Annotated in this window: 50 protein-coding genes and 1 riboswitch (1 of these 51 running past the window's edge); of the genes, 26 read left to right on the top strand and 24 right to left on the bottom strand. The window is 57.1% G+C overall.

Annotation, left to right across the window (positions count from 1 at the left end; translation table 11 throughout):
• A protein-coding gene (gene cpxA / locus WFO70_RS20975) for an envelope stress sensor histidine kinase CpxA (RefSeq protein ID WP_337019027.1) crosses the window boundary here: on the bottom strand, positions 1-1,321 show its 5' portion. It extends 53 nt beyond the left edge of the window; 1,321 of the gene's 1,374 nt are visible here — the first part of the coding sequence; its start codon is at positions 1,319-1,321; its stop codon lies off the left edge, out of view.
• Positions 1,318-2,016, bottom strand: coding sequence for an envelope stress response regulator transcription factor CpxR (gene cpxR / locus WFO70_RS20970; protein WP_106995771.1), 699 nt, complete (start codon positions 2,014-2,016; stop codon positions 1,318-1,320). Before cpxR ends, cpxA begins: the two co-directional genes overlap by 4 nt.
• A 150-nt stretch (positions 2,017-2,166) precedes the next feature.
• On the opposite strand from cpxR, the gene cpxP reads away from it, so the two are divergent.
• The 6 genes from cpxP to WFO70_RS20940 all read left to right on the top strand — a co-directional run bounded on the left by cpxP (position 2,167) and on the right by WFO70_RS20940 (position 8,293).
• A complete protein-coding gene (cpxP, locus tag WFO70_RS20965) occupies positions 2,167-2,667 on the top strand; it encodes a cell-envelope stress modulator CpxP (protein ID WP_337019023.1) in 501 nt (166 codons plus the stop codon).
• A 153-nt stretch (positions 2,668-2,820) separates the two neighbouring features.
• The gene (gene fieF / locus WFO70_RS20960; RefSeq protein ID WP_337019021.1) at positions 2,821-3,726 is read left to right on the top strand and encodes a CDF family cation-efflux transporter FieF; all 906 of its coding nucleotides are present in this window, start codon (positions 2,821-2,823) and stop codon (positions 3,724-3,726) included.
• A 174-nt stretch (positions 3,727-3,900) separates the two neighbouring features.
• Positions 3,901-4,863: a 6-phosphofructokinase gene (gene pfkA, locus WFO70_RS20955; protein WP_337019019.1), complete on the top strand. Its 963-nt coding sequence runs from the start codon at positions 3,901-3,903 to the stop codon at positions 4,861-4,863.
• A gap of 212 nt (positions 4,864-5,075) precedes the next feature.
• Positions 5,076-6,065, top strand: a complete 990-nt coding sequence (locus WFO70_RS20950) for a sulfate ABC transporter substrate-binding protein (protein ID WP_337019017.1) — start codon at positions 5,076-5,078, stop codon at positions 6,063-6,065.
• Between the two features lie 106 nt (positions 6,066-6,171).
• Positions 6,172-6,915 carry a CDP-diacylglycerol diphosphatase gene (locus WFO70_RS20945; RefSeq protein WP_337019015.1) on the top strand — a complete coding sequence of 248 codons (744 nt, stop codon included), beginning with the start codon at positions 6,172-6,174 and terminating at the stop codon, positions 6,913-6,915.
• A gap of 73 nt (positions 6,916-6,988) precedes the next feature.
• A complete protein-coding gene (locus tag WFO70_RS20940) occupies positions 6,989-8,293 on the top strand; it encodes an SLC13 family permease (protein WP_337019013.1) in 1,305 nt (434 codons plus the stop codon).
• Between the two features lie 35 nt (positions 8,294-8,328).
• On the opposite strand, the gene tpiA is transcribed toward WFO70_RS20940, so the two are convergent.
• Entirely contained in the window at positions 8,329-9,096 is a 768-nt protein-coding gene (tpiA, locus tag WFO70_RS20935; RefSeq protein WP_106995778.1) for a triose-phosphate isomerase, read from the bottom strand.
• Positions 9,097-9,206: 110 nt separating this feature from the next.
• A complete protein-coding gene (locus WFO70_RS20930) occupies positions 9,207-9,803 on the bottom strand; it encodes a DUF1454 family protein (protein WP_337019011.1) in 597 nt (198 codons plus the stop codon).
• A 112-nt stretch (positions 9,804-9,915) separates the two neighbouring features.
• Here WFO70_RS20930 and WFO70_RS20925 point away from each other — a divergent pair, with 112 nt between their 5' ends.
• The gene (locus WFO70_RS20925; protein ID WP_337019009.1) at positions 9,916-10,335 is read left to right on the top strand and encodes a DUF805 domain-containing protein; all 420 of its coding nucleotides are present in this window, start codon (positions 9,916-9,918) and stop codon (positions 10,333-10,335) included.
• Here the strand turns inward: WFO70_RS20925 and fpr are convergent, their stop codons facing one another.
• From fpr to WFO70_RS20905, 4 genes are all read right to left on the bottom strand, one after another.
• Positions 10,336-11,082, bottom strand: a complete 747-nt coding sequence (gene fpr / locus WFO70_RS20920) for a ferredoxin--NADP(+) reductase (RefSeq protein ID WP_337019007.1) — start codon at positions 11,080-11,082, stop codon at positions 10,336-10,338.
• A 96-nt stretch (positions 11,083-11,178) separates the two neighbouring features.
• Positions 11,179-12,189 carry a class II fructose-bisphosphatase gene (gene glpX, locus WFO70_RS20915; protein ID WP_337019005.1) on the bottom strand — a complete coding sequence of 337 codons (1,011 nt, stop codon included), beginning with the start codon at positions 12,187-12,189 and terminating at the stop codon, positions 11,179-11,181.
• Positions 12,190-12,299: 110 nt separating this feature from the next.
• The gene (gene glpK / locus WFO70_RS20910; RefSeq protein ID WP_337019003.1) at positions 12,300-13,811 is read right to left on the bottom strand and encodes a glycerol kinase GlpK; all 1,512 of its coding nucleotides are present in this window, start codon (positions 13,809-13,811) and stop codon (positions 12,300-12,302) included.
• A gap of 21 nt (positions 13,812-13,832) precedes the next feature.
• Complete coding sequence (locus WFO70_RS20905; RefSeq protein ID WP_337019001.1) at positions 13,833-14,678, bottom strand: MIP/aquaporin family protein; 846 nt, start codon at positions 14,676-14,678, stop codon at positions 13,833-13,835.
• Between the two features lie 402 nt (positions 14,679-15,080).
• Here WFO70_RS20905 and zapB point away from each other — a divergent pair, with 402 nt between their 5' ends.
• A complete protein-coding gene (zapB, locus tag WFO70_RS20900) occupies positions 15,081-15,320 on the top strand; it encodes a septal ring assembly protein ZapB (protein WP_106995785.1) in 240 nt (79 codons plus the stop codon).
• Between the two features lie 108 nt (positions 15,321-15,428).
• Here zapB and rraA read toward each other — a convergent pair whose 3' ends face one another.
• The 7 genes from rraA to priA all read right to left on the bottom strand — a co-directional run bounded on the left by rraA (position 15,429) and on the right by priA (position 23,392).
• Complete coding sequence (gene rraA, locus WFO70_RS20895) at positions 15,429-15,914, bottom strand: ribonuclease E activity regulator RraA (RefSeq protein ID WP_337018999.1); 486 nt, start codon at positions 15,912-15,914, stop codon at positions 15,429-15,431.
• A 92-nt stretch (positions 15,915-16,006) separates the two neighbouring features.
• Entirely contained in the window at positions 16,007-16,927 is a 921-nt protein-coding gene (gene menA / locus WFO70_RS20890; RefSeq protein WP_337018997.1) for a 1,4-dihydroxy-2-naphthoate polyprenyltransferase, read from the bottom strand.
• A 69-nt stretch (positions 16,928-16,996) separates the two neighbouring features.
• The gene (hslU, locus tag WFO70_RS20885) at positions 16,997-18,328 is read right to left on the bottom strand and encodes an HslU--HslV peptidase ATPase subunit (protein ID WP_142487564.1); all 1,332 of its coding nucleotides are present in this window, start codon (positions 18,326-18,328) and stop codon (positions 16,997-16,999) included.
• Positions 18,329-18,337: 9 nt separating this feature from the next.
• Positions 18,338-18,868 carry an ATP-dependent protease subunit HslV gene (hslV, locus tag WFO70_RS20880; RefSeq protein ID WP_032615282.1) on the bottom strand — a complete coding sequence of 177 codons (531 nt, stop codon included), beginning with the start codon at positions 18,866-18,868 and terminating at the stop codon, positions 18,338-18,340.
• 94 nt (positions 18,869-18,962) lie between these two features.
• A complete protein-coding gene (gene ftsN / locus WFO70_RS20875) occupies positions 18,963-19,943 on the bottom strand; it encodes a cell division protein FtsN (protein ID WP_337018994.1) in 981 nt (326 codons plus the stop codon).
• A 93-nt stretch (positions 19,944-20,036) separates the two neighbouring features.
• On the bottom strand, positions 20,037-21,062 hold the full coding sequence (gene cytR / locus WFO70_RS20870) for a DNA-binding transcriptional regulator CytR (protein ID WP_337018992.1): 1,026 nt from the start codon (positions 21,060-21,062) through the stop codon (positions 20,037-20,039).
• Between the two features lie 134 nt (positions 21,063-21,196).
• The gene (gene priA, locus WFO70_RS20865; protein ID WP_337018990.1) at positions 21,197-23,392 is read right to left on the bottom strand and encodes a primosomal protein N'; all 2,196 of its coding nucleotides are present in this window, start codon (positions 23,390-23,392) and stop codon (positions 21,197-21,199) included.
• 202 nt (positions 23,393-23,594) lie between these two features.
• Between priA and rpmE the strand changes: the two genes are divergently transcribed.
• Positions 23,595-23,810 carry a 50S ribosomal protein L31 gene (gene rpmE, locus WFO70_RS20860; RefSeq protein WP_039032122.1) on the top strand — a complete coding sequence of 72 codons (216 nt, stop codon included), beginning with the start codon at positions 23,595-23,597 and terminating at the stop codon, positions 23,808-23,810.
• Between the two features lie 51 nt (positions 23,811-23,861).
• Here rpmE and metJ read toward each other — a convergent pair whose 3' ends face one another.
• Positions 23,862-24,179, bottom strand: a complete 318-nt coding sequence (gene metJ, locus WFO70_RS20855) for a met regulon transcriptional regulator MetJ (RefSeq protein ID WP_007369220.1) — start codon at positions 24,177-24,179, stop codon at positions 23,862-23,864.
• Positions 24,180-24,457: 278 nt separating this feature from the next.
• Here metJ and metB point away from each other — a divergent pair, with 278 nt between their 5' ends.
• From metB to katG, 4 genes are all read left to right on the top strand, one after another.
• Complete coding sequence (metB, locus tag WFO70_RS20850; RefSeq protein ID WP_337018987.1) at positions 24,458-25,618, top strand: cystathionine gamma-synthase; 1,161 nt, start codon at positions 24,458-24,460, stop codon at positions 25,616-25,618.
• Between the two features lie 2 nt (positions 25,619-25,620).
• Entirely contained in the window at positions 25,621-28,053 is a 2,433-nt protein-coding gene (locus tag WFO70_RS20845; protein WP_337018985.1) for a bifunctional aspartate kinase/homoserine dehydrogenase II, read from the top strand.
• A gap of 211 nt (positions 28,054-28,264) precedes the next feature.
• Entirely contained in the window at positions 28,265-29,155 is an 891-nt protein-coding gene (gene metF, locus WFO70_RS20840) for a methylenetetrahydrofolate reductase (protein WP_337018983.1), read from the top strand.
• Between the two features lie 144 nt (positions 29,156-29,299).
• A complete protein-coding gene (katG, locus tag WFO70_RS20835) occupies positions 29,300-31,471 on the top strand; it encodes a catalase/peroxidase HPI (RefSeq protein ID WP_337018981.1) in 2,172 nt (723 codons plus the stop codon).
• Between the two features lie 97 nt (positions 31,472-31,568).
• Here the strand turns inward: katG and gldA are convergent, their stop codons facing one another.
• Genes gldA through ptsP form a run of 3 tightly spaced genes read right to left on the bottom strand, consistent with a single transcriptional unit; the run spans position 31,569 to position 35,863 of the window.
• The gene (gene gldA, locus WFO70_RS20830) at positions 31,569-32,672 is read right to left on the bottom strand and encodes a bifunctional L-1,2-propanediol dehydrogenase/glycerol dehydrogenase (RefSeq protein ID WP_337018979.1); all 1,104 of its coding nucleotides are present in this window, start codon (positions 32,670-32,672) and stop codon (positions 31,569-31,571) included.
• A 12-nt stretch (positions 32,673-32,684) separates the two neighbouring features.
• A complete protein-coding gene (gene fsa, locus WFO70_RS20825; protein ID WP_337018977.1) occupies positions 32,685-33,347 on the bottom strand; it encodes a fructose-6-phosphate aldolase in 663 nt (220 codons plus the stop codon).
• Between the two features lie 14 nt (positions 33,348-33,361).
• Positions 33,362-35,863: a phosphoenolpyruvate--protein phosphotransferase gene (gene ptsP, locus WFO70_RS20820; RefSeq protein WP_337018975.1), complete on the bottom strand. Its 2,502-nt coding sequence runs from the start codon at positions 35,861-35,863 to the stop codon at positions 33,362-33,364.
• A gap of 314 nt (positions 35,864-36,177) precedes the next feature.
• Here ptsP and WFO70_RS20815 point away from each other — a divergent pair, with 314 nt between their 5' ends.
• The 5 genes from WFO70_RS20815 to WFO70_RS20795 are packed head-to-tail and all read left to right on the top strand — an operon-like array spanning position 36,178 to position 41,128.
• Positions 36,178-37,257: a PTS fructose transporter subunit EIIC gene (locus WFO70_RS20815; protein ID WP_337018973.1), complete on the top strand. Its 1,080-nt coding sequence runs from the start codon at positions 36,178-36,180 to the stop codon at positions 37,255-37,257.
• A gap of 14 nt (positions 37,258-37,271) precedes the next feature.
• On the top strand, positions 37,272-37,592 hold the full coding sequence (locus WFO70_RS20810) for a PTS fructose-like transporter subunit IIB (protein WP_337018971.1): 321 nt from the start codon (positions 37,272-37,274) through the stop codon (positions 37,590-37,592).
• A 50-nt stretch (positions 37,593-37,642) separates the two neighbouring features.
• The gene (locus WFO70_RS20805; protein WP_337018969.1) at positions 37,643-39,940 is read left to right on the top strand and encodes a formate C-acetyltransferase; all 2,298 of its coding nucleotides are present in this window, start codon (positions 37,643-37,645) and stop codon (positions 39,938-39,940) included.
• Positions 39,906-40,781 carry a [formate-C-acetyltransferase]-activating enzyme gene (locus WFO70_RS20800; protein WP_337018967.1) on the top strand — a complete coding sequence of 292 codons (876 nt, stop codon included), beginning with the start codon at positions 39,906-39,908 and terminating at the stop codon, positions 40,779-40,781. Before WFO70_RS20805 ends, WFO70_RS20800 begins: the two co-directional genes overlap by 35 nt.
• Positions 40,782-40,783: 2 nt before the next feature.
• On the top strand, positions 40,784-41,128 hold the full coding sequence (locus WFO70_RS20795) for a PTS fructose-like transporter subunit IIB (RefSeq protein ID WP_337019088.1): 345 nt from the start codon (positions 40,784-40,786) through the stop codon (positions 41,126-41,128).
• On the opposite strand, the gene WFO70_RS20790 is transcribed toward WFO70_RS20795, so the two are convergent.
• From WFO70_RS20790 to argE, 3 genes are all read right to left on the bottom strand, one after another.
• Positions 41,115-41,963: a helix-turn-helix transcriptional regulator gene (locus tag WFO70_RS20790; RefSeq protein ID WP_337018965.1), complete on the bottom strand. Its 849-nt coding sequence runs from the start codon at positions 41,961-41,963 to the stop codon at positions 41,115-41,117. The genes WFO70_RS20795 and WFO70_RS20790 overlap by 14 nt on opposite strands.
• Before the next feature lie 95 nt (positions 41,964-42,058).
• On the bottom strand, positions 42,059-44,710 hold the full coding sequence (ppc, locus tag WFO70_RS20785; RefSeq protein WP_337018963.1) for a phosphoenolpyruvate carboxylase: 2,652 nt from the start codon (positions 44,708-44,710) through the stop codon (positions 42,059-42,061).
• 247 nt (positions 44,711-44,957) lie between these two features.
• A complete protein-coding gene (argE, locus tag WFO70_RS20780) occupies positions 44,958-46,109 on the bottom strand; it encodes an acetylornithine deacetylase (protein WP_337018961.1) in 1,152 nt (383 codons plus the stop codon).
• An 88-nt stretch (positions 46,110-46,197) separates the two neighbouring features.
• Between argE and argC the strand changes: the two genes are divergently transcribed.
• From argC to oxyR, 4 genes are all read left to right on the top strand, one after another.
• Entirely contained in the window at positions 46,198-47,202 is a 1,005-nt protein-coding gene (gene argC / locus WFO70_RS20775; protein WP_337018959.1) for an N-acetyl-gamma-glutamyl-phosphate reductase, read from the top strand.
• A 6-nt stretch (positions 47,203-47,208) separates the two neighbouring features.
• Complete coding sequence (gene argB, locus WFO70_RS20770) at positions 47,209-47,985, top strand: acetylglutamate kinase (RefSeq protein ID WP_337018957.1); 777 nt, start codon at positions 47,209-47,211, stop codon at positions 47,983-47,985.
• Positions 47,986-48,059: 74 nt separating this feature from the next.
• Positions 48,060-49,433 (top strand): argininosuccinate lyase, encoded by a 1,374-nt coding sequence (argH, locus tag WFO70_RS20765; RefSeq protein ID WP_337018956.1) that lies wholly within the window; start codon positions 48,060-48,062, stop codon positions 49,431-49,433.
• A 289-nt stretch (positions 49,434-49,722) separates the two neighbouring features.
• Complete coding sequence (gene oxyR, locus WFO70_RS20760) at positions 49,723-50,640, top strand: DNA-binding transcriptional regulator OxyR (RefSeq protein ID WP_142487549.1); 918 nt, start codon at positions 49,723-49,725, stop codon at positions 50,638-50,640.
• Here the strand turns inward: oxyR and sthA are convergent.
• On the bottom strand, positions 50,623-52,023 hold the full coding sequence (sthA, locus tag WFO70_RS20755) for a Si-specific NAD(P)(+) transhydrogenase (RefSeq protein WP_142487548.1): 1,401 nt from the start codon (positions 52,021-52,023) through the stop codon (positions 50,623-50,625). The genes oxyR and sthA overlap by 18 nt on opposite strands.
• A 196-nt stretch (positions 52,024-52,219) precedes the next feature.
• Here sthA and fabR point away from each other — a divergent pair, with 196 nt between their 5' ends.
• Together fabR and WFO70_RS20745 are read left to right on the top strand one after the other, a co-directional pair.
• Positions 52,220-52,858 (top strand): HTH-type transcriptional repressor FabR, encoded by a 639-nt coding sequence (fabR, locus tag WFO70_RS20750; protein ID WP_032615233.1) that lies wholly within the window; start codon positions 52,220-52,222, stop codon positions 52,856-52,858.
• A gap of 10 nt (positions 52,859-52,868) precedes the next feature.
• Positions 52,869-53,228 carry a YijD family membrane protein gene (locus WFO70_RS20745; protein WP_032615232.1) on the top strand — a complete coding sequence of 120 codons (360 nt, stop codon included), beginning with the start codon at positions 52,869-52,871 and terminating at the stop codon, positions 53,226-53,228.
• A 50-nt stretch (positions 53,229-53,278) separates the two neighbouring features.
• Here WFO70_RS20745 and trmA read toward each other — a convergent pair whose 3' ends face one another.
• Positions 53,279-54,379, bottom strand: coding sequence for a tRNA (uridine(54)-C5)-methyltransferase TrmA (gene trmA, locus WFO70_RS20740; protein ID WP_337018952.1), 1,101 nt, complete (start codon positions 54,377-54,379; stop codon positions 53,279-53,281).
• Positions 54,380-54,483: 104 nt separating this feature from the next.
• A riboswitch (cobalamin riboswitch) is annotated at positions 54,484-54,661 on the top strand.
• A gap of 66 nt (positions 54,662-54,727) precedes the next feature.
• Between trmA and btuB the strand changes: the two genes are divergently transcribed.
• Both btuB and murI read left to right on the top strand, forming a co-directional pair.
• Positions 54,728-56,581, top strand: coding sequence for a TonB-dependent vitamin B12 receptor BtuB (btuB, locus tag WFO70_RS20735; protein ID WP_337018950.1), 1,854 nt, complete (start codon positions 54,728-54,730; stop codon positions 56,579-56,581).
• A complete protein-coding gene (murI, locus tag WFO70_RS20730; RefSeq protein ID WP_337018948.1) occupies positions 56,526-57,377 on the top strand; it encodes a glutamate racemase in 852 nt (283 codons plus the stop codon). Before btuB ends, murI begins: the two co-directional genes overlap by 56 nt.
• The last annotated feature ends 294 nt before the right edge of the window (positions 57,378-57,671 follow it).

Below are 57,671 nucleotides of genomic sequence, written 5' to 3'. Positions count from 1 at the left end.
GGCTGTCGTCCGCTTTCACCCAGCCGCGGTGCTGCTGCATCGCGGTCTCGACAATCGCCAGCCCCAGCCCGGTGCCGCCAGACTCACGGTCACGGGCTTCGTCGGTGCGGTAGAACGGACGGAAAATCTGCTCGCGATCTTCCGGACTCACGCCAGGACCATCATCATCGACGTTGATGGTGATGCCGTCTTTATCCACCGAGAATGCCACCTCGATTTTGGTATGTGAATAGCGCAGGGCGTTACGCACGATGTTCTCCAGCGCGCTCTCCAGCGTGTTGGGGTTACCGTACAGCGGCCACGGCCCTGGCGGGAAGTTGACGGTGAAGGATTTCCCCATCTGCTCCGCTTCGAATGCCGCGTTATCCAGCACCTCATGCCACAGGTGGTTGGCTTTCACCGTTTCGCTGACCAGCGCGTTTTTCTGCTGATTGCGGGACATCACCAGCAGGTCGTTGATCATGCTGTCCAGACGATGGGCCTCCGTTTCGATACGCTCCAGCTCTTTGCTCTCTCCGCTACGGCGGCGCAGCAGGGCGGTGCCCAGTTGCAGACGCGTCAGCGGGGTGCGCAGTTCGTGGGAGATATCAGAGAGCAGACGCTGCTGGGTGGTCATCATCCGCTCCAGGGCGGCCACCATCTGGTTAAAGCTGGCACCCGCCGCCAGGAACTCCTGCGGCCCGGCTTCCAGCTCCGGGTGCTGCCGCAGGTTGCCCTGCGCCACTTCATCCGCAGCGTTTTTCAACTTACGCGCCGGTTTCGCCAGGCTCCACGCCAGCCACAGCAGCAGCGGTGAGCTCACCAGCATAGTGACAATCAGGAGCAGCAGCGGGCGGTCAAACAGCAGGTTGATAAAGTCGGACTGCGAACTGCTCGCCGGACGAATCAGATAGAGCTGGTAATTATCTTCCCCGTCATTGACGGAGAACGGCCCCACCATCTCTACCCGACCATATTTTTTCTTTTGCGGATGATCGGCGTTATCCGCCTGGCCGATGAAGTTGCGGATGATCTGCATTTCATTGCGATCGGCACCGATCACACGGCCTTCGCTGGTAACCAGCAGCAGGCGTTGTCCCGGGGGTGCCCATTTTTCGATAGCGCGAAACAGCCTGCGCCACCACATCAAATCATTGGGCGGATCGATGGCCAGCTCTGCTTCTACGTGCTGCTCGATCATCACACCCTGACGTTGCTCGCTATCAAGGAGCTCCGTCATCTGGCGTGAGTCGAGTTTGGGTAACATCAAAACCAGCATTAACACCAGGGCCAGCGTCAGCCAGAAGATGGCAAAGATGCGGGCGGTTAAGCTGCCTATCATGAAGCGGACACCATCAGATAGCCGCGTCCACGCAGGGTTTTAAACCACGGGTGACCATCCTTGCGCTCCGGTAATTTGCGGCGCAGGTTGGAGATGTGCATATCAATCGCACGGTCGAACGGGGTCAGGCGTTTACCCAGCACTTCCTGGCTCAGATGTTCACGTGATACCACCTGGCCCAGATGCTGCGCCAGCAGATAAAGCAGGGTGAATTCAGTGCCGGTCAGCTCCAGCGCCTGGCCGTCAAAGCTGGCTTCCTGGCGGCCCGGATTGAGGCTCAGGGAGTCCACTTCAAGGGTTGGCGAACCGTTGTCGGTGTTCTGCTGTTGCTCGCTCCAGTGGGAACGGCGCAGGATCGCCCGAATACGCGCCACCAGCTCACGGTCGTTAAAGGGTTTAGGTAGATAGTCATCGGCACCCAGCTCAAGGCCGAGTACGCGGTCGAGTTCGCTGCCGCGCGCGGTCAGCATAATGACAGGGGTCTGGTGTGTCTGGCGCAGCTCTTTAAGGGTGTCGATACCGTTCTTCTTCGGCATCATGACGTCGAGCAAAAGCAAGTCAATGCTATCGTCGAGTTGACTCAGCGCCTGCTCCCCGTCATGGGCCACCGACACGTCAAAGCCTTCCATGTCGAGCAACTCCTTTAAAAGGGATGTCAGCTCTCGGTCATCATCAACTAACAGGATTTTATTCATTGTTTAAATACCTCCGAGGCAGAAATTACGTCATCAAGGCTCTCTAATCCATGACTTTACGTTGTTTTACACCCCCTGACGCATGTTTGCAGCCTGAATCGTAGACTGTCTCTCGTTGAATCGCGACACGAAAGATTTTGGGAGTAAGTGATGCGCAAAGTTACCGCTGCCGTCATGGCCTCAACGCTGGCGTTTAGTGCATTTAGCCAGGCTGCTGGAGCTATCACCGGCGATAACCGCTCTCCAGTAGAGGGCATCGCGCAGCACAGCGGCCAGGGCCATATGTTCGACGGCATAAGTTTAACCGAACATCAGCGTCAACAGATGCGAGATCTGATGCAGCGGGCTCGTCATGACCAGCCCCCTGTTAATGTTAGCGAAATGGAGACAATGCACCGCCTTGTCACCGCAGAAAATTTTGACGAAAACGCTGTACGCGCTCAGGCAGACAAAATGGCGCAGGAGCAGGTTGCCCGACAGGTCGAAATGGCCAAGGTCCGCAACCAGATGTTCCACCTGCTAACGCCTGAGCAGCAAGCGGTTTTGAACCAGAAACACCAGCAACGTATGGATCAGTTGCGCGAGGTTGCACGGATGCAAAAGAACGCTGAATCAACGCTTTTTAGTAGCAATACCCGTAGTAACCAGTAGACCCTGTTTTCCTTGCCATAGACACCATCCCTGTCTTCCCCCTCATGATGAGGGGGTTTTTTTTGCCCGTCATACAAACCTGGTAATCGTTTATTGATCTTATTGCCTCCGCTGCATCCGTTATACTAGCGGCATAGCATGACAGGAGTGTTTATGAATCAATCCTATGGACGGCTGGTCAGCCGGGCCGCAATCGCTGCGACGATCATGGCGTCGTGTCTTTTGGTGATTAAAATTTTCGCGTGGTGGTATACCGGTTCAGTCAGTATTCTGGCGGCGCTGGTGGATTCGCTGGTGGATATTGCCGCTTCGGTGACTAACCTGTGGGTGGTGCGCTACTCCTTGCAGCCAGCGGATGAAGAGCATACTTTTGGTCACGGCAAAGCGGAGTCGCTGGCGGCGCTGGCGCAAAGCATGTTTATTTCCGGTTCGGCGCTGTTCCTCTTTTTAACCGGTATTCAGCATCTCTATACCCCGTCGCCGATGAAAGATCCCGGCGTGGGCGTCGTCGTCACGGTTATAGCACTTATTAGCACACTGGTTCTGGTAACGTTCCAGCGCTGGGTAGTGCGTAAAACGCAAAGCCAGGCGGTACGGGCCGATATGCTTCATTATCAGTCTGATGTTATGATGAACGGCGCGATCCTGATTGCGCTCGGTCTGGCCTGGTATGGCTGGCACCGGGCCGATGCGCTCTTTGCGTTAGGGATTGGCTTTTATATTTTATACAGTGCGTTGCGCATGGGGTACGATGCGGTGCAGTCGCTTCTCGATCGCGCCTTGCCAGACGCAGAACGGCATGAAATCTTTGAAATTGTGACCTCCTGGCCAGGCGTCAGCGGTGCTCACGATCTTCGCACGCGGCAGTCAGGGCCGACCCGCTTTATTCAGATTCATTTAGAAATGGAAGATAACCTGCCGCTGGTTCAGGCACATCTGGTGGCTGAGCAGGTGGAGCAGGCGATTTTGCAGCGTTTCCCGGGGTCAGACGTCATTATTCACCAGGATCCCTGCTCAGTCGTACCTAAGCCAGGCAATGGACATTTTGAGCTTTCGTAATTCGTTGTAAAAAAGTGAACCAGGCCAGCATTTTGTGGAAAAATAACCGCCATATGGCCTGACCTGAATCAATTCAGCTGGAAGTGATTGATATACTATTTGCAGTATTCGTTGGTCGTCAGAAGTCTTCCGGCAACAGCTTTCATTTTTGCATTCCTAAGTTCAGAGGTAGTCATGATTAAGAAAATCGGTGTGTTGACAAGCGGCGGTGATGCGCCCGGCATGAACGCGGCAATTCGTGGTGTGGTTCGTGCTGCGTTGACGGAAGGTCTGGAAGTTTTTGGTATCTATGACGGTTATCTGGGCCTGTACGAAGATCGCATGGTGCAGCTCGACCGCTACAGTGTATCCGACATGATTAACCGCGGCGGTACCTTCCTGGGTTCCGCACGTTTCCCGGAATTCCGCGAAGAGCGCATCCGTGAAGTGGCTATCGAGAACATGAAGAAACGCGGCCTCGACGCGCTGGTGGTTATTGGTGGTGACGGTTCCTATATGGGTGCAAAACGCCTGACCGAAATGGGCTTCCCGTGCATCGGTCTGCCAGGCACCATCGATAACGACATCAAAGGTACCGACTACACCATCGGTTTCTTCACTGCCCTGGGCACCGTGGTTGAAGCGATTGACCGTCTGCGCGACACCTCTTCTTCTCACCAGCGTATCTCCATCGTTGAAGTGATGGGCCGCTACTGTGGCGACCTGACCCTGGCGGCGGCGATTGCCGGCGGCTGTGAGTTCGTGGTGGTTCCGGAAGTGGAATTCAGCCGTGAAGACCTGGTCGCTGAGATCAAAGCCGGGATCGCCAAAGGTAAAAAACACGCCATCGTGGCTATCACCGAGCACATCTGTGATATCGAAGAGCTGGCGCGTTACATCGAAACCGAAACCAAACGCGAAACCCGCGCCACCGTTCTCGGCCATATCCAGCGCGGCGGCTCCCCGGGTCCTTACGACCGTATCCTGGCCTCCCGTATGGGCGCGTACTCTATTGAACTGCTGCTGCAGGGCTTCGGCGGCCGTTGCGTCGGTATTCAGAACGAGAAACTGGTTCACCACGACATCATCGACGCTATCGAAAGCATGAAGCGTCCGTTCAAAGGTGACTGGCTGGACTGCGCGAAAAAACTTTACTAATCAGCTGGTTGTTGCCGGGTGGCGCTGCGCTTACCCGGCCTACAAAAGCAGGGTTCGTAGGCCCGGTAAGCGAAGCGCCGCCGGGCTTTTTTGTGCGCGCAATACCGCTTTTTATTCCACGCAGTTATAGCCAATCTTTTTTTATTCTTTAATCATTGGTTTGCTTTCTGGCACGCTGCAATCATCAAACACAACATTAAGAGAGTGGGACGATGAACAAGTGGGGCGTGGGGTTTACTTTATTGCTGGCATCGACCAGCGTTCTGGCAAAGGATATCCAGTTACTGAACGTGTCTTACGATCCGACACGTGAGTTGTACGAGCAGTATAACAAAGCGTTCGCCGCACACTGGAAACAGGAAACTGGCGATAACGTGGTGGTCCGCCAGTCGCACGGCGGCTCCGGTAAGCAGGCGACTTCGGTCATCAACGGTATCGAAGCCGATGTGGTGACCCTGGCGCTGGCCTACGACGTGGACGCTATCGCCGAACGCGGTCGTATCGACAAAAACTGGATCAAACGTCTGCCAGACAACTCTGCGCCTTACACCTCGACCATCGTTTTCCTGGTGCGTAAAGGCAACCCGAAACAGATCCATGACTGGAACGACCTGATTAAGCCGGGCGTTTCCGTGATTACCCCGAACCCAAAAAGCTCTGGCGGCGCTCGCTGGAACTATCTGGCAGCCTGGGGCTACGCCCTGCACCACAACAATGGCGATCAGGCCAAGGCCCAGGAGTTCGTGAAGTCGCTGTTTAAAAACGTTGAAGTGCTGGATTCCGGCGCACGCGGCGCGACCAACACCTTCGTTGAACGCGGCATTGGCGATGTGCTGATTGCGTGGGAAAACGAAGCGCTGCTGGCGACCAACGAGCTGGGTAAAGACAAGTTTGAAATCGTGACCCCAAGCGAGTCGATTCTGGCTGAGCCGACCGTCTCTGTGGTCGACAAAGTGGCGGAGAAGAAAGGCACCCAGGCCGTGGCAGAAGCCTACCTGAAGTACCTTTACACGCCGGAAGGCCAGGAGATCGCCGCGAAGAATTTCTACCGTCCACGTGATGAAGCGGTGGCGAAGAAGTATGAGAACGAATTCCCGAAACTGAAGCTGTTCACCATTGATGAAGAGTTCGGCGGCTGGACCAAAGCGCAGAAAGATCACTTCTCGAACGGCGGTACCTTCGATCAGATCAACAAACGTTAATCATCCATAGTGTTTAAAAAGCCCGGCAGGATCCTACTGCCGGGCTTTTTTGTTTATCATCAAAGTGCGTTACTCTTTTGGTTCAAATGGATACAGGGAACGCGTTGTGAAAAAAATAATTGTGCTGGTACTGGTTGTCATCGCGCTCGCCGCAGGTGGCTGGTTCTGGATGAAATCGGGTAACCCAAACGCATTGCGACATATCGTGCTCGACCAGTGCGTACCAAATCAGCTGCAAAACCGTAACCCGGCTCCCTGTGCACAGGTAAAGACCGATGCGGGCTATGTGGTATTCAAAGACCGCAACGGGCCGCTGCAATATCTGCTGATGCCAACGTACCGCATCAACGGCACCGAAAGCCCGCTTCTGACTGAGGCCTATACGCCGAACTTCTTCTGGCTGGCGTGGCAGTCGCGCAACTTTATGAGCATCAAACGGGGAAGCAACGTCTCTGACAGCGCAATTTCACTGACCATCAACTCCCCAACGGGTCGGACGCAAAATCATTTTCATATCCATATCTCCTGCCTGCGTCCGGACGTGCGCGAGAAGCTCAATGCCCATCAGGGGCAAATCAGCACCCAATGGCTACCGTTCCCCGGCGGGCTGGAAGGGCACGAGTATCTGGCGCGTCGGGTAACGGAAGCGGAGCTGGTGAAACGCAGCCCGTTTATGATGCTGGCAGAGGAGCTGCCGGAAGCCCGCGACCATATGGGACGCTTCGCACTGGCGATGGCGCAGCAGGCGGACGGCGCGTTTGTTCTGCTGGCGACCGAGCGCAATCTGCTGGCGTTTAACCTCGCCTCCGCTGAGGAATTGCAGGATCATCAATGCGATATCCTGCAGTGACCCCACCATAAATAGCGTTTACTCCCGCTGCCTGTCACCGTAGACTTGCTGAAAAATTCTACAGGAGACAGGCATGTCGCTCTGGTTCACTCACCCGCTGTTTCTGCCCTCGCTGATTATCGTCGTTACCATTATCCTGTGGGCCACCTCGCTGTTACCGGAGTTCCTCACCGCGCTGCTGTTCTTTACCGCAGCGATGATCGCCAGAATTGCGCCGCCGGAGGTGATTTTCGGCGGCTTTGCTTCGTCGGCGTTCTGGCTGGTGTTCAGCGGATTTGTGCTGGGGGTGGCGATCCGCAAAACCGGGCTGGCAGACAGGGCAGCGCGGGCGCTGTCGTCCCGGCTGACCGACTCCTGGCCGCTGATGGTGGCCAGCGTGGTGCTGCTCACCTATGCGCTGGCGTTTGTGATGCCCTCCAACATGGGGCGCATCGCGCTGTTGATGCCGATTGTGGCGGCGATGGCGAAGCGGGCGGGCATTGCCGACGGCTCCCGGGCGTGGTTTGGTCTGGCGCTGGCTGTGGGGTTTGGTACTTTTCAGCTGTCGGCCACCATCCTCCCGGCCAACGTGCCTAATCTGGTGATGAGCGGGGCGGCGGAGGGGTCGTACGGTATTCATCTCAACTATGTTCCGTACCTGCTGCTGCACACGCCGGTGCTGGGCATTCTTAAAGGCCTGACTCTGATTGGCCTGATCTGCTGGCTTTTTCCCGGCAGCCCGAAACCGGTGAAGGACATGGCACCCTCTGAGCCCATGGGGCGGGACGAAAAGCGTCTTGCCTGGCTTCTGGCCGTGGTGCTGGGAATGTGGGTGACGGAGAGCTGGCACGGGATCGGCCCGGCGTGGACCGGGCTGGCGGCATCGATTGTGGTGATGCTGCCGCGGATCGGTTTTATCACCGGCGAGGAGTTTTCGGCGGGGGTGAATATGCGCACCTGTATCTATGTTGCAGGTATTCTCGGGCTGGCGATTGTCGTGACGCAGACCGGTATCGGAGCGGCGGTGGGCGAGGCATTGCTCCGCATTATGCCGCTGGATGCAGACAGACCTTTCACCAGTTTCCTGGCGCTGACCGGGATCACCACGGCGCTCAACTTCATTATGACCGCCAACGGCGTTCCGGCGCTGTACACCACCCTGGCGCAGAGTTTTTCGGACGCGACCGGCTTCCCGCTGCTGTCGGTGATCATGATTCAGGTGCTGGGCTATTCCACGCCGCTGCTGCCGTATCAGGCGTCACCGATTGTCGTGGCGATGGGGTTAGGAAAGGTGCCTGCAAAGGCGGGGATGGTGCTTTGTCTGGCGCTGGCGGTGGCAACGTATCTGGTGCTGCTGCCGCTGGATTATCTGTGGTTTAGTGTTCTGGGGAAAGTATAAGTTCCCTCTCCCCGGAGGGGAGAGGGAAGTGGTTTTTACGCCTGTTTTGCAGCTTCTGCTGCTTTAACGATCACCGCGAAAGCGTCAGCTTTCAGGGATGCGCCGCCAACCAGCGCGCCATCGATGTCTGGCTGGGTGAACAGCTCAGCGGCGTTCGCTGCGTTTACGGAACCGCCGTACTGGATGATCACTTGCTCAGCCACTTTCGCGTCGGCTTTAGCAATGTGGTCACGGATGAATTTGTGAACCGCCTGAGCCTGAGCTGGGGTGGCAGATTTGCCGGTACCGATCGCCCATACTGGCTCGTAAGCAATAACCGCGCCTTCGAACGCGCTCGCGCCCTGAGTGGTCAGCACTGCGTCGATCTGACGTGCACACACTTCTTCGGTTTTGCCTGCTTCGTTTTCGGCTTCGGTTTCACCGATGCACAGAACCGGGATCAGACCCTGCTCTTTCAGCACCGCGAATTTTTTCGCGATGAATTCGTCGGACTCTTTGTGGTAGGTACGACGCTCAGAGTGACCTATGATGATGTATTTCGCGCCGATATCTTTCAGCATTTCAGCGGAGGTTTCACCGGTGAACGCGCCAGACAGGTTAACGTCAACGTTCTGTGCACCCAGAACGATGTGGCTGCCGTCAGCGGCGTGTTTAGCCATATCCAGGTACATGTCCGGCGGAGCGATCGCAACAGCACAGCCAGTCACGCCAGCCAGCTCTTTACGCAGGTTAGCTACCAGCTCGTTTACCATGTGGCGGCTGCCGTTCAGTTTCCAGTTACCCATCACTAAAGGATGTCGCATTTCAATTCTCCACGCTCAAGAGCGAATTAAGGAATATGGCCACCCGGCTGGGCAGCATGGTCTGTGAAACAGTATAGAGATTTTCCCTCGAAAGGCTTTGCTTTTTGTCATTAATTCGCCCCGCCGAGAGTATCAGATAACGCCAGCTTAATCGGTTCAACAGCGAAGGTCAGCCCCTTTTCGCCGTTATCTGCCACCACATAGCGAACCGCACCTTCCGTTTCGGCGTAGTAACGTTTGTTTTTACCGGCAGCCAGCAGCTTTTGCAGTTTTTGCTGGCTCTGGGATTTGGTTAACGCCGGGGTGAACGCCCGCAAAATCGCGCTCATATATTCCAGCGCTTTGGCTTTGGCGGCCTTTTGCTCCGGCCCCTGAATCGGCAGCCAGGTGATCTGCATACTCTTTATTTTGAGCGTTCCGCGCTCCAGCGCCGTTGAGGCGTACAGATTCTCATTAATCTTGCTGGCGGCACGGGTCAGGTTGGGGGTGTCGCGGGTACCATCAATGGCGCGAAACTCATTCAGCGACAGGCCAGGGTTATCGCTGTTGAAGGCTTCGCGGAACAGGCTGATGGATTGATCAAACGTCGGCGCGCCCGGCATCACGTAGGGCGCAGTCGCGGGTGCGGAGGTCTCGGCAGCGCGCAGAGAAACGCTCGCGCACGACAGTGTTAAACCCAGCCAAATAAGGTGAAACCACATCTTCATCAGTAAAGTCTCTGAATGTTACTGTCACGATTAAAACGATATCTGGCTGGCTTGTCAAAAGGATGCGACTCCAGGGTAAACTACGCTCCGCAATGATTTTAAGGAACCTGACATGACCATACAGCAGTGGTTGTTTTCATTCAAAGGGCGCATTGGACGCCGTGATTTCTGGATCTGGATTGGCGTGTGGATTGTCGCCATGCTGGGTCTGTTTATTTTTGCCAATAACGCGTGGCTGAACACCCAGACGGCGGCCTTCGCGCTGGTTTCGCTGCTGTGGCCGACGTCGGCGGTATTAGTGAAACGTCTGCACGATCGGGGGCGTTCGGGGCTGTGGGCGCTGCTGGTGGTGCTGGCGTGGATGCTGCTGGCAGGTAACTGGTCGATGCTGCCTTCCATGCTGCCGTGGGTAGTTGGCAGGCTGATCCCCACCATTATTTTTGTGATGATTATTGTCGACCTGGGCGCATTTGTGGGCACCCAGGGCGAGAATAAATACGGCAAAGATACAATCGACGTAAAGTACCGCTAATTACCAGTAGTGTTCTGCAGTCATATGGCCCGGACGGCGGCGTAGATGCTTGGTCATCTGCCGGGTCTCTTTCAGCAGCTGTTGGGTGTCGCGCACCATCTGTGGGTTGCCGCACAGCATCACGTGGCTGGTCTCTGCGGTCATCGGCAGGCCAACGGCAGCTTCCAGTTCACCGTTTTCAATCAGGGCCGGTACGCGTCCGGTCAGTGAACCGGCCACCGTTTCACGACTCACCACCGTCTGAATTTTCAGTTTCCCTTCATAGCGTTTCTGCAGCTCTAACATTTGCGGCAGGTAGCTCAGGTCAGCGGCATAGCGCGCGGCATGTACCAGCACGATATTTTTGAAACGCTCCAGGTCTTTCCCGTACTCCAGGATCGACAGATACGGGCCGATGGCGGTACCGGTCGCCAGCATCCACAGGGTGTCGCAGTCCGGGATTTCCTCAAGCACGAAGAAGCCTGCGGCTTCGCTGACGATCTGGATCTCATCGCCCGGTTTGAGGGCCGCCAGTCGCGGGCTGAGTTTGCCATCGGGAACGGTGACAAGGTAGAACTCGAGATCCGGGTTATCCGGCGCGTTGACATAGGAGTAGGCGCGCTGCACGCGTTCACCGTCGATCTCCAGCCCCAGCTTGGCAAATTGCCCGGCGGTGAAGGGATGGATGGGCGCATTGACGGTGAGACTAAATAGCGCATCGGTCCAGAACTCTACCTTTTTGACTTTACCTGTTACCCAGTCTGCCATGATGTTCTCCTGTACTGATCTCGTGGTCTATCTTCCTTACCTGAGAGGGAGATTTCCAGCCCGGGCGGGCCGGAAAGCTCAATTGATCAAACGGTTTTACAGAATGTGGGTCTGCACGTCCGGATCTTTGCGGTCGAGATAGTGAATCGACTGGATGCGTCGAATGGTGCGTGATTTACCGCGGATCAGCAGCGTTTCGGTGGTGGCCATATTGCCTTTGCGGGTGATACCGTCCAGCAGATCGCCCTTGGTGATACCGGTAGCCGAGAAGATGACGTTGTCGTTGCGCGCCATATCATCCAGACGCAGCACGGTATTGGCCGCAATGCCCATCGCGGCGCAGCGGGCCAGCTCCTGCTCACCGATACGGCGGTTCTCTTCGCTGTCGCCTTTCACTTCATGGCGAGCCAGCAGACGCCCCTGCATATCGCCGTCTAGGGCGCGGATCACCGCGGCAGAAACCACCCCTTCCGGTGCGCCACCGATACCGTACAGCACGTCCACTTCGCTGTCCGGCATGCAGGTGAGGATAGAGGCCGCCACGTCGCCATCCGGGATGGCAAACACGCGCACTCCCAGCTGCTGCATATGGGCAATCGTCGTATCGTGACGCGGTTTTGCCAGGATAGTGACCGTCAGTTCGCTCAACGGTTTATTGAGGGCGGCGGCGATGTTCCGCAGGTTTTCCGCCAGCGGCAGATTGAGATCGATAACCCCTTTAGCGCCGGGCCCGACAATCAGCTTTTCCATATACATATCAGGCGCGTTGAGGAAGGTGCCTTTGTCGCCCACGGCCAGGACGGCCAGGGCGTTAGCCTGACCCATGGCGGTCATACGGGTGCCTTCAATCGGGTCGACGGCGATATCCACCGCATCGCCGTTGCCGGTGCCGACCTTTTCGCCGATAAACAGCATCGGCGCTTCGTCGATTTCGCCTTCGCCAATCACTATGGTGCCGTCAATGTTGACCTGGTTAAGCATAATGCGCATGGCATGGACGGCTGCACCGTCAGCGATATTTTTGTCGCCGCGGCCAAGCCACTTGTAGCCCGCCAGAGCGGCGGCTTCGGTCACGCGGGAAAATTCGATAGCAAGTTCACGTTTCATTGGGTACTCGTGCGGTCAAAAGGAATTGCACGAAGTTTATCACAGAGTGGAAAGGGTGCGGGCTGGAGACCCCTCTCCCAAAGGGGAGAAGGGTCGGGTGAGGGGAGATATTACGACTCGTCGTGATCTTCCCATGCCAGGGCGCGTTTCACCGCTTTCTTCCAGCCGCTGTAGCGGAAGTTACGCTCGGTGGTTTCGATGCCCGGACGGAATTCGCGTTCGATCACCGCTTTCTCCTGCAGCTCGTCCAGGTTCTGCCAGAAGCCAACCGCCAGACCGGCAAGGTAAGCCGCGCCCAGGGCCGTCACTTCACGCACTTCCGGACGCTCCACGCGGGTACCCAGGATGTCGGACTGGAACTGCATCAGGAAGTTGTTCGCCACCGCACCGCCGTCCACGCGCAGGGCGTGGAGACGAATGCCGGAGTCGGCCTGCATCGCTTCCAGCACGTCACGGGTCTGATAGGCAATCGACTCCAGCGTGGCGCGGATGATGTGGTTAGAGTTCACCCCACGCGTCAGGCCGAAAATCGCCCCACGGGCATAAGGATCCCAGTACGGCGCGCCCAGCCCGGTAAAGGCTGGCACCACGTACACCCCGTTGGTGTCTTTCACTTTGGTAGCGAAATATTCTGAGTCGAAGGCGTCGCTGATCAGTTTCATCTCATCGCGCAGCCACTGGATAGAGGCCCCGGCCATAAACACCGCCCCTTCGAGGGCATAGTTCACCTCGCCGCGCGGGCCGCAGGCGATGGTGGTCAGCAGGCCATGCTCCGATTTCACCGCCTTCTCGCCGGTATTCATCAGCATGAAGCAGCCGGTGCCGTAGGTGTTTTTCGCCATCCCTTCTTTCACGCACAGCTGGCCAAACAGCGCCGCCTGCTGGTCCCCGGCGATCCCGGCAATCGGAATACGGGTGCCGCCTTTACCGCCGATGTTGGTCTGGCCGTACACTTCAGACGACTTACGCACCTGGGGCAGCATGGCGCGCGGGATATCCAGCGCGTCCAGCATCTTGTCATCCCACTCCAGGGTGTTGATGTTGAACAGCATGGTACGCGAGGCGTTGGTGTAATCGGTCACGTGGACGCGCCCCTGGGTCATCTTCCAGATAAGCCAGGTATCCACGGTGCCGAACAGCAGTTCGCCGCGTTTAGCGCGCTCGCGGGAGCCTTCGACGTGGTCGAGGATCCACTTCACCTTGGTGCCGGAGAAGTAGGGGTCAACCACCAGGCCGGTGGCGCTACGCACGTACTCTTCCATGCCGTCGCGCTTGAGCTTCTCGCAGATATCCGCGGTGCGGCGGCACTGCCAGACGATGGCGTTATAGATAGGCTTACCGGTTTCGCGTTCCCAGACGATGGCCGTTTCACGCTGGTTGGTGATGCCAATCGCCGCAATCTCGTCGGAACTGATATCGGCTTTCGCCAGCACTTCAACCAGCGTCGAGCTTTGCGACGCCCAGATCTCCATTGGGTCGTGTTCAACCCAGCCTGGACGAGGGTAGATTTGCTCGAATTCGCGCTGTGACACGCTGACGATGTTCGCGTCATGATCCATAACGACAGCGCGGGAGCTGGTCGTGCCCTGGTCGAGCGCAACGATATATTTTTTGTCGGTCATAGTTGTGGTCCCGTAGTCAGATTACAGCGAAGCGTTTTGTTGTGTGGCAGAGGGAACGTCCTTCTCCTCTGTGACACAAGTGTCGCACGGCAGGTGGCGGCCAATCAGCTTACGATAGCCGAATGCGCCCAGCGCAGCACCTACAATGGGGCCGAACAGCGGCACCAGGAAGTAAGGAATATCTTTGCCGCCGGTGAAGGCAACGTCGCCCCAGCCGGCAATAAAGGCGAAGGCCTTCGGTCCAATGTCACGCGCCGGGTTCATGGCGAAACCCGTCAGCGGTCCCATCGATGCGCCGATGACCGCGATCAGCAGGCCAATCAGCAGCGGTGCCAGCGGGCCGCGTGGAATGCCGTTGCCGTCATCACCCAGCGCCATGATGACGCCCATCAGAATAGCGGTGATCACCATCTCCACGGCGAAGGCCTGCACAAAGTTAATGTGCGGGTTCGGATAGGTGGAGAAGATGCCCGCCAGGTCGAGACTTTCGACGCTGCCACGCACCATGTGGTGAGTTTGTTCGAAGTCGATAAACAGATTGTAATAGAGCCCGTAAACTAACGCTGCTGCGCAAAAGGCACCGGCAAACTGCGCCACAATAAAGGGTACAACTTTGCGTTTATCAAAGCAGGCAAACAGCCACAGCGCGATGGTTACCGCAGGGTTAAGATGGGCACCTGAAACACCCGCCGTCAGGTAGATGGCCATCGCCACGCCCAGACCCCAGATCACGCTGATTTCCCACTGCCCAAAGCTGGCGCCCGCGACTTTAAGCGCCGCCACGCACCCTACACCAAAGAAAATCAACAACCCAGTACCCAGGAACTCTGCGATGCACTGGCCTTTCAAGGTTGATGTTTCACTCATAATCGGATCCTGACAGAAAAGTAATGGTTATTGTCATCGCGCCGAACGTCACGATCGCCACGATGTCCTGTAGACACAGTGTTAATTTATCGTTAACGAGCAAAAACGAGAAATATCGAAATTAAAATGTGTGTGCCGTGTCAACAAAATGAGCGATAACGCGCCATGAAGTGTGCGTTAGCGTTTATACGAGCGGGTGGGCTGACGCATTCTATTAACTAAAGTGTTAACAATTTAGGGGTATATGGTGCGAACGCACCAGGAGGAGACTGAAAAGTGTTGCAAACCGCAATCTGCGCGGTCTGCCGCTGGACAGGGAGGGCGGGGCTCCATACAATCGACACCAGGTGTTGTGCGCGTTTACGTCAAGCGTCGCCTTGCAAATTCAGGAGAGGTAGCATTATGTCGTTAGAAGTGTTTGAGAAACTGGAATCGAAAGTACAGCAGGCGATTGATACCATCACCCTGCTGCAGATGGAAATCGAAGAGCTGAAAGAAAAAAACAACGCGCTGTCGCAGGAAATTCAGACTGCTCAGCACGGTCGCGAAGAGCTGGAGCGTGAAAACCACCATCTGCGCGAACAGCAGACCGGCTGGCAGGATCGTCTGCATGCCCTGCTGGGACGTATGGAAGAAGTGTAATTTTCTTTCGACATAAAAAAAGCATCCTGAGGATGCTTTTTTTGTTTCTGCAAAACGCAGAGTAGAATTTGTAGGCCAGGTAAGGCGAAGCCGCCACCCGGCTTTTTACTACTCGATATCCAGCGGATCTTCCGACAGGATAATGCCGGTGTTGTCGGCATACAGATGGTCGCCAGAGAAGAACGTCACCCCGCCGAAATTGACGCGCACGTCGCTTTCGCCAATGCCTTCACCTGCGGCACCTACCGGAATAGCGGCAATCGCCTGAATGCCGATATCCAGCTCTTCGAGGTCGTCTACCTGACGCACCGCGCCGTACACCACAAGGCCTTCCCACTCGTTTTGCGTGGCGAGACGGGCAAGTTCTGCATCGATTAATGCGCGACGCACGGAGCCGCCGCCATCGATCAGCAGAATGCGACCACGGCCGTTCTGTTCGAGCAGATCGTACAGCAACCCGTTATCCTCAAAACATTTCACCGTGATGATTTGTCCGCCAAATGACGACCGTCCACCAAAGTTGGAGAACAGCGGTTCTACGACGTTAACATCTTCCTGGTAGATGTCACAAAGCTCGGAGGTATCGTATTTCATAGGTTTAACGCTCTGTTGCTGCAAGTGATTTCAGTATATCGCGCGAATTGCATTGTTGGCAAAATCATCAATTGTTAATTGATATTTGTCAGCTAACTTAGCGTCTGGCTAAGCACAATTCCGACCACGAACAACAGGTTAGTCAGCAGGGCCCCTTTTACCGTGCGTTCCAGCATTGGCGGCATGGCCGAGGCGCTCTGCTCGCGGATCACGTAACGCGCCTGTTTCACCAGCAGCGGTGTCGCGAGTACAAACAGCCAGCCCCAGATACTGTGCAGGGACAGCAGGTTAAACAGCGCCAGACAGAGCAGGGCACCCATCAGCAGGCAGGCATGGTAGCGGCGGGCATTCACCGGCCCCAGACGCACCGCCAGGGTGTTCTTCCCGTTCAGCCGATCGCTGTCGATATCCCGCAGATTGTTAATATTCAGCACGGCCGTCGCCAGCATGCCGCAGGCGGTGGCTGGCAGGAACAGGGCAGGGATCAGGGTATGCGCCTGCAGATACCAGCTACCCATCACGCTCAGCCAGCCGAAGAACACCAGCACCGAGATATCACCCAGTCCGATGTAGCCGTAAGGGCGGGTGCCGACGGTATAGGTGATCGCCGCGACAATCGCCAGCAGACCGAGCACGAGGAAGCCAACCGCATCCGCTGGGGTTTTACAGGCCACCAGCACCAGCGCAATCCCGGAGAGACATATCAGCACCACGGTGATAATCAGCGCCCGCTTCATCTGCGCCTGGGTGATCACTCCTTTCTGCATCCCGCGCAGCGGCCCGATACGGTCGGGCTTATCGCTGCCCTTCACGGCATCGCCATAGTCGTTGGCCAGATTAGAGAGGATTTGCAGTAGCCCGGCGGTGATCAGCGCAAGCGCGGCCACCAGGGGGTCAAAATGTCCCTGCCACCAGGCAAGAGCCGTACCCACCACAATGGCGGCGAAGGCGAGAGGAAGGGTTTTAGGACGCAGGCTTTCCAGCCAGGCACGCGTACGGCTGATGTTAGTCATAGGATGTTTAGCCAATAAAAATGGGGCTTTTCAGCCCCATCATCAGTGATGAAAATGCAATGACCGCGATTATAAGATAAAACGGCTCAGATCTTCATCTGCTACTAAAGCATCAAGGTGCTTACTCACATAGTCGGCATCGATGGTTATGCTTTGACCATTCAGGTCGCTCGCATCATAGGAGATGTCTTCCATCAGGCGCTCCAGCACGGTATGCAGACGACGCGCACCGATGTTTTCGGTGGTTTCGTTCACCTGCCACGCCGCCTGGGCGATACGCTTGATACCGTCTTCGGTGAACTCGATGTTCACGCCTTCGGTGGCCATCAGCGCTTTGTACTGCACGGTGACAGAGGCGTTCGGCTCGGTCAGGATGCGCTCGAAGTCTTCAGTAGTCAGCGCCTGCAGCTCAACGCGGATAGGCAGACGACCCTGCAGCTCCGGGATCAGATCTGACGGCTTCGCTACCTGGAATGCGCCCGAAGCGATAAACAGGATGTGGTCGGTTTTCACCATGCCGTGCTTGGTGGAGACGGTGCAGCCTTCAACCAGCGGCAGCAGGTCGCGCTGTACGCCTTCACGGGAGACATCCGGACCGTTGGACTCACCGCGCTTACAGATTTTATCGATCTCATCGATAAACACGATACCGTGCTGTTCAACCGCGTCGATGGCGTCCTGCTTCAGCTCTTCCGGGTTCACCAGTTTCGCCGCTTCTTCTTCAATCAGCAGCTTCATCGCGTCTTTGATTTTCAGCTTACGCGGCTTCTGCTTCTGCCCGCCCAGGTTCTGGAACATGGACTGCAGCTGGCTGGTCATCTCTTCCATGCCTGGCGGAGACATAATTTCCACGCCCATCGGCGCGGCGGCGAGATCGATCTCGATCTCTTTGTCGTCCAGCTGGCCTTCGCGCAGTTTTTTGCGGAACGCCTGGCGTGCAGCAGACGGCTCAGCCGGTTGCTCGGCCTGGCCCCAGTTATTTTTCGCCGGTGGGATCAGCACGTCGAGAACGCGCTCTTCGGCCATCTCTTCGGCGCGATAGCGGTTTTTCTCGATGGACTGGACGCGCACCATTTTAATCGCAGAATCGGTCAGATCGCGGATGATGGAATCCACTTCTTTCCCGACATAGCCCACTTCGGTGAACTTGGTCGCTTCAACTTTGATAAATGGCGCGTTCGCCAGCTTAGCCAGACGACGAGCGATCTCGGTTTTACCGACACCGGTTGGGCCGATCATCAGAATGTTTTTTGGCGTCACTTCATGGCGCAGCACTTCATCCAGCTGCATACGACGCCAGCGGTTACGCAAGGCGATCGCCACGGAACGCTTGGCGTTATCCTGGCCAATAATGTGTTTGTTCAGTTCGCTGACAATTTCGCGTGGGGTCATTTCAGACATGAGAAATCCTTACGCCTTAGACGGCAATTCTTCGATGGTGTGGAAGTGGTTGGTGTAGATGCAGATATCACCTGCAATATCCAACGCTTTCACAGCGATATCGCGCGCGCCCAGGTCGGAGTTCTCCAACAGCGCGCGGGCGGCAGCCTGGGCGTACGGGCCGCCGGAACCGATAGCAATCAGGTCGTTTTCTGGCTGCACCACGTCACCGTTACCGGTGATGATCAGCGAGGCATTTTCATCGGCTACCGCCAGCAGCGCTTCGAGCTTGCGCAGCATGCGGTCGGTACGCCAGTCTTTCGCCAGCTCAACGGCGGCTTTCACCAGATGACCCTGATGCATTTCCAGTTTGCGTTCAAACAGTTCAAACAGCGTGAAGGCGTCAGCGGTACCGCCAGCAAAACCGGCGATCACTTTGTCGTTATACAGACGACGCACTTTTTTCACGTTGCCTTTCATGACGGTATTACCCAGCGTGGCCTGGCCATCACCGGCAATCACCACCTGGCCGTTACGGCGTACACTTACTATTGTTGTCACGAGCAGACCCCCTGGTTACAGAATCGGGAAACAGAAGCCCTGAGCCTGTGCTCAGGGCTGAATAGAATGATAGATGGGGGGGATTTTGGGGGTTTCAACCCCCGGAAGCGAGTCGAATGCAGTTTGTGTGACCTGCCATCTTCAGACGAGAGATGGTGCCATCGGCATTGTCTTTACCTTTCACCGGGCCAATCACCACGCGATTCCAGCCGTTATTGGTGGTGATGCGTGAATCAAAACCTTCGAACGCCAGCTGCGCCCGCACGGTTTCTGCCTGCTCTGCCCCTTTAAAGGAGCCGCACTGCACCATCCAGCGGCGCTCGTCTTTCTTCTCCGCCGTCTGCTTCGGCGCTTCGGTCTCTTTGGTGATCGGCGCGGCCTGCTGCGTTTTCGGTGCCTGAGCAGTGGTATGCGCCGGAGTTTGCAGCAGATCCTGATACGGCTGATTTTGCTTCGACGGCTGCGCTTTAGGCTGCTGAACCGGCTGCGTCTGCGCGAGCTTAGGCTGCTGATACGGCTGTTCCGTTACCCGCGGCTGCGCTTTCGGCTGCTGTACCGTCTGGTTCTGCGCCCACTGTTGCTGCTGAACCTGTTGCTGCGCCTGGCGTTGACGCTGTAGCGTCTGCTGGCGCTGCGCCGCCGTCTGTTCATTCCACGGCACTTCGTTGAGCTGGGTAGGCTGCTGGCGCATATCGGCCTGCATCTGAGCCAGCAGCTGACGCTGTTCGTTGGTTAACTGAGTAGGATCCACCACCTCGCCACCGGCAGAAGGTTCTGTCGGCGCACGTACGCCCGGCTGACGGCTCTCCAGCTCTTTAATATAGCGCCAGCGCTCTTCCGGTTTCGGGGGCAAGCCATTGCCGACAACTTTATTGCCCTGCAGCGCTTCTGCTTCTTCTTTTTTATGGTGCGTAATGAACCAGAGGCCGCCGATGAATGCCACCAGTACCGCCGCCGCAATCGCGACCATGGCAGGCGAGACCGCAGGCATGCTGCGTTGCGGTTTCCGTGAGCTACTCTTTTTGCGTCGCGAAGGTGCCGGCTGGCCGCGACGTACATAATCTCGTTGTGCCACTATCGTTTCGCTGTATTTTTTCGTTTGTCAGCCCGTCATGTTACTTAAGCGACGGGCCTTTGACCAGATGAGGAAGTCTGAAAGGCGGCGGCTTTACGTTAGCGCCTGAGTTGAACCGCGAACAATCAATTCACAGTCCAGTAAACGGGAGCCGCTGCTGACCGTCTGACCGTTCAGTTGATCCAGCAGTAACAGCATCGCTTCCCGGCCAATGTCATAGCGGGGTTGCGCCACGGTGGTGAGCGGCGGATCGCAAAATTCAGACAGGGAAATGTTATCGAAGCCAATGATGGAGAGGTCTTTCGGCACGTTCAGGCCGCGGCGCTTGGCATACGACAGCGCACCCAGCGCCATGACGTCGCTGTGGCAGAATACCGCGGTCGGCGGCTGCGGCAGCGAGAGCAGTTTTTCCAGCGCCAGCCCGCCTGCGGCGTAGGTAAAATCGCCCCGGGCAATGTAGTGCGGATCCACCGTCGCCCCGGTGCGGCGCAGCGCCTGGACGTAACCCTGCAGGCGATAATGACACAGCGGCATCTCTTCCGGCCCGGCGATACAGCCGATGCGTTTATGGCCCAGCTCCTGCAGATAGTTCACGGCGTTGAAGGCAGCGGTGAGGTTATCGATGTGAACGGTAGGCAGTTCCAGTTCGGGGGCGAACTCGTTGGCCATCACCATCGGCGGCAGATTGCGCTGCTCTTCAATACTGGCATCGAAGGGCAGACGTGAGCCGAGCAGCAGCATGCCGTCGATCTGCTTGGTAATAATCAGATCGATAAAGGTTTTTTCCTGCTGATTCTGGTGGGCGCAGTCGCCAATCAGCACCAGGTAGCCCTGGGCCGCGGCGGTCACTTCGATGCCGCGGATGATTTCGCTAAAAAAGGGATCGCAGATGTCGGGCACAATGACCAGGATGGTGCGGGATTCGTTACGTTTGACGTTACGTCCCATCGCCTGAGGCAGGTAACCCACCTCCAGCGCAGCCTGCTCAACACGATTGCGTGTGGTCTGAGAGACTTTATCGGGATTCATTAAGGCTCGGGATACCGTTGCCGTTGAGACTTTTGCTTTCAGGGCAACATCTTTCATGGTCGCAGAGGCGACCTCTTTCCTGGACTTCAACCTCTTCTCCTCGCCGGCGTATCACCGCTTTTCTGACTGAGTCAGTTTTATCAGATTGCGAATGGAAGCGGTTACAGAATTTTCATAAAAAGTGTGAGGCATGTTGAATTTTTCGATCCGCCTCCCACCATTTATTAGCTTTCGATAGGATCGACGTCCAGCACCCACTTCACCTTGCGCGCTTCCGGCAGGGTGTTAATTAACGCCAGGGTGCCGCTGACGATATGCTGCAGGCGGATGCGCGACGGGTGTTGCAGCAGGATTTGCCAGCGATAGCGCCCGCCGCGTTTCGGGGCCAGCGCCGGAACCGGCCCTAAAATCCACAGCTGATTATCCACCAGCGGGCTGGCCTGCAGCAGGTTGCGCAGCTGCTGGAGGAACAGCGGTGCCTGCTGGTTGTTGTGATCCTCGGCGCGGATGATCACATGGCTGGTCCAGGGCGGTAATTGCAGGGTCTGGCGCTCGGCCAGCGCCTGCTCGGCAAAGGCGTCATAGCCTTTATGCAGCAGGGTTTGCAGCAGCGGGTGTTCAGGATGGTGAGTTTGCAGCACCACTTCGCCCTGCTTGCCGGCGCGCCCGGCGCGGCCTGCCACCTGAGTGTAAAGCTGGGCAAAACGTTCTGCGGAACGGAAATCCGCCGAGAACAGCGCGCCGTCAACGTCCAGCAGCGCCACCAGGGTGACGTCCGGGAAGTGATGTCCTTTTGCCAGCATCTGGGTACCAATCAGGATCCGCGACCCGCCGCGATGGACTTCCGCCAGCTGCTGTTCCAGCGCCCCCTTGCGGCTGGTGGTGTCGCGGTCGATACGCGAGATCGCCACGCCCGGGAAGAAAGGGGCTAACGCCTGTTCCAGCTGCTCGGTGCCCAGCCCGACCGGCACCATATGCGTCGAGCCGCAGGAGGGACATTGACGCGGGATCGGGCGCTGGCTGTCACAGTGGTGGCAGCGCAGGTGATGCTGGGCCTGATGCAGGGTGTAGTAGTGATCGCAGCGCGGACATTCGGCTATCCAGCCGCAGTCGTGGCACAGCAGCGCCGGGGCAAAGCCGCGACGGTTGAGAAACAGGATCACCTGGTTGTTGGCCTGCAGATGCTGACGCATGCGGGTGATTAACGCCGGGGCCAATCCCGCCTGCACCTGCTGGCCTTTCAGATCGAGCACATGCTGCACGGCCGGACGCGCGTTCCCCGCCCGGCGCGTCAGGCGCAGCATATGGTATTTACGCTGGCGCACGTTATGCAGCGTCTCCAGCGCAGGGGTGGCCGAGCCGAGAATAATCGGGATCTGCTCGCTGTGGGCGCGATATACCGCCAGGTCGCGGGCGTGATAGCGCCAGCCTTCCTGCTGTTTATAGGAGCTGTCGTGCTCTTCGTCGATGACGATCACACCCAGATTTTTAAACGGCGTGAACAGAGACGAGCGGGTGCCAATCACGATCGCCGCTTCGCCATTTCTGGCTTTCAGCCAGGCGCTGAGGCGTTCGCTGTCGTTTAAACCCGAGTGCAGCACCTCGACCGGAGCGTTAAAGCGCTCGCGAAAACGGGCGATGGTCTGCGGGGTCAGGCCGATTTCCGGCACCATCACCAGGGCCTGCTTCCCCTGCGCCAGCACGTTTTCCAGCACGCTCAGATAGACTTCGGTCTTCCCGGAGCCGGTGACGCCCGCCAGCAGCCAGGCAGAGAAATGATCGGAAGCGCTATGAATCGCGCCCACGGCGGTGGCCTGTTCGGTATTGAGGCGCAGGCGGTCGCCGGACACGCTAAAGCCGTCGCGCCAGTCGATCAGCGCGGGCGCTTCGCAGGCCAGCTCGCTCAGCCCTTTTTTGCGCAGGCTCTGCAACGCCGCGTCGTTAAAATCGAGGCTCTCGACCTGATGACGCCAGATCCGGCGCTGGCGTAACGCCGCCAGCGCCTGCTGTTGTTTCGGGGAGCGTTTCAGGCTGTTGATATCCACCGCCTGGCCCTGCTCGGTGGCAAACCAGTACCACATCGGGGCGTGGCTGGCGCTTTTGCCCTGGCGCAGCAGAATGGGCAGGGCGTGGAACAGCACGTCGCCAATGGGATGGTGATAGTAGTCGGCGGCCCACAGCAGCAGACGCCAGACGCTATGCGAGAACACCGGCTCGTCGTCCAGCACCTCCACCACGCTTTTCAGCTCACTGAGAGGCAGCTCGCTTTGCTCGCTGACGGAAACGACAATACCTACCCGCTGCTGCTTGCCAAAGGGCACCGTCACGCGACAGCCCGCTTTGGCCTGCATGCTGTCAGGCAGCAGGTAATCAAAGGTACGGGGAAGCGGAACGGGCAGGGCAACGTGAGCAACGGGCATCGAATCTTCCTGACTTGAAAAGTGGCGCGTTAGTATACACATTAGTGAAAGACGGCGTGCGGATCAGTTTGCATACCCTGGTTAAATTCTGTATGATTCGCCGCCTTTGGTGCACTTTGCATCAAAGAACTTACATTCAACATCGCGTGGTGTCTGGCGTTAGGGCTGGAAGAGCGACGCGGCCTTAACTGAGGTTCTCCCCATGAAAAAAGATATCCATCCTAAATACGAAATGATTACTGCAAACTGCTCTTGCGGTAACTCTATCCAGATCCGCTCTACCGTGGGCCACGATCTGAACCTGGACGTGTGCGGCCAGTGCCACCCGTTCTACACTGGTAAGCAGCGTGACGTTGCAACCGGTGGCCGTGTTGACCGCTTCAACAAGCGTTTCAGCATCCCGGGCTCTTCCAAGTAAGATGCATCCCGAAAAAAAAGCGCCGCAAGGCGCTTTTTTTATATCTGCAAATCAGTATTCCCACGTATCCGGGTCGATACCCAGCTCACGCATGATCACCTTCGCCTCTTCCGGAATTTCGTCACTACGCTCTTTGCGCAGGTCTTCATCGTTCGGCAAAGGTTGACCGGTAAACGCGTGCAGGAACGCCTCGCACAGCAGCTCACTGTTGGTAGCGTGACGCAGGTTATTCACCTGACGACGCGTGCGTTCATCGGTGAGGATCTTTAACACCTTCAGAGGAATGGAAACCGTAATTTTTTTTACTTGTTCACTCTTCTTACCGTGCTCAGCGTATGGGCTGATATATTCGCCGCTCCATTCAGCCATGAGATACCTTTAATCCTCTCTGTCATTAATATGAGGCCGACACCGCAGCGGTTCGCAGGGTTTCGCGCCATAATCTTGCGTAGTTTACCGTAGAGACGCCACCGTGACACGGATATTGCCTCTGGGTTATGCGCTAAAGCATGTAATTTTAACGGCTATTTGCGGATTGCTCAATCTATACGCAAAGAAGTTTAGATGTCCAGATGTATTGACGTCCATATAATCAATGTTTACTCTGGTGCCTGACTTTTCATCCATTAAGCCAGGAAGCCTTCACCATGACGCGTAAACAGGCCACCATCGCAGTGCGTAGCGGATTGAATGATGACGAACAGTACGGCTGCGTTGTCCCGCCGATTCATCTCTCCAGTACCTATAACTTCACCGGATTTAATGAACCACGCGCCCATGACTACTCGCGCCGTGGCAACCCGACCCGTGATGTCACCCAGCGTGCGCTGGCGGAACTGGAAGGCGGCGCAGGCGCGGTGATGACCAATACCGGCATGTCGGCTATCCACCTGGTGACCACCGTGTTCCTGAAACCTGGCGATCTGCTGGTGGCCCCGCACGACTGTTACGGCGGCAGCTACCGTCTGTTCGACAGCCTGGCGAAGCGCGGTTGCTATCGCGTGCTGTTTGTCGATCAGGGTGATGAGCAGGCCCTGAAACAGGCGCTGGCAGAGAAACCGAAGCTGGTTTTAGTCGAGAGTCCAAGCAACCCGCTGCTGCGCGTAGTGGATATTGCGAAAATTTGTCAGCTCGCGAGGGATGCGGGAGCGATAAGTGTAGTGGATAATACCTTCCTCAGTCCGGCGCTACAGAACCCGCTGGCACTGGGTGCGGATCTGGTATTGCATTCATGCACCAAATATCTGAACGGTCACTCTGACGTGGTGGCCGGGGTGGTGATTGCCAAAGATCCGGCGCTTGTCACCGAACTGGCATGGTGGGCGAATAACATCGGCGTCACCGGCAGCGCGTTTGACAGCTACCTGCTGCTGCGCGGGCTGCGTACGCTGTCGCCGCGTATGGAGGTGGCGCAGCGTAACGCTCAGGCGATTGTCGATTTCCTGAAGACCCAGCCGCTGGTGAAGAAGCTCTATCACCCGTCGCTGCCGGAAAATCAGGGACACGAGATTGCGGCGCGTCAACAAAAGGGTTTTGGCGCGATGTTAAGTTTCGAGCTGGATGGCGATGAGCAGACGCTGCGTCGCTTCCTGAGCGGGTTGTCACTGTTTACGCTGGCGGAATCCTTAGGGGGAGTCGAAAGCTTAATCTCCCACGCCGCAACAATGACGCACGCGGGCATGGCGCCAGAAGCGCGTGCCGCCGCCGGGATCTCTGAGACGCTGTTGCGTATCTCAACCGGTATTGAAGATTGTGAAGATTTAATTGCCGATCTGGAAAATGGCTTCCGGATCGCAGCCAAGGGGTAATCATGAGTGTGATAGCGCAGGCAGGGGCGAAGGGTCGCCAGCTGCACAAGTTTGGTGGTAGTAGTCTTGCTGATGTGAAATGTTACCTGCGGGTCGCGGGGATCATGGCAGAGTATTCGATGCCGGGGGACATGATGGTTGTCTCCGCGGCGGGCAGCACCACCAACCAGTTGATTAGCTGGCTGAAGTTAAGCCAGACCGATCGTCTCTCTGCGCATCAGGTTCAACAAGCGTTACGCCGTTACCAGAGCGAACTGATCGCCGGTTTATTGCCTGCCGATGTGGCCGATGGCCTGATTAGTCACTTTATTCAGGATCTGGAGCGGCTGGCCGGTTTACTCGACAGCGGCGTTACCGACGCAGTCTATGCCGAAGTGGTGGGTCACGGCGAAGTGTGGTCTGCCCGTCTGATGGCGGCCGTCCTGCAACAGCAGGGCCTGGAAGCCGCCTGGCTGGACGCCCGTGATTTCCTGCGTGCCGAGCGTGGCGCTCAGCCGCAGGTGGATGAAGGCCTCTCTTATCCGCTGCTCCAGCAGCTGCTGGTGCAGCATCCGAATAAACGTATTGTCGTGACCGGCTTTATCAGCCGCAGCAACGCGGGTGAAACCGTGCTGCTGGGACGTAACGGTTCCGACTACTCCGCAACGCAGATCGGTGCCCTCGCAGGCGTGTCCCGCGTCACCATCTGGAGCGACGTGGCCGGTGTCTACAGCGCTGACCCGCGCAAGGTGAAAGATGCCTGCCTGCTGCCGCTGCTGCGTCTCGACGAAGCCAGCGAGCTGGCCCGTCTGGCAGCCCCGGTTCTGCACGCCCGTACCCTGCAGCCGGTCTCCGGCAGCGATATCGACCTGCAACTGCGCTGCAGCTACACGCCGGATCAGGGCTCGACCCGGATCGAACGCGTGCTGGCCTCCGGCACGGGGGCGCGTATCGTCACCAGCCATGACGATATCTGCCTGATCGAATTCCTCGTTCCAGCCGGACATGATTTCAAGCAGACGCATAAAGAGATCGACCTGATCCTGAAGCGCGCTCAGATCCGCCCGCTCGCCGTGGGGGTACACACTGACCGCCACCTGCTGCAGTTCTGCTACACCGCAGAAGTGGCCGACAGCGCGCTAAAAATTCTCGATGAAGCGGGCCTGCCGGGCGAGCTCCGTCTGCGTCAGGGGCTGGCGCTGATTGCCATGGTAGGGGCAGGCGTCACCCGTAACCCGCTGCACTGCCACCGTTTCTGGCAGCAGCTGAAAGGCCAGCCGGTAGAGTTTACCTGGCAGTCGGAAGAGGGCATCAGCCTCGTCGCGGTCATGCGTACCGGGCCAACCGAGAGCCTGATCCAGGGCCTGCACCAGTCGCTGTTCCGCGCGGAAAAACGTATCGGCCTGGTGCTGTTCGGCAAAGGCAACATCGGTTCCCGCTGGCTGGAGCTGTTTGCCCGCGAACAGACCACGCTCTCGGCGCGAACCGGGTTTGAATTTGTGCTGGCGGGCGTGGTGGACAGCCGCCGCAGCCTGCTCAGCTATGAAGGGCTGGACGCCAGCCGCGCGCTGGCCTTCTTTAACGACGAAGCCATTGAGCAGGATGAAGAGTCGCTGTTCCTGTGGATGCGCGCCCACCCGTATGACGACCTGGTGGTGCTGGATGTGACGGCGAGCGAGCAGCTGGCCGATCAGTATCTCGATTTCGCCAGCCACGGTTTCCACGTCATCAGCGCCAACAAACTGGCGGGGGCCAGCAATACCCGCAACTATCGCCAGATCCACGACGCCTTTGAAAAAACGGGTCGTCACTGGCTGTACAACGCCACCGTGGGGGCCGGTTTGCCGGTGAACCACACCGTGCGCGATCTGATCGAAAGCGGCGACAGCATTCTGGCCATCAGCGGTATCTTCTCCGGTACCCTGTCGTGGCTGTTCCTGCAGTTTGATGGCACCGTACCCTTCACCGACCTGGTGGATCAGGCGTGGCAGCAGGGGCTGACCGAGCCCGACCCGCGCGTTGATCTCTCCGGTAAAGACGTGATGCGTAAGCTGGTGATTGTGGCGCGTGAAGCGGGCTACGACATCGAACCGAATCAGGTGCGCGTGGAGTCGCTGGTGCCGGCGGGCTGCGAAGAGGGGTCTGTCGATCACTTCTTCGAGAACGGCGACGCCCTAAACGAGCAGATGCTACAGCGCCTGGAAGCGGCCCGCGAAATGGGGCTGGTCCTGCGCTACGTGGCGCGTTTCGATGCCAATGGCAAAGCGCGCGTCGGGGTTGAGGCCGTCCGTCCGGAGCATCCGCTGGCAGCGCTGCTGCCGTGCGATAACGTCTTCGCCATCGAAAGCCGCTGGTACCGTGATAACCCGCTGGTGATCCGCGGTCCGGGTGCGGGCCGCGACGTGACCGCCGGAGCGATCCAGTCAGATATCAACCGTCTGGCGCAGCTGCTGTAATACCCCTCACCCTGACCCTCTCCCCAAAGGGGAGAGGGAATAGTCGTCCCTGTCCTGAACTTTTTTCACCTTCCCTGAGCATTCCTCACCGTCAATGATGATATTTTCAGTTGACGCCAGTCCGCTTTTCCGTCATTTTTACATCTGGACGTCTAAACGTATAGAAGTTCGAACACAACAAAACAACGACACGCGATTGATGAGGTAAGGTATGAGCTTTTTTCACGCCAACCAGCGGGAAGCCCTGAATCAGAGCCTGGCTGAAGTAAACGGCCAGATTAACGTCTCTTTTGAATTTTTCCCGCCGCGCACCAGTGAAATGGAGCAGACCCTGTGGGCCTCTATCGATCGCCTGAGCAGCCTGAAGCCGAAGTTTGTCTCGGTGACCTACGGTGCCAACTCCGGCGAGCGCGACCGCACGCACAGCATCATCAAAGGCATTAAGGATCGTACCGGTCTGGAAGCCGCGCCGCATCTGACCTGTATCGACGCCACCCGCGACGAACTGCGCACCATCGCCCAGGATTACTGGGATAACGGCATCCGTCACATCGTGGCCCTGCGTGGCGACCTGCCGCCGGGCAGCGGCAAGCCGGACATGTACGCGACCGATCTGGTGGCGCTGCTGAAAGAGGTGGGTGACTTCGACATCTCCGTGGCGGCTTACCCGGAAGTGCACCCGGAAGCGAAAAGCGCCCAGGCGGATCTGCTCAACCTGAAACGCAAAGTGGATGCCGGTGCCAACCGTGCCATTACCCAGTTCTTCTTTGATGTGGAAAGCTATCTGCGCTTCCGCGACCGCTGCGTCTCCGCCGGTATCGACGTCGAAATTATTCCGGGGATCCTGCCGGTCTCGAACTTTAAACAGGCGAAGAAATTTGCCGACATGACCAACGTGCGTATCCCGCTGTGGATGGCGAAGATGTACGAAGGCCTGGACGATGACGCTGAAACCCGTAAGCTGGTGGGTGCGAATATCGCCATGGACATGGTGAAGATTTTAAGCCGCGAAGGGGTGAAAGATTTCCATTTTTACACCCTCAACCGCGCCGAAATGAGCTACGCAATCTGCCATACGCTGGGGGTTCGCCCGGGACTGTAATAGCAAAGCCCTCACCAACATGAGGGCTTTTATATTTCAGGCAGATATCAACGGTATTAACTATCAAATCTGTGGATTGTTTCAATTATCTCTTGTTCCCGGTGGTGTATATCCTAACGATAAAACCATAGAGGGAGCAGAGCGATGAGTACGTCCGACGAGAATCAGAATTCAGGTAAGTGCCCTTTCCATCAGGGCAGTTATGACAAAAGTGCAGGTGCCGGCACCAACAGCCGGGACTGGTGGCCCAAACAGCTTCGTATCGACCTTCTTAACCAGCATTCCGAACGCTCCAACCCGCTAGGCAAAGACTTCAACTACCGTAAAGAATTCAGCAAATTAGATTACTCCGCCCTGAAAGGCGATCTGAAAGCCCTGCTGACCGATTCCCAGCCGTGGTGGCCTGCAGACTGGGGCAGCTACGCCGGTCTGTTCATCCGGATGGCGTGGCACGGCGCGGGAACCTATCGCTCCGTTGACGGGCGCGGCGGCGCAGGCCGCGGACAACAGCGCTTCTCTCCTCTCAACTCCTGGCCGGATAACGTCAGCCTCGATAAGGCGCGTCGTCTGCTGTGGCCGATCAAGCAAAAATATGGCCAGAAAATCTCCTGGGCCGACCTGTTTATTCTTGCCGGGAACGTGGCGCTGGAGAACTCCGGCTTCCGTACCTTTGGCTTTGGTGCCGGGCGTGAAGACGTCTGGGAACCGGATCTGGACGTTAACTGGGGTGACGAGAAAGCCTGGCTTGAGCATCGTCATCCGGAAAGTCTGGCGAAAAGCGCCATTGGCGCCACCGAGATGGGGCTGATCTACGTCAACCCGGAAGGGCCAAACGCCAGCGGTGAACCGCTGTCTGCGGCGGCGGCGATCCGTGCCACCTTCGGCAACATGGGGATGAACGATGAAGAGACCGTCGCGCTGATCGCCGGGGGGCATACGCTGGGTAAAACTCACGGAGCCGGGGAAGCGACCCATGTCGGCGTCGATCCGGAAGGTGGCCCGCTTGAAGCGCAGGGCCTGGGCTGGGCCAGCACTCACGGCAGCGGTTTTGGTGCCGACACCATTACCTCCGGTCTGGAAGTGATCTGGTCCCAGACACCGACCCAGTGGAGCAACTACTTCTTTGAGAACCTGTACAAATACGACTGGGTGCAGACCCGCAGTCCGGCAGGGGCGATCCAGTTCGAAGCCTCGAATGCGCCAGAGATCATGCCCGATCCCTTCGACCCGTCGAAAAAACGCAAACCGACCATGCTGGTGACCGACCTGACGCTGCGTTTCGATCCAGAGTTCGACAAGATTTCCCGTCGTTTCCTCAACGATCCGCAGGCCTTTAACGAAGCCTTCGCCCGGGCATGGTTCAAACTGACCCACCGCGATATGGGACCGATTGCGCGTTATATCGGGCCAGAAGTGCCGAAAGAGGAGCTGATTTGGCAGGATCCGCTGCCACAGCCGTTCTTCCACCCGACCGCGGAAGATATTCAGAGCCTGAAAGCGGAGATCGCAGCTTCCGGGCTGTCGGTCAGCGAACTGGTGTCGGTAGCCTGGGCTTCGGCTTCCACCTTCCGCGGTGGCGATAAGCGTGGCGGGGCCAACGGCGCACGTCTGGCGCTCGCGCCGCAGCGCAGCTGGGATGTAAACGCCGTGGCTGCTCGCGTGCTGCCGGTGCTGGAAGGCATCTATAAATCGGCGCATAAAGCCTCGCTGGCCGACATCATCGTGCTGGCCGGTGTGGTGGGTGTTGAGCAGGCGGCCAAAGCTGCTGGCGTCAACATCACCGTGCCGTTTACGCCGGGCCGGGTTGATGCGCGTCAGGATCAGACCGATATCGGGATGTTTACGCTGCTGCAGCCGGTTGCCGATGGTTTCCGTAATTACCGGGCGGCGATCGACGTGTCGACCACCGAGTCGCTGCTGATTGATAAAGCGCAACAGCTGACGCTGACCGCGCCAGAGATGACGGTATTGTTAGGTGGGCTGCGCGTGCTGGGCGCTAACTTCGATGGCGGCAAGAGCGGTGTCTTTACCGATCGCGTGGGCGTCCTCAGCACGGACTTCTTCGTCAACCTGCTGGATATGGGCACCCAGTGGAAAGCCACCGACGAGTCCAGCGAGCTGTTTGAAGGCCGCGACCGCGTGAGCGGAGAGGTGAAATATCTGGCGAGCCGTGCCGACCTGGTATTTGGCTCTAACTCGGTGCTGCGCGCACTGGCGGAGGTTTACGCCAGCAGCGATGCCCACGAGAAGTTCGTGAAGGACTTTGTGGCGGCATGGGTGAAAGTGATGAACCTCGACCGGTTTGATCTGCTGTAAACAGGAAAATCCCCGCTGCGGCGGGGATTTTTTTGCCGGGTGGCGGCTGCGCCTTTTCCGGCCTGGGGATTGTAGGCCCGTGCAACGGGCATGTAGGCTACTCCCACTCCTGCAGGAAACGCTGGCCGTACTGGTCGGCAACCATCAGGGCCGCATACACCTGGTCCGGCGTCGCACCGCCCGGCATATTATGGATGGTCTCACCTTCTGCGCATGACGCTTCTGCCACTACACGCATTTTAGCCGGGATATCGCTGGTGATATCCAGCTGCGCCAGGGTGATGGGGAGCCCGACGCTGTGACATAACGCCGCGACGGTTTCGATCTCTTCCACCGAAGCATTCTCCAGCACCAGTTGGGTCAGGGTGCCAAAGGCCACTTTCTCGCCGTGATAATAATGATGGGCATCCGGGATGGCGGTCAGGCCGTTGTGAATGGCGTGCGCCGCCGCCAGCCCACCGCTTTCAAAGCCAACGCCGCTGAGATAGGTGTTGGCTTCGATTACCCGCTCAAGGGCGGGCGTCACTACATGCTGCTCCGCCGCCAGCATCGCTTTTTCGCCCTCTTCAACCAGCGTGTTGTAGCAAAGCTCGGCCAGCGCCAGCGCGGCCTGGGTGCACTTGCCGCCCGCCATGGTCGTCGCCCCGCTGCGGGAGCAGGCCCGGGCTTCAAACCAGGTCGCCAGCGCGTCGCCAATCCCGGCAGCCAGCAGACGCGCCGGGGCCCGTGCCACTACCTGGGTATCCACAATGACCATGTTCGGGTTATGGGGCAGCATCAGATAGCGATCGAATTCGCCACTGTCGGTGTAAATAACCGAAAGCGCACTGCAGGGCGCATCGGTAGAGGCAATGGTCGGGGCGATGGCAACCGGGACACCCATAAAGTGCGCCAGTGCTTTGGCGGTATCCAGCGTCTTACCCCCACCGATGCCGAGGATCGCCTGGCAATCGGCGCTTGTCGCCAGCTCACGCAGACGGTCGATTTCATTCTGCGAACATTCGCCGCCAAAAGGCGCAATGTCGACATAGAGTTCCGCCTGTTTGAAACTCTGACGCAGCGTCTCTTCGGCAAAACCCAGCACAAACTTATCGCCGACCACCAGCCAGCGGGCCGCCAGCGGCTGCAGATAGTCGCCGAGGCGGGTCAGTACATCTGCACCCTGAATATACTTACCGGGCGATTGAATAATACGGTCCATACCCTTTCTCCTTTACAGGTTGAGACTTCCAAATGCGCTTTTCCAGTCCTGCTCAAACTTGTCTATGGCTGACTCTACCGCGGGGGTATTGAGTATTTGTTGCGCGACATCAGTCGGAAGCGTGATCGCTTCACATCCGGCGAGCAGACAGTCCAGCGCCTGACGGGGGGTTTTAAAGCTGGCGGCAAGGACCATGCTCTCTGGCGCATGCAGCTCCAGCAGGCTTTGCAGCTCCTTCACCGTACGGATCCCGTCTCCGCCCTGGGCATCCACGCGGTTGACGTACGGGGCGATGTACTTCGCTCCCGCCAGCGCGGCCAGTAAACCCTGGGCGGCGCTGTAAACCGCGGTGCCGAGGGTGGTGATGCCCTCTTTTTTAAGGGCTTTGATGGCAATAAGGCCCTGAGCGGTAACCGGTACCTTCACCACCAGCCCCGGGAAGGCGTTATTCAGGCGTTTGGCTTCTGCCACCATGCCCTCCGCATCGCGGCTCATGGTCTGGGCGAACAGGGTGCCCTCCGGGCCAATGGCGTTTTGCAAACGCGGAAGCACCTCCCACAGGGAGTCACCATTGGCAGCAATAATGCTCGGATTGGTGGTTACGCCGGCAATGGGAAAGATGCGGGCCAGGCGTTCAACGTCCGCCACGTTGGCGGTATCCAGATACAGTTCCATTACTCTTCCTCGTTTTACAGTTCTAATTCATGTTGCAGCAGGGTGGCGATGGCCCCTTCGGAGCGGGCATTAACCAGCGCGCTGCGGAAATCGTCGTGCATAATCCGGCGCGCCAGGCGCGAGAAGATGCGCATATGCTGATCGCCTGCGGCATGCTTATTGAGCGTGAGCATAATGATGAATTGAGCTTCTTCATCGCCCCAGAGGATCGGAGCAGGTAACCGGGCAACGCTGATGGTCGACTGTTCTATATGTTCAGATTTACTGTGCGGGATGGCGAAACTAAAGCCGAGGCCGGTAGAGAATACGGCTTCGCGTGCCCAGAGATCGGCTTCCAGCTTGCGGGGATAGCGGCAGCGTCCGGCGAGTAGAAGGTTGTCCGTCATGCCTTTCATTACCTCTTCCTTACTGCGCCAGTCGTTATCCAGCGAAATACAGGCAGGGGTCACCAGCGGCGTATCCTGTTGATTCATCCGGAACTGCGCCAGCAGATGTTCAACTTCCAGCGAGGTGCGGCAATTCATCGCCTGGTTAAGCAACTGACGACAGGCGCGGCTGTCCAGCTGAGCGAGGCGGGCTTTGGTCGCCGGGATCGCCGGGGAACCCATGCTGATTTCATCCAGCCCCAGGCCGACCAGCAGCGGCAATACGGAGCCTTTGGCGCCCAGCTCGCCGCACAGACCAATCCATTTTCCCTGACGGTGGACTGCCTGTACGGCGTAATCCAGCGCGCGTAAAAACGCCGGATTAAGACTGTTGTAATGACGGGTGACTTTGGCGTTATCGCGATCTACGGCCAGCAGATATTGCGTCAGGTCGTTGCTGCCGATACTAAAGAAATCAATCTCTTCGCAGCACTGATCGATGATGAACATCACTGATGGCACTTCCAGCATGATGCCGAGCGGGATTTTTTCATCAAAGGGGATCTGTTCGCCGCGCAGCTGCTGTTTTGCTTCAGCCAGTTTCTCTTTGACCCACAGGATCTCCTCCATCGAGGAGATCATTGGGATCATGATCTTCAGGCTGCCGTGGGCTGAGGCGCGGAGGATCGCCCGCAGTTGCGTGGTGAAGAGTGCGGCATACTCTTCGTAAATACGTACCGCGCGATAGCCGAGAAACGGGTTGTTCTCGGCCGGGATATTAAGATAGTCCACCGGTTTATCGCCGCCGATATCCATGGTCCGCACGATAATGCTGCGTTCGCCTGCGCTCTCCAGCGCCTGACAAAATATGTTGTAGAGCTCGTTTTCACAGGGCGCGCTGGCACGGTCCATATACAGCATTTCAGTGCGGAACAGGCCGATGGCTTCAGCGCCGTTGTCAAAGGCTGTCCTGGATTCAAGCGCATGAGCGATGTTGGCGGCCACTTCAATACGCAGGCCGTCAGCGCTTCGTGCTTGCTGATGCAGCCAGATACTTTGCTGCTCGCGCAGCGCCTGCTGAACGCGCGCTTCCTGTTGGTAATAGCGCCTAATCGCTTCGCTGGCGTTAACGACTACCGCGCCGGCGTTGCCGTCAATAAACACCGGCTGATTACACCACTGAAGCAGGCTCTCGCTGTCTACCCCCACCAGCGTCGGGATATTAAAGGAACGAGCAAGAATAACGGTATGCGAGGTTGTGCCGCCGCTTTTTAACAGCAGCCCTTTCAGCAGTGTTTTATCGAGTTCGAGAAACTGACCGGGAGTGAGGTCGTCAGCAAGGCAGATACTTGGCTGCGTCAGTTGACCGGGAGCCGGAAAGCGTTGCTCACCGTAGATGTGCTGCAGTAGCTGATAACACACATCGCGTACATCAAGCACGCGCTCCTGAAGATAGCTGCTGCTGGAACGGGAAAATTCGGCGCAAAAATGGCGGGCGGTTTCAACCACAGCCTGAGCGCAGCTTAATCCTTTAGTGACGCCTGCCAGAAGATGCTGGCGCAACGAGGCGTCCGTCGCCAGCGAGCGATGCGCCTCCAGAATGGCGCTGGCGGTACTGTCGCTATCCAGCACGCGCAGCTCAATGCTTTTGACCAGCAGCGCCAGACCATTATCCAGCGCTGCCTGCTCCTCTTCCTGAGTATCCGCAGCCGGTAAATCGATTAACGCATCGAGATCGAGAGAGGTCAGCCGTCTCAGCGTTCCCTGAGCACTGCCGCTGCAGACCGCCAGCGCGCGAAAGAGCATGGGATCAAGGCGCGTCAGGGATTCAGGAAGCGGGGTAAGATCGGTAGAGATGGCGGCAGTGAGTGGGGCATCGCAGTGAGGAAACTCCTCTTTCAACCACTTTTCCAGATGCTGATGTGCCTCCTGTTCATCGGTGCCGGTAATAATCAGACGACAAACATCACCTGCCAGGGTGTCTGTGCCAATCAGCGCCAGCGCGCTTTTCGCGCTCCCTTTTCGGCCGCTACGCAGGTTGTGCCACTCAATCTGTGATGTAAATGAATTGCACAGCGTTTCAACGTAACTTGCCGGACGCGCATGCACACCATTGGGCAAGTCGCAGGTAAATTCTACCACCAGAGCCATAACCACTCCTGAGATCACGAGTCATACATTGCCACCAGCATACGGGCGATATCAGGATGAGTGCCATGTGACAATTCTGCCAAAAACTGGACAAATGTAATGTCTGGAAGGAAGTGAGATCTTGCTCACAGCTCGCTTTTTATCTGGGTTTGGAGAAAGGGGTATGAAATTACGAGGCAGATCGCATTTTTCTGTCTACATTACAAAAATCCAGTAAATGGCGTTTTTATCCACTGTCTGCGCCCTGTCGGATTGCCTATTGTTTGCCACAACATCTTTATGGATTTGGGTCAAACATAGCCCGGGAGCGACCGATGAAAGAACTGGTGCAGATTCTAAAAAACACGCGGCAGCATCTGATGACAGGGGTATCGCATATGATCCCCTTTGTCGTGGCTGGCGGTATTTTGCTGGCGATATCAGTAATGCTCTATGGCAAGGGGGCGGTACCGGATGCCGCTTCCGACCCCAATCTGAAAAAACTGTTTGATATCGGCGTTGCCGGCCTCACGCTGATGGTGCCTTTCCTCGCCGCCTATATCGGATACTCCATCGCCGAGCGCGCTGCGCTTGCGCCTTGCGCCATTGCCGCGTGGGTCGGCAACAGCTTCGGCGCCGGGTTCTTCGGGGCGATTATTGCCGGGGTTGTGGGCGGTATCGTCGTCTACTACCTGAAGAAGCTCCCCGTTGCAAAAGTTCTGCGCTCCGTTATGCCCATCTTCATCATCCCCATTATCGGCACCTTTATTACTGCGGGCATCATGATGTGGGGATTGGGTGAACCTATCGGAGCACTCACCACCGGCTTAACCGAATGGCTACAGGGCATGCAGCAGGGAAGCATTGTCGTGCTGGCGGTGATCATGGGGCTGATGCTGGCCTTCGATATGGGTGGGCCTGTCAACAAAGTTGCCTATGCCTTCATGCTGATCTGTGTCGCTCAGGGGGTTTATACCGTCGTGGCGATTGCCGCGGTTGGTATCTGTGTACCGCCACTCGGGCTCGGCCTGGCGACGCTGATTAACCGTAAAAATTTCACCGGCGAAGAGCGTGAAGCCGGGAAAGCGGCGCTAGTGATGGGCTGCGTTGGCGTCACCGAAGGGGCGATCCCCTTCGCTGCTGCCGATCCCCTTCGGGTAATTCCCTCCATCATGCTGGGCTCCGTCTGCGGTGCCGTGACGGCGGCAGTGCTTGGGGCGCAGTGTTACGCCGGGTGGGGCGGTCTGATTGTGCTCCCGGTTGTGGAAGGCAAGCTGGGGTATATCGCTGCGATTTTGGTCGGTGCGGTGGTGACGGCAGTTAGCGTCAATGTGCTGAAGAGCCTGGCGCGTAAGAACACGGCTCAGGTCGCGCAAAAAGAGGACGACCTGGATCTGGATTTTGAAATTAACTGAGTGAGGAAGAGAACATGGCCCGAATTGTTGCAGTAACCGCCTGTCCATCCGGCGTGGCGCATACCTACATGGCTGCGGAAGCCCTTGAAAGCGCCGCGAAAGCGAAAGGCTGGGAAGTCAAAGTCGAAACGCAGGGATCGATTGGTCTGGAGAACGAGCTTACGTCTGCGGAGATTGCCGCGGCGGATATGGTCATTCTGACCAAAGATATCGGCATCAAATTTGAAGAGCGCTTCACCGGGAAGACTATCGTGCGCGTCAATATCAGCGACGCGGTAAAGCGTGCCGAAGCCATTATGAACAAAATTGATGCGCATCTGGCGCAAACTGCCTGATCTCAACCCGCCCTGACGGGCGGGTTGTTTGACTTTACTGGAGTGCCCTCATGACGAACCGTATCCAACGCCTGAAAGACGCGCTGTTTGCTAACCCGCGAGAAATCTCTCTCGAACGTGCATTGCTTTACACCGCCAGCCATCAACAAACGGAAGGCGAACCGGTGATGATCCGTCGGGCGAAAGCGACGGCGTATATTCTTGACCACGTGGAAATCGCGATTCGTGATGGGGAGCTGATTGCCGGTAACCGCACGGTGAAACCGCGCGCGGGGATAATGTCACCGGAAATGGATCCCTACTGGCTATTGAATGAGCTGGAACAGTTTCCTTCCCGCCCGCAGGACCGCTTTGAAATCAGCGAGCAAGATAAGCGCATCTATCGCGACCAACTCTATCCCTACTGGGAAAAGCGTTCGATGAAAGATTTCATCAACAGCCAGATGACTGATGAGGTAAAGACCGCCGTCGGTACACAGATATTTAGCATTAACCAGACGGATAAAGGCCAGGGGCACATCATCATCGACTATCCACGCTTGTTGAACAACGGGTTAGGCGCACTGGTGACGCAGTTGCAAGAGCACTGCGCGCGGGAACCGCAGAACACGTTTTATCAGGCGGCTTTGCTGCTGCTCAACGCCTCTCAGCGCCATATCCTGCGCTATGCGCTGCTGGCGGAACAGATGGCGGAACAGAGTGCCGATCCGGTACGCCGCCAGGAGTTGCTGACTATTGCTGACATTTCGCGTCATAACGCCCGGCACAAGCCGCAGACTTTCTGGCAGGCGTGCCAACTGTTCTGGTATATGAACGTGATCCTGCAGTATGAATCCAACGCCAGCTCGCTCTCTATTGGCCGCTTTGACCAGTATATGCTGCCGTTCTATCAGGCATCGCTGGCCCAGGGTGAAAATGCGGCCTTTTTGAAGGAGTTGCTGGAATCGCTCTGGGTGAAGTGCAACGACGTGGTGCTGCTACGTTCAACCGGCAGCGCCCGTTATTTCGCCGGGTTCCCGACCGGTTACACCGCGCTGTTAGGCGGCTTGACCGAAAATGGCCGCAGCGCGGTGAATGTGCTGTCATTCCTCTGTCTGGACGCCTACCAGAGCGTTCAGCTACCGCAACCTAATCTCGGCGTTCGCGTCAACGAGCTGATCGACAGACCCTTCCTGCTGAAAACGGCAGAGACTATCCGTCTCGGTACCGGCATCCCACAGATTTTTAACGATGAAGTGGTGGTGCCTGCATTTCTGAATCGCGGTGTGTCCCTGGAAGATGCCCGGGATTACGCCGTTGTCGGCTGCGTTGAGCTTTCTATTCCGGGTAAAACATACGGTTTGCACGATATCGCCATGTTTAACCTGCTGAAAGTGATGGAAATCGCCATGCAGGAGAACGAAGGTAATGCCGGGCTGAGCTACGAAGGGCTGCTCAAGGATATCCGCAATAAAATTAGCTATTACATCGCGCTGATGGTCGAGGGGAGCAATATCTGCGATATCGGGCATCGGGACTGGGCACCCGTGCCGCTGCTCTCCTCTTTTATTAGCGATTGCTTAGCGAAGGGGAAAGAGATCACTGACGGCGGCGCACGCTACAACTTTTCCGGCGTGCAGGGGATTGGCATCGCCAACCTGAGTGACTCGTTGCATGCGTTGAAAGGGATGGTCTTTGAGCAACAACGCTTAAGCTTTGATGAACTTTTGGCGGTACTGAAGGCCAATTTTGCTACCCCGGAGGGTGCAAAAATCCGGGCACGGCTGATCAACCGGTTCGATAAATATGGCAACGACATCGACGATGTCGACAACATCAGTGCGGAATTGCTGCGCCATTACTGCAAAGAGGTCGAAAAATATCGCAATCCGCGCGGTGGACAATTTACCCCTGGCTCGTACACGGTATCGGCGCACGTTCCGTTAGGGGCCGTGGTGGGCGCTACGCCGGATGGTCGTCTGGCGGGTGAGCAGCTTGCCGATGGCGGTCTCTCGCCTATGCTCGGGCAGGATATGCAGGGGCCCACAGCGGTGCTGAAGTCGGTGAGTAAGCTCGATAATTACCTGCTCTCTAATGGCACATTACTCAACGTAAAATTTACTCCGGCGACGCTGGCAGGCGATGCCGGGCTGCAAAAGCTGGCCGATTTCCTGCGCGCGTTTACCCAGCTCAAACTACAGCACGTTCAGTTCAACGTGGTAAATGCCGATACGCTGCGCGAAGCCCAGCAGCGTCCACAGGATTTTGCCGGGCTGGTGGTCAGGGTTGCCGGTTACAGCGCCTTCTTTGTCGAGTTGTCGAAGGAGATCCAGGATGACATTATCCGCCGCACCGCGCATCAACTGTGAGGTCATTGATACGCGCGCTGATGTGGCGCGCATCTTCAATATCCAGCGTTACTCTTTGAATGACGGGCGTGGTATTCGTACCCTGGTCTTTTTTAAAGGGTGCCCGCATACCTGCCCGTGGTGCGCCAATCCTGAATCAATGTCGTCAAAAATAGAAACCGTCCGCCGGGAGAGCAAATGCCTGCACTGCGCCCCCTGCCTGCGTGATGCTGATGAATGCCCTTCAGGTGCGTATGAGCGGATTGGCCGGGATGTGACGTTGAACGAACTGGAGCGTGAGGTCATGAAAGACGATGTTTTCTTTCGCTCCTCCGGCGGCGGAGTCACGCTTTCAGGCGGTGAGGTTCTGATGCAGGCGCCTTTCGCCACCCGTTTGTTGCAGCGTTTGCGCCGCTATGGTGTCCATACCGCGATAGAGACGGCGGGCGATGCACCGCTGTCGCGGCTGCTTCCCCTGGCGCAGCAGTGTGACGAAGTACTCTTTGATCTGAAAATCATGGATCCTGAACAGGCGCGCGCGGTCGTGAATATGAATCTACCCCGCGTGCTGGATAACCTGAACCGTCTGCTGGCCGAAGGGATTAATGTCATCCCTCGCGTCCCGCTTATCCCGGGTTATACCCTGCATCCAGCCAACATCACCCGTGTGCTGGAATTTCTGATACCCTCAGGAATACGACAATTGCATCTGCTGCCTTTTCATCAATATGGCGAACCTAAGTACCGGCTACTGGGGCGTACCTGGACAATGCGCCATGTCGCGACGCCAGATGCTGAGACGGTTGCCGCCATACGCCTGCAGGCTGAACGGGCAGGGTTCCAGGTTACCGTAGGAGGTTAATGATGGCTGTAACGATGGTAGCGGTAACGGCCTGTGTCAGCGGGGTGGCGCACACCTACATGGCCGCCGAACGTCTGGAAAAACTTTGCCAGCAAGAGCACTGGGCTATCCGTATTGAAACCCAGGGGGCGCTAGGGATTGAATGCGCGCTTACGAAAGAGGATATACGCCGTGCCGATCTGGCGCTGTTAATTACCGATATCGACCTGGCTGGTAGCGAGCGTTTTGAAGAGTGCCGCTATGTGAAATGCGGTATTAATGCCTTTCTGCGCGATCCGCAAAAAGTGATGAGCGCGGTGCGAAAGTTATTATCCGCGCCTCAGCACACCCAGCTTATTCTGACGTAACGGTCTTGCCGGTCAGCTGGCTGTGATACTGGCGACGATATTCTGACGGCGAGCGTTCCGTGTTCTTACGAAACAGCCGACAAAAATAGTTGCTGTCGACGAAGCCGCAGGCATGCGCCACCTCTTTTACCTTCAGATCGTAGCCTTTAAGCAGCTGGCGAGCATGCTCAAGCCGGGTATGCGTCAGGTACTCATTAAAGCCCACCGCGCCGGTTTTCTGAAAGAGATGTGACAGGTAGTTAGGCGAGATATAAAACGCCTGGGCCACCGATTCCCGTGTAAGCGGCAGGGCATAATGTTCATCAATATAGCCGCGAATAGCATCGAACAGCGCCTGGCTACGGGATGCGGTCTGGATCTGGCTGCCAAGCAGGTCGACGCAGTGGCTAAGCAGGCTGGCGACAATGAGCCGTGCGGTTTGTTGCTCATGTGGCTGCATCTGCATTTCGTGGAGCGTCTGCAACAGGAATGAGCCAATTCGCGGGCCGCGACGGGCAACGTGCTGCTTTGCCAGATTACGAACTTCCACGCCATCCCAGTGCAAAAGGCTAAACCCAAGCTGTTGTTTACCAAAAAGAATGCTCAGCGTTGTCGCGGGTGTTTGCCATTGGGGGTAATTCCAGCTTCCGGCCGGTACGTAGAGAACATCACGTGGCTGTAACGTGGGCGCAGCGTGATCCTCAACTGACCCTTCAAGCACGATTTCGAGACGTGGAAAATCGACCTGTAAGGCGAGTTCAGGTGCGCAGGACGTTGGGTTCGTAAAATGCACCTGACGCAGCGGCGATGTGCCGTTTATCAGGTCCTTCAGGATGTGGGTGATGTCGTGGTGCATGGTGTGAATACCGAGGTATTGCCGGGTGGCGCTGACGCTTACCCGGCCTACCTGTCGTAGGCCCGTGCAAGCGCAGCGCCGCCGGGCGTAAAGCCTTAGCCGGTGTTACGCATCCCCGCCGCAACGCCCGCGATGGTGACCATCAGCGCTTGTTCCACGCGTGGATCCGGCTCCAGACCCTCTTCTTCCGCTTTACGCGAGCGGTACAGCAGCTCGGCCTGCAGGACGTTCAGCGGGTCGGTGTAGATGTTACGCAGCTGGATGGACTCGGCAATCCATGGCAGATCGGCCATCAGATGGGAGTCGTTGGCGATATCCAGCACCACTTTGATATCGTCTTCCAGCAGCTCGCGCAGCTCGCTGCCCAGCGCCCACAGCTCCGGTTTCACCAGACGCTGATCGTAGTATTCCGCCAGCCACAGGTCGGCTTTTGAGAACACCATCTCCAGCATGCCGAGGCGGGTGGAGAAGAACGGCCAGTCACGACACATGGCTTCCAGCTCGTTCTGCTTGCCGTCTTCCACCACTTTTTGCAGAGCAGCGCCAGCACCCAGCCACGCCGGGAGCATCAGGCGGTTCTGCGTCCAGGCGAAGATCCACGGAATAGCACGCAGGGACTCCACGCCGCCGGTCGGACGACGTTTTGCCGGACGTGAACCCAGCGGCAGTTTGCCCAGCTCCTGCTCCGGCGTTGCCGAGCGGAAGTAAGGTACGAAGTCTTTATTTTCGCGCACATAGCCGCGATACATATCGCAGGAGATATCCGACAGCTCGTCCATGATATGACGCCAGGCGTCTTTCGGCTCCGGCGGTGGCAGCAGGTTCGCTTCGAGGATCGCGCTGGTGTAGAGCGACAGGCTGCTGATGGTTACTTCCGGCAGACCGTACTTGAAGCGGATCATCTCGCCCTGTTCGGTGACACGCAGGCCGCCTTTCAGGCTGCCTGGCGGTTGGGAGAGCAGGGCCGCATGGGCGGGGGCACCGCCACGGCCAATCGAGCCGCCGCGACCGTGGAACAGGGTCAGCTCAATGCCGGCTTTTTCGCAGGTTTTGATCAGCGCATCCTGAGCCTGATACTGCGCCCAGGAGGCGGCCATCACGCCCGCATCTTTTGCGGAGTCGGAGTAGCCAATCATCACCATCTGCTTGCCCTGAATGAAGCCGCGATACCAGTCGATGTTCAGCAGTTGGGTCATTACATCGTTGGCGTTATTCAGGTCGTCGAGGGTTTCAAACAGCGGCGCAACCGGCAGAGCGAAGGTAATACCCGCTTCTTTCAACAGCAGGTGAACCGCCAGCACGTCGGACGGGGTTTTCGCCATGGAGATCACATAGGCCGCCACCGATCCTTTCGGCGCATCGACGATCGCTTTGCAGGTATCGAGCACTTCGCGGGTCTCTTCGCTTGGTGCCCAGCTCCGCGGCAGCAGAGGACGTTTGGAATTCAGTTCGCGGATCAGGAAGGCCTGCTTGTCGGCTTCTGACCAGCTTTCGTAGTCACCAATGCCGAGGTAGCGGGTCAATTCGCCCAGCGCCTCGGTGTGGCGGGTGCTCTCCTGACGCACATCGATACGCACCAGCGGCACGCCGAAGCATTTCACGCGGCGCAGGGTATCAAGCAGCTCGCCGTTGGCGATGATGCCCATCCCGCAGGCCTGCAGCGACTGATAACAGGCGTAAAGGGGTTCCCACAGCTGCTCGTTCTGGCTCAGCAGACCGGCCGGTTTCGGCAGGCGCTGGCCCTTAAGGCGCGCTTCCAGCCAGGCCTGAGTGGCCAGCAGCTGGCTGCGCAGGTTTTTAAGCAGGAAGCGGTAAGGTTCGGTTGCACCAGCTTCACCCACCAGCTCAAGCAGTTCTGGCGTGGCTTCGACCATCGACAGCTCTGAAATCAGAACCTGAATGTCTTTCAGGAACAGGTCGGTGGCTTTCCAGCGGCTCAGCAGCAGGACGTGACGGGTGATCTCGGCGGTGACGTTCGGGTTACCGTCGCGGTCGCCGCCCATCCAGGAGGTGAAACGCACCGGCACAAAATCCACCGGCAGGCGATAGCCGAGGTTCTCTTCCAGCTGCTCGTTCAGCTCACGCAGGTAGTTCGGTACCCCTTCCCACAGGCTGTTTTCCACCACCGCAAAGCCCCACTTGGCTTCGTCAACCGGGCTTGGGCGGTGCTTACGAATTTCATCGGTATGCCAGGACTGGGCAATCAGCTGGCGCAGACGGCGCATCAGCTGGTTACGTTCGTAGTCAGCAATCTCTTTATTATCCAGCTGCTTAAGGCAGCTGTTCACTTCACCCATTTTGTGGATCAGGGTACGGCGGGTGATCTCGGTCGGGTGGGCGGTCAGAACCAGCTCCAGTGACAGAGACTCGACGGCCTTTTTAATGGTCGCTTCGTTGAGGTCGGGTTGGTCCTTGAGCTTTCTGAGCGTGCGGGCAATCACTTCCGGGTTGCTGGCCCCTTCGCCATTCGGCGAAATGCTGTGGTACTGTTCGGCGGTGTTCGCCAGGTTAAGGAACTGGCTGAAGGCACGGGCAACGGGCAGCAGCTCGTCGTTGGAGAGGTTCTGCAGCGTAGTGAGCAGCTCCTGACGATTGGCTTCGTTACCGGCACGGGAAGATTTAGATAGCTTGCGGATGGTTTCAACGCGATCGAGAATGTTCTCGCCCAACGCATCCTTGATGGTATCTCCCAGCACCTTGCCGAGCATACTGACATTACTACGCAACGCGGAATATTGTTCGTTCATAAAAACCCAGTCACCCCATCATTTTTGTTTATGCCCGGCCAGACATCTAACGGACATTATTTTGTCATCTCCCTTTATAAAGCCACGTAAAACCCCCGTCGTCAATTGCTGCGAAAACGGTTCAGCAAACGAATAAATGCGGGCAATTTACGAAATTTAATTGGCTTTGCGTCAGATAAGAGATGCTTATGAGAATGTGACGAGGATCATGAGATTTTTCCCCTCTCGTGAGAGAGGGGAGCAGTCATTAATGCCAGCAGAAGTGATGCACAACCTGAGTAATTAACTCACGGGTCGGTTTGATAAAGCGCGTTTCCAGGTACTCGTCCGGCTGGTGGGCCTGGTTGATGGAGCCCGGCCCGAGGACCAGCGTCGGACACAGCGTCTGAATAAACGGCGCCTCAGTGCAGTAGTTCACCACGTCGGTTTTCTCACCGAGCAGCTTTTCCACCACTTCGACCAGCTGATGATCCGGCGGGCACTCATAACCCGGGATAGGCGGGTGCAGTTCGGAGACCGTCAGACGGCCCGGCCAGCGCTCGCTCACCGGGGCCAGGGCTTCATTCAGCAGGCCGTCGAGATCGCTCAGCGTCATGCCCGGCAGCGGGCGGATATCCATGTGCAGTTCGCAGCAGGCGCAAATACGGTTTGAAGCATCGCCGCCGTGCAGGCTGCCAAGGTTCAGGGTCGGATACGGCACGGTGAACGCGTGGTAGTGGTAACGCTCTTTCAGGTCATCGCGCAGGGTCATGATGCGGCCGATGGCGTCATGCATCAGCTCAATGGCGTTCACGCCGCGCGCCGGATCGCTGGAGTGGCCGGACTGGCCCAGCACGCGCACTGCGGTAGAGATATGGCCCTTGTGCGCACGAATCGGCTGCAGGGAGGTTGGCTCGCCGATAATCGCACAATCCGGACGAATCGACGTGTTTTCCGAGAAGTAGCGCGCGCCCGCCATGCTGGTCTCTTCGTCGGCGGTCGCCAGAATGTACAGCGGCTTTTTCAGCATTTTCACGTCCACATCACGCAGCGCATCGAGGATAAAGGCGAAGAAGCCTTTCATGTCGGCGGTACCCAGACCGTAAAGCTTGTTGTCATGCTCGGTCAGGGTGAAGGGATCGCGGGTCCAGCGGCCATCGTCAAACGGCACGGTATCGGTATGTCCCGCCAGCAGCAGCCCGCCTGCACCCTGTCCGGTACTGGCGAGCAGGTTAAATTTATTACGGGTTCCGGGGACCGGCTGAACCTCCACCTTAAACCCGAGATCGCTGAACCACCCCGCCAGCAGATTGATTAAAGTCTCATTACTCTGATCCAGCGCTTCTTCCGTTGCGCTGATGGACGGCGTGGCAATCAGGGCGCGGTAGATCTCGATAAATGGCGGTAAATTCATTTTCATTGTTGACACACCTTAGGTCGTGATAGTATCAATATTCATGCAATAAATGTGAATAAAAATACATTAACGTTGAGCATAAAGGAACCCGATGTTGAATACGCTGATTGTAGGCGCTAGCGGTTATGCGGGCGCAGAGCTTGTAAGCTACGTGAATCGCCATCCTCATATGACCATAACCGCTTTGACTGTCTCAGCGCAAAGCAATGATGCAGGAAAGTTAATTTCCGATTTACATCCGCAACTTAAAGGGATTGTCGATCTGCCATTGCAGCCTATGTCGGATATCAGCGAGTTTACCGACGGCGTCGACGTGGTGTTTTTGGCCACCGCACACGAAGTCAGCCACGACCTGGCGCCACAGTTCCTGGCCGCCGGCTGCGTGGTGTTCGATCTCTCCGGTGCGTTCCGCGTGAACGACGCCGCGTTCTATGAAAAATACTATGGTTTCACCCATCAGCATCCGGATCTGCTTGAAAAAGCGGTGTACGGCCTGGCGGAGTGGAGCGCAGATAAACTGAAAGAAGCGAACCTGATTGCTGTCCCGGGCTGCTACCCGACGGCGGCGCAGCTCTCCCTGAAGCCGCTGATCGATGCGGGCCTGCTGGATCTGAACCAGTGGCCGGTGATCAACGCCACCAGCGGCGTGAGTGGCGCAGGGCGTAAAGCGGCGATCGGCAACAGCTTCTGCGAAGTGAGCCTGCAGCCGTATGGCGTGTTCAATCACCGCCATCACCCGGAAATTACCACCCACCTGGGCGCGGACGTTATTTTCACCCCGCATCTGGGCAGCTTCCCGCGCGGGATCCTCGAGACCATTACCTGCCGCCTGAAACCGGGCGTGACCAAAGACCAGGTGAGCGAAGCCTTTACTCAGGCCTATGCGGATAAACCGCTGGTGCGTCTGTACGACAAAGGGGTTCCGGCGCTGAAAAACGTGGTCGGTCTGCCGTTCTGCGATATCGGCTTTGCCGTGCAGGGCGAGCACCTGATTGTAGTTGCCGCAGAAGATAACTTATTGAAAGGGGCTGCCGCCCAGGCAGTTCAGTGCGCAAATATTCGTTTTGGCTATGCTGAAACGCAGTCTCTTATTTAAGGTGTGATGATGAACCCATTAATTATCAAACTCGGTGGTGTGCTGCTGGACAGCGAAGAGGCGCTGGAGCGTCTGTTTACCGCGCTGGTTAACTATCGCGAATCACACCAACGTCCGCTGGTGATTGTTCACGGCGGCGGCTGTGTGGTCGATGAATTAATGAAAGGCCTGAACCTGCCGGTGAAAAAGAAGAACGGCCTGCGCGTGACGCCTGCCGATCAGATCGACATCATTACCGGCGCGCTGGCGGGCACCGCCAACAAAACCCTGCTGGCCTGGGCGAAGAAACACCATATCGCCTCCGTTGGCCTCTATCTGGGCGATGGCGATAGCGTAAAAGTGACCCAGCTCGACGAAGAACTTGGCCATGTTGGGCTAGCGCAGCCGGGTTCGCCAAAACTGATTAACACGCTGCTGGAAGGCGGTTTCCTGCCGGTAGTGAGCTCCATCGGCGTGACCGAAGAGGGCGCACTGATGAACGTCAACGCTGACCAGGCGGCGACCGCCCTTGCGGCCACGCTGGGCGCAGACCTGATCCTGCTCTCCGACGTGAGCGGCATTCTGGACGGCAAAGGCCAGCGCATCGCGGAAATGACCGCGGCGAAGGCCGAGCAGCTGATCGAGCAGGGCATTATTACCGACGGCATGATCGTCAAAGTGAATGCGGCGCTGGACGCCGCCCGCACGCTGGGTCGTCCGGTGGATATCGCCTCATGGCGTCACGCGGAGCAGCTCCCGGCGCTGTTTAACGGCACGCCGATTGGCACGCGTATTTTAGCGTAAGTTTGTATTGAATGACCGTAGGCCGGGTAAGCGCAGCGCTACCCGGCGGAACTAACGAATAAAGGAACGATGTTATGGCACTTTGGGGTGGGCGTTTTACACAGGCAGCGGATCAGCGGTTCAAGCAGTTCAACGACTCTTTGCGCTTCGACTACCGCCTGGCCGAACAGGATATCGTCGGCTCTGTGGCCTGGTCCAAAGCGCTGGTAACGGTAGGCGTGCTGACCGCAGAAGAACAGCTGCAGCTGGAAGAGGCGCTGAACAACCTGCTGGAAGAGGTGCGTCTGGATCCGCAGCAAATTCTCGCAAGTGACGCCGAAGATATTCACAGCTGGGTGGAAGGCAAACTGATCGACAAAGTCGGTCAGCTGGGTAAAAAGCTGCACACCGGCCGGAGCCGTAACGACCAGGTCGCCACCGATCTGAAACTGTGGTGCAAAGATACCGTGGTGGAACTGCTGGCGGCGAACCGTCAGCTGCAGAGCGCGCTGGTGGAAACCGCGCAGAACAATCAGGATGCGGTGATGCCAGGTTATACCCACCTGCAGCGCGCCCAGCCTGTCACCTTTGCGCACTGGTCGCTGGCCTACGTTGAAATGCTGGCACGTGATGAGAGCCGTCTGCAGGATACCCTGAAGCGTCTGGACGTCAGCCCGCTGGGCAGCGGTGCGCTGGCCGGTACCGCGTATGAAATCGACCGTGAACAGCTGGCCGGCTGGCTGGGCTTCGCCTCTGCGACCCGTAACAGCCTGGACAGCGTCTCTGACCGCGACCACGTGCTGGAGCTGCTCTCCAATGCTTCTATCGGCATGGTGCACCTGTCACGCTTTGCCGAAGACCTGATCTTCTTCAACTCTGGCGAAGCGGGCTTCGTCGAGCTGTCCGATCGCGTGACCTCCGGCTCCTCCCTGATGCCGCAGAAGAAAAACCCGGACGCGCTGGAGCTGATCCGCGGTAAGTGTGGCCGCGTGCAGGGCGCGCTGACCGGCATGATGATGACCCTCAAAGGGCTGCCGCTGGCCTACAACAAAGATATGCAGGAAGACAAAGAAGGGCTGTTCGACGCGCTCGACACCTGGCTGGACTGTCTGCATATGGCGGCGCTGGTACTGGACGGTATTCAGGTGAAACGCCCGCGCTGTCAGGAAGCAGCCCAGCAGGGCTATGCGAACTCTACCGAACTGGCGGACTATCTGGTTGCCAAAGGCGTACCGTTCCGTGAAGCGCACCATATTGTCGGCGAAGCGGTGGTGGAAGCCATTCGTCAGGGCAAACCGCTGGAAGACCTGCCGCTGACCGACCTGCAGAAATTCAGCAGCGTGATTAGCGATGATGTCTATCCGATCCTGGCCCTGCAATCCTGCCTCGATAAGCGTGCGGCGAAAGGCGGCGTGTCACCGAAGCAGGTGGCGCAGGCGATTGCGGATGCGAAAAACCGCCTGGTATGATGGTTTAAACGCCGGGTGGCGCTTCGCTTACCCGGCCTACATACTTAAGCCCAGCCCCGCGCTGGGCTTTTTTACGCAAAAAAAAGCGGACCATAAGGTCCGCAAAAGTTCACGTTGGCTTTAGTTGTGCGAGTTTTGAGAGAAACTCGTAAGACGGGGCAGGACTTCAAGGGTAATCGGTGCCGCCTCGTCTCTGTGATGCATTATTCAACAGAACGCTTGATAGGGATAATCGTTCGTTGCTATGCTATCTATCGCCATGAACTATCGTGGCGACGGAGGATGAATAATGAATATTCGTGATCTTGAATACCTGGTCGCATTAGCTGAACATCGCCATTTTCGCCGCGCGGCAGATTCCTGCCACGTCAGTCAGCCAACGCTGAGCGGTCAGATCCGCAAGCTGGAAGACGAGCTGGGCGTGATGTTGCTGGAGCGCACCAGTCGTAAAGTGCTGTTCACTCAGGCAGGTCTCCTGCTGGTGGATCAGGCGCGCACCGTGCTGCGCGAGGTCAAAGTACTCAAGGAAATGGCAAGCCAGCAGGGGGAGACCATGTCCGGTCCGCTGCATATCGGCCTGATCCCAACCGTTGGCCCGTATCTGCTGCCGCAGATCATCCCGATGCTGCATCAGACCTTCCCGAAACTCGAAATGTACCTGCATGAAGCGCAGACCCATCAGCTGCTGGCGCAGTTAGATAGCGGCAAGCTCGACTGTGCCATTCTGGCGCTGGTCAAAGAGAGTGAAGCCTTTATCGAAGTGCCGCTGTTTGACGAGCCGATGATGCTGGCGATCTATGAGGATCACCCGTGGGCGAACCGCGATCGCGTGCCGATGGCCGATCTGGCCGGTGAAAAACTGCTGATGCTGGAAGATGGTCACTGCCTGCGCGATCAGGCGATGGGCTTCTGCTTTGAAGCGGGTGCCGATGAAGATACCCACTTCCGCGCCACAAGCCTCGAAACGCTGCGCAATATGGTGGCGGCAGGAAGTGGTATTACGCTGCTGCCTGCGCTTTCAGTTCCGCCGGAGCGTCGTCGTGACGGGGTGGTCTATCTGCCATGTATCAAGCCGGAGCCGCGCCGTACCATTGGTCTGGTCTATCGTCCAGGGTCACCGCTGCGCAGCCGCTATGAGCAGCTGGCAGAGGCCATCCGCAGTTCGATGGATGGCCGTTTCGACAGTGCGTTAAAACAGGCGGTTTAAGCCGTTCAGCGCCGCTACCCGATAGGCTTCTGCCATGGTCGGGTAGTTAAAGGTGGTATTCACAAAGTATTCGATGGTGTTGCCGCCACCTTTTTGCTCCATGATCGCCTGGCCGATGTGAATGATTTCCGCCGCGCGTTCACCGAAGCAGTGAATGCCGAGGATCTCTTTCGTCTCGCGATGGAAGAGGATCTTCAGCGTTCCCACGCTCATTCCGACGATTTGCGCCCGCGCCAGATGTTTAAACTGGGCACGACCCACCTCGTAAGGCACCTTCATGGCTGTCAGCTGCTGTTCGGTTTTGCCAACGGAGCTAATTTCCGGAATGGTGTAAATGCCGGTCGGGATATCTTCAATCAGATGCGCCGTCGCTTCACCTTTCACCAGCGCCTGAGCCGCAATGCGCCCCTGGTCATACGCCGCTGACGCCAGGCTTGGATAACCAATCACATCACCCACGGCATAGATATGCGGCAGGGCGGTCTGGTACATGCTGTTGACCTTGAGCTGCCCACGGCTGTCGGTGGTCAGGCCGATGTTTTCCAGCGCCAGCGAATCGGTATTACCGGTACGGCCGTTGGCATACAGCAGACAGTCAGCTTTCAGCTTTTTGCCGGACTTGAGGTGCATGATCACGCCGTCATCGCAGGGTTCGATCTTCTCGTACTCTTCGTTGTGACGAATCACCACGCCGCTGTTCCAGAAATGATAGGAGAGCGAGTCGGACATCTCCTGATCGAGGAACGCCAGCAGTCGGTCGCGGGTGTTGATCAGGTCAACTTTGACGTTCATGCCGCGGAAGATGGAGGCATATTCACAGCCGATCACCCCGGCGCCGTAGATCAGCACGTGGCGCGGCTCGTGGTGCAGGCTCAGAATGGAGTCGCTGTCGTAAACGCGCGGGTGGGAGAAATCCACATCGGCCGGACGGTACGGGCGCGAGCCGCAGGCAATGACAAATTTTTCAGCGGTAATGGTCTCGACGGATCCGTCGTGACACTCCAGCGCCAGCGTATGCTCATCAACGAAATGTGCGCTGCCCTGCAGAATTTCACAGTGGTTACGCTCATAAAAACCCTGGCGCATCCGCGTCTGCTGATTAATTACGGTATCCGCATGATTCAGGATATCGGCAAAAGAAGAGCGGAGAAGGCGGGAGTGATCGCTGTAAAGAGGGTTCTGGTTGAATTCAATAATGCGGCTGACGGCGTGGCGGAGGGCTTTGGAAGGGATAGTGCCCCAGTGGGTACAGCCGCCGCCAACGTTATGGTAGCGCTCAATAACCGCGACTCTGGCTCCCTGTTTCACCAGTCCCATAGCAGCGCCTTCGCCGCCGGGGCCGGAACCAATAACTATTGCGTCGTAATCGTAGGAATGTGACATGGTAAGGCTTACCTGTTCTTATACATAAAAGCAACAGAATAGTAACATCATTGACGGGATAACCCAATTATCGTTGTGCTCTTTTCGCGTGGTGGAGCACAAACAACAGGGAAAGCTTCATTCTGTAAGCCAGGTAAACCGATTAATTTTATTCTCTGGTATAGTGCCAGCGGGCCTTTGGAAGGATTCAACTATCGTGATGGGCGTAAGAGCACAACAAAAAGAGAAAACCCGGCGTTCGCTGGTAGAAGCCGCATTCAGTCAGCTGAGTGCCGAGCGAAGTTTTGCCAGTCTGAGTCTGCGCGAAGTCGCACGCGAAGCCGGGATTGCGCCTACCTCATTCTATCGTCACTTCCGTGACGTAGATGAACTGGGTCTGACCATGGTGGACGAGAGCGGGCTGATGCTCCGCCAGCTGATGCGCCAGGCGCGTCAGCGTATCGCCAAAGGGGGCAGCGTGATCCGCACCTCCGTTTCCACCTTTATGGAGTTTATCGGCAACAACCCTAACGCGTTTCGTTTACTGTTGCGGGAACGCTCCGGTACCTCGGCCGCGTTTCGTGCCGCCGTGGCGCGTGAGATTCAGCATTTTATTGCGGAACTTGCCGACTATCTTGAACTCGAAAACCATATGCCGCGCGCCTTCACTGAAGCGCAGGCCGAGGCGATGGTGACAATAGTCTTCAGTGCGGGCGCCGAAGCACTGGATGTGAGCGTTGAACAACGCAAGCAACTCGAAGAGCGACTGGTATTGCAACTGCGGATGATCTCTAAAGGGGCTTATTACTGGTATCGCCGTGAACAAGAAAAACTGGCGCATCAATCCGATGAGTGAAAGGTGAGTAATGAAACAGACAGGACAGGATAAAGGAACATTATTGCTGGCATTGATCGCTGGCTTATCCATTAACGGGACCTTTGCAGCGATTTTTAGCTCGATTGTGCCGTTTTCGGTTTTCCCGATGATCTCCCTGGTGCTGACGGTGTACTGTCTGCATCAGCGTTATCAGAATCGCACCATGCCGGTGGGGTTACCGGCATTGTCGGCGGCGTTCTTTGTGCTGGGTGTCCTGCTGTATAGCACCGTGGTGCGTGCAGAGTACCCGGACATTGGCTCTAACTTCCTGCCTGCGGTGCTGTCGGTAGCGCTGGTCTTCTGGATCGGCTTTAAAATGCGTAACCGTAAGCAACAGCTGCCAGAATAACGGTTATGTTTTGTAGGCCGGGTCAGCGCAGCGCCACCCGGCAATACGATTTACCGGGCCGTCAGTAATACGCCACACTCCATATGGTGCGTATACGGGAACTGATCGAATAAGGCCAGACGTTCAACCTTGTGCGTCTGGCTTAATGTTTCCAGATTCTTGCATAAGGTTTCCGGGTTACAGGAGATATACAGAATACGCGGGTACGCCTGCACCATCTTCTCGGTTTCGCTGTCCAGCCCGCTGCGCGGTGGATCGACGAAAATCGTCTCACACTGGTAGCTCTTCAGATCAATCCCCTGCAGACGGTTAAACTCCCGCACGCCGTTCATCGCCTGCGTAAACTCTTCCGCCGACATGCGAATGATCTGCACATTATCAATGTGGTTCGCCGCAATGTTGTATTGCGCCGCGGCGACCGACGGCTTGGCAATTTCGGTAGCCAGTACGCGCTCAAAGTTACGCGCCAGCGCCAGCGAGAAGTTGCCGTTACCGCAGTACAATTCCAGCAGATCGCCGCTTGAACCTTCGGTGGCATGCAGCGCCCACTCCAGCATCTGCACGTTCATGGCCGCATTCGGCTGGGTAAAGCTGTTCTCTACCTGGCGATAGATCATCTCTTTGCCCGCCACCGGCAGGCGCTCGTCGATGAAATCCTGATCCAGCGCGATTTTGGTTTTTGTCGCGCGGCCAATCAGATGCACGTTGATGTTTTGCGCGCGCAGCGCATCACGCAGGGCTTCTGCGGCCTGGCGCCACTCGTCATTCAACGCTTTATGGTACAGCAGGGAGACGATGGCCTGATTGCTTTGGGTGGTCAGGTAGTCAATCTGGAACAGCTTATGGCGCAGCAGCGGGTTGTCGCGCACGCCATCCATCATCAGGGTCATTAACTGGTTAATCAGCTCGCTGGCCGCCGGGAAACTGTCCACGCGGATCCGGCTTTTGGTCTGCTGATCGAAAATGATGTGATACAGGTCGTCGCCGTCGTGCCAGATGCGGAATTCGGCACGCATACGGTAGTGACTGACCGGGGAGCGGAACACCTCAGGCGCAGGCGCAGCAAAAGGCGTCATCATACTTTGCAGACGAACGACTTTCTCTGCCAGTTGCGCGTCGTACTGTTCTGTCGGGAGGTGTTCGGGGGTCATGATGCTTCCTGATTGATGATGAATTACGCGGGGATTGTAGGGATTGTGCAGGGGATGTCCAGCCTTAATGGTTAACGGCTGTCTGGACATCTATACGTATCTAAATGTAGCATTATGTTTCCGGTCTCTTTTGAGTGAAAAGGGAATCCAGTGCAAATCTGGAGCTGACGCGCAGCGGTAAAGACTGGCGGGATGAGAGCTGTAGACACTGCTGCTGAGCGGGAAGTCTTCATCCACAACACGCCACCTAGCCCGAAGACCTGCCGGGATCACGTCGCATTTGGTTTCATCATCGCGTGCTATGGGTGAGGCCTGCGGCATCCTTCTTATATTGTGGATGCTTTTACAATGATTAAAAAAGTATCGCTGTTGACGGCGCTTTCCGTCACGGCATTTTCGGGCTGGGCGCAGGATGGCGCAGACTCGTTGGTGGTGACGGCAAACCGTGTTGCACAACCTGCTAATACCGTTCTGGCTCCCAGCTCTGTTGTTACCCGGGAAGATATCGAACGCTGGCAGGCAAAAAGCGTCGTTGAGGTCATGTCACGCTTACCGGGTGTGGATATCGCCCAAAGTGGCGGCATGGGCGCCAACTCTTCTACCTTTATTCGTGGGACGGAATCCCGCCATGTGCTGGTGCTGATCGACGGCATTCCACTGAATAACGCCGGGATCAGTAACTCACCGGATCTCAGCCAAATTCCCGTTTCACTCATCCAGCGTGTCGAATACATTCGTGGACCGCGCTCGGCCCTGTATGGTTCGGATGCGATTGGCGGCGTGATTAACATCATTACAGGTCGCGACAAGCCAGGGGCGGAAATCACCGCCAGCGTCGGCTCGAAAGGCTATCAATCCTACGATGGCGCCTTCCAGCAGGTGCTGGATAAAACCAAAATCACCCTGGGGGGTAACTATACCTATACGCGTGGTTTTGATATCGATGCCCAGGATGCGCCACGCCAGCCCGATCGCGACGGCTTTATGAGTAAGTCGCTGTTTGGCTCGGTTGAGCAGCAGCTCACCGACAACCTGAGCGGTTTCGTGCGTGGCCTCGGCTATGACAACCGCACCGCGTATGACGGCTACGAGCATTATGACGACAATTTTATGGTCGATGGCCTGCCGGATACCCGTCAGCTCTATAGCCAGAACTGGGATACCGGCCTGCGCTATATCCAGGGGATCTACCAGACACAGCTGGTGGCGGGCTACGGTCGCAGTAAAGACCAGAACTACGATCCGAGCAAAGGCCGTTATGCTTCCTCGGCCACTACGGACGACGTCAAGCAGTACACTGCCCAGTGGATGAACACCGTTACGGTGGGTCATGGCAACATCGGGGCCGGTCTGGACTGGCAGAAGCAAAAAACCCAGGCGGGAACGGGGTACCTGGATAAAGGCTACGACCAGCGCAACACCGGCGTATTCCTCTCTGCCATGCAGCAGTTCGATAGCGTCACCCTGGAAGCTGCGGCGCGTAATGACGATAACTCTAACTTTGGTAACCATAGCACCTGGCAGACCAGCGCCGGATGGGAGTTTATCGACGGTTACCGGATCATCGGTTCCTACGGCACGGCCTATAAAGCGCCGACCATGAGCCAGATCCACAGCGCGACCTATGGCAACCCGGATCTGAAGCCGGAAGAGAGCAAGCAGTGGGAAGGTGGCTTCGAGGGGCTGACCGGTCCGGTGACCTGGCGCGTATCCGGTTATCGCAACGATATCGACAACCTGATCAGCAGCGACCCACGCACGTTCCGCTACTACAACGTGGATAAAGCGCGGATTAAAGGTATCGAAGCCACAGCGCAGTTCGATACTGGCCCGGTAAGCCACCAGATTTCTTACGACTACGTTGATCCGCGCAATGCCAAAACCAACGAAGTTCTGGTCCGCCGTTCGAAGCAGCAGGTGAAGTACCAGCTGGATACGCAGGTGTGGGATCTCGACTGGAATCTGGCCTACCGCTACCTGGGCACCCGTTATGATGTGGCGTACGATCCGAATACGTTCACCTCAGAGCGAGTGAAAATGGGTGGGGTAAGCCTGTGGGATCTCGCCGTTTCATATCCTGTCACCTCTCACCTTACAGTTCGTGGTAAAATCGCCAACCTGTTCGATAAAGACTACGAGACAGTTTATGGCTACGAAACTGCAGGACGGGAATACACCTTGTCTGGCAGCTACACCTTCTGACGCACGTCCCACCGTCCTGGTGTTTGACTCCGGTGTCGGTGGGCTATCAGTCTATGATGAGATTCGGCATCTCCTGCCGGATCTTCATTACATCTATGCATTCGACAACGTGGCTTTTCCGTATGGGGAAAAGAGCGAAGAGTTTATTGTTGAACGCGTCGTTGAGATCGTTACCGCCGTACAACAGCATTACCCCCTCGCACTGGCGGTGATTGCCTGTAATACGGCGAGTACGGTTTCCCTTCCCGCCTTACGCGAAAAGTTCCCGTTCCCGGTTGTGGGCGTGGTGCCGGCGATCAAACCTGCGGCACGCCTGACGGCGAATGGCGTAGTGGGACTGCTGGCAACGCGCGGTACGGTTAAGCGTCCTTATACCCGCGAACTGATCGAGCGCTTTGCTAATGAATGTCAGATTGCGATGTTAGGTTCTGCCGAACTGGTGGAGATGGCCGAAGCGAAACTGCATGGTCAACCGGTATCGCTGGAAGAGCTGCGTCGTATTCTGCGTCCCTGGCTGCGTATGGCGGAGCCGCCAGACACGGTTGTGCTGGGCTGCACGCATTTCCCTTTATTGCAGGAAGAGCTGCTTGCCGTACTGCCGGAAGGGACCCGTCTGGTGGATTCGGGGGCGGCCATTGCCCGACGCACCGCATGGCTGCTTGAACATGAAGCGCCAGATGCAAAATCTGTCGACGCGAATATCGCGTATTGCATGGCATTGACCGCTGAGACTGAGCAACTTTTGCCCGTTTTGCAGCGTTACGGCTTTGAAACGCTCGAAAAACTAGCGCTGTAGCACGTTTTTGAGCAAAAAAAAGGCGGTTGAAAGATTTTTTTAAATTAGCTCTTGTCACTGCCGAAGAACTCCCTATAATGCGCCTCCACTGACACGGAACAACGGATTACAAACCGCCGTGACAGCAGGCTTCAGAGATGAACGCCGACAGAGAAAAGCGAAAATAATTGCTTGACTCTGAATGAGGAAAACGTATTATACGGGACCTCGCAACGGTGAGCGAAAGCCGCGTTGCACTGCTCTTTAACAATTTATCAGACAATCTGTGTGGGCACTCAAAGTGACATGGATTCT

Origin of the sequence: Leclercia sp. AS011, from assembly GCF_037152535.1 — a bacterium.
In the GTDB taxonomy this organism is placed as follows: Bacteria; Pseudomonadota; Gammaproteobacteria; order Enterobacterales; family Enterobacteriaceae; genus Enterobacter.
The sequence above is the reverse complement of the archived record's forward strand: the minus strand, read 5'-3'. Positions and strand labels throughout refer to the sequence as shown.

Coding starts and splice junctions, on each gene's coding strand:
- murI (WP_337018948.1), top strand. CDS start 56,526: ATGGCTACGAAACTGCAGGACGGGAATACACCTTGTCTGGCAGCTACA.
- argB (WP_337018957.1), top strand. CDS start 47,209: ATGATGAACCCATTAATTATCAAACTCGGTGGTGTGCTGCTGGACAGC.
- WFO70_RS20815 (WP_337018973.1), top strand. CDS start 36,178: ATGAAAGAACTGGTGCAGATTCTAAAAAACACGCGGCAGCATCTGATG.
- argC (WP_337018959.1), top strand. CDS start 46,198: ATGTTGAATACGCTGATTGTAGGCGCTAGCGGTTATGCGGGCGCAGAG.
- fieF (WP_337019021.1), top strand. CDS start 2,821: ATGAATCAATCCTATGGACGGCTGGTCAGCCGGGCCGCAATCGCTGCG.
- trmA (WP_337018952.1), bottom strand. CDS start 54,379: ATGACCCCCGAACACCTCCCGACAGAACAGTACGACGCGCAACTGGCA.
- metJ (WP_007369220.1), bottom strand. CDS start 24,179: ATGGCTGAATGGAGCGGCGAATATATCAGCCCATACGCTGAGCACGGT.
- WFO70_RS20940 (WP_337019013.1), top strand. CDS start 6,989: ATGTCGCTCTGGTTCACTCACCCGCTGTTTCTGCCCTCGCTGATTATC.
- priA (WP_337018990.1), bottom strand. CDS start 23,392: ATGCCCGTTGCTCACGTTGCCCTGCCCGTTCCGCTTCCCCGTACCTTT.
- WFO70_RS20930 (WP_337019011.1), bottom strand. CDS start 9,803: ATGAAGATGTGGTTTCACCTTATTTGGCTGGGTTTAACACTGTCGTGC.
- argE (WP_337018961.1), bottom strand. CDS start 46,109: ATGAAAATGAATTTACCGCCATTTATCGAGATCTACCGCGCCCTGATT.
- WFO70_RS20845 (WP_337018985.1), top strand. CDS start 25,621: ATGAGTGTGATAGCGCAGGCAGGGGCGAAGGGTCGCCAGCTGCACAAG.
- tpiA (WP_106995778.1), bottom strand. CDS start 9,096: ATGCGACATCCTTTAGTGATGGGTAACTGGAAACTGAACGGCAGCCGC.
- btuB (WP_337018950.1), top strand. CDS start 54,728: ATGATTAAAAAAGTATCGCTGTTGACGGCGCTTTCCGTCACGGCATTT.
- cpxP (WP_337019023.1), top strand. CDS start 2,167: ATGCGCAAAGTTACCGCTGCCGTCATGGCCTCAACGCTGGCGTTTAGT.
- oxyR (WP_142487549.1), top strand. CDS start 49,723: ATGAATATTCGTGATCTTGAATACCTGGTCGCATTAGCTGAACATCGC.
- sthA (WP_142487548.1), bottom strand. CDS start 52,023: ATGTCACATTCCTACGATTACGACGCAATAGTTATTGGTTCCGGCCCC.
- metF (WP_337018983.1), top strand. CDS start 28,265: ATGAGCTTTTTTCACGCCAACCAGCGGGAAGCCCTGAATCAGAGCCTG.
- WFO70_RS20950 (WP_337019017.1), top strand. CDS start 5,076: ATGAACAAGTGGGGCGTGGGGTTTACTTTATTGCTGGCATCGACCAGC.
- zapB (WP_106995785.1), top strand. CDS start 15,081: ATGTCGTTAGAAGTGTTTGAGAAACTGGAATCGAAAGTACAGCAGGCG.
- WFO70_RS20905 (WP_337019001.1), bottom strand. CDS start 14,678: ATGAGTGAAACATCAACCTTGAAAGGCCAGTGCATCGCAGAGTTCCTG.
- fsa (WP_337018977.1), bottom strand. CDS start 33,347: ATGGAACTGTATCTGGATACCGCCAACGTGGCGGACGTTGAACGCCTG.
- WFO70_RS20745 (WP_032615232.1), top strand. CDS start 52,869: ATGAAACAGACAGGACAGGATAAAGGAACATTATTGCTGGCATTGATC.
- argH (WP_337018956.1), top strand. CDS start 48,060: ATGGCACTTTGGGGTGGGCGTTTTACACAGGCAGCGGATCAGCGGTTC.
- WFO70_RS20795 (WP_337019088.1), top strand. CDS start 40,784: ATGGCTGTAACGATGGTAGCGGTAACGGCCTGTGTCAGCGGGGTGGCG.
- rpmE (WP_039032122.1), top strand. CDS start 23,595: ATGAAAAAAGATATCCATCCTAAATACGAAATGATTACTGCAAACTGC.
- WFO70_RS20790 (WP_337018965.1), bottom strand. CDS start 41,963: ATGCACCACGACATCACCCACATCCTGAAGGACCTGATAAACGGCACA.
- metB (WP_337018987.1), top strand. CDS start 24,458: ATGACGCGTAAACAGGCCACCATCGCAGTGCGTAGCGGATTGAATGAT.
- menA (WP_337018997.1), bottom strand. CDS start 16,927: ATGACTAACATCAGCCGTACGCGTGCCTGGCTGGAAAGCCTGCGTCCT.
- WFO70_RS20805 (WP_337018969.1), top strand. CDS start 37,643: ATGACGAACCGTATCCAACGCCTGAAAGACGCGCTGTTTGCTAACCCG.
- hslU (WP_142487564.1), bottom strand. CDS start 18,328: ATGTCTGAAATGACCCCACGCGAAATTGTCAGCGAACTGAACAAACAC.
- WFO70_RS20810 (WP_337018971.1), top strand. CDS start 37,272: ATGGCCCGAATTGTTGCAGTAACCGCCTGTCCATCCGGCGTGGCGCAT.
- rraA (WP_337018999.1), bottom strand. CDS start 15,914: ATGAAATACGATACCTCCGAGCTTTGTGACATCTACCAGGAAGATGTT.
- glpK (WP_337019003.1), bottom strand. CDS start 13,811: ATGACCGACAAAAAATATATCGTTGCGCTCGACCAGGGCACGACCAGC.
- katG (WP_337018981.1), top strand. CDS start 29,300: ATGAGTACGTCCGACGAGAATCAGAATTCAGGTAAGTGCCCTTTCCAT.
- ppc (WP_337018963.1), bottom strand. CDS start 44,710: ATGAACGAACAATATTCCGCGTTGCGTAGTAATGTCAGTATGCTCGGC.
- fpr (WP_337019007.1), bottom strand. CDS start 11,082: ATGGCAGACTGGGTAACAGGTAAAGTCAAAAAGGTAGAGTTCTGGACC.
- gldA (WP_337018979.1), bottom strand. CDS start 32,672: ATGGACCGTATTATTCAATCGCCCGGTAAGTATATTCAGGGTGCAGAT.
- WFO70_RS20800 (WP_337018967.1), top strand. CDS start 39,906: ATGACATTATCCGCCGCACCGCGCATCAACTGTGAGGTCATTGATACG.
- pfkA (WP_337019019.1), top strand. CDS start 3,901: ATGATTAAGAAAATCGGTGTGTTGACAAGCGGCGGTGATGCGCCCGGC.
- glpX (WP_337019005.1), bottom strand. CDS start 12,189: ATGAAACGTGAACTTGCTATCGAATTTTCCCGCGTGACCGAAGCCGCC.
- WFO70_RS20925 (WP_337019009.1), top strand. CDS start 9,916: ATGACCATACAGCAGTGGTTGTTTTCATTCAAAGGGCGCATTGGACGC.
- cpxR (WP_106995771.1), bottom strand. CDS start 2,016: ATGAATAAAATCCTGTTAGTTGATGATGACCGAGAGCTGACATCCCTT.
- ptsP (WP_337018975.1), bottom strand. CDS start 35,863: ATGGCTCTGGTGGTAGAATTTACCTGCGACTTGCCCAATGGTGTGCAT.